Origin of the sequence: Halomonas lysinitropha, assembly GCF_902500215.1 — a bacterium.
Classification (GTDB): domain Bacteria; phylum Pseudomonadota; class Gammaproteobacteria; order Pseudomonadales; family Halomonadaceae; genus Halomonas; species Halomonas lysinitropha.
The window spans coordinates 54,699-109,748 of sequence record NZ_CABVOU010000031.1; the positions used below are offsets into that span (position 1 = coordinate 54,699).

At 65.2% G+C, this 55,050-nt stretch carries 52 protein-coding genes, 6 tRNA genes and 1 riboswitch (1 of these 59 cut by a window edge); of the genes, 32 read left to right on the top strand and 26 right to left on the bottom strand.

Translation table 11 applies throughout. From position 1 onward, the window contains the following. Together sufT and HALO32_RS08345 are read left to right on the top strand one after the other, a co-directional pair. On the top strand, positions 1–51 hold the 3' portion of the coding sequence (gene sufT / locus HALO32_RS08340) for a putative Fe-S cluster assembly protein SufT (RefSeq protein ID WP_151443330.1). Its footprint begins 522 nt before the window's first position; the window shows 51 of its 573 coding nt (coding positions 523–573); the start codon falls outside the window, past its left edge; its stop codon occupies positions 49–51. Positions 52–71: 20 nt separating this feature from the next. Then, positions 72–854, top strand: a complete 783-nt coding sequence (locus tag HALO32_RS08345) for a SanA/YdcF family protein (protein ID WP_151443331.1) — start codon at positions 72–74, stop codon at positions 852–854. Here HALO32_RS08345 and HALO32_RS08350 read toward each other — a convergent pair. From HALO32_RS08350 to HALO32_RS08365, 4 genes are all read right to left on the bottom strand, one after another. After that, positions 775–1,221, bottom strand: a complete 447-nt coding sequence (locus tag HALO32_RS08350) for a hypothetical protein (protein WP_151443332.1) — start codon at positions 1,219–1,221, stop codon at positions 775–777. The genes HALO32_RS08345 and HALO32_RS08350 overlap by 80 nt on opposite strands. 108 nt (positions 1,222–1,329) lie before the next feature. After that, entirely contained in the window at positions 1,330–2,238 is a 909-nt protein-coding gene (gene rimK / locus HALO32_RS08355) for a 30S ribosomal protein S6--L-glutamate ligase (protein ID WP_151443333.1), read from the bottom strand. Between the two features lie 31 nt (positions 2,239–2,269). Then, on the bottom strand, positions 2,270–2,707 hold the full coding sequence (locus HALO32_RS08360) for an ATP-dependent zinc protease family protein (protein ID WP_151443334.1): 438 nt from the start codon (positions 2,705–2,707) through the stop codon (positions 2,270–2,272). A gap of 24 nt (positions 2,708–2,731) precedes the next feature. Then, on the bottom strand, positions 2,732–3,757 hold the full coding sequence (locus tag HALO32_RS08365; RefSeq protein WP_151443335.1) for a DUF3549 family protein: 1,026 nt from the start codon (positions 3,755–3,757) through the stop codon (positions 2,732–2,734). A 287-nt stretch (positions 3,758–4,044) separates the two neighbouring features. Between HALO32_RS08365 and HALO32_RS08370 the strand changes: the two genes are divergently transcribed. Both HALO32_RS08370 and HALO32_RS08375 read left to right on the top strand, forming a co-directional pair. Continuing rightward, positions 4,045–4,377, top strand: a complete 333-nt coding sequence (locus HALO32_RS08370) for a YqcC family protein (RefSeq protein WP_151443336.1) — start codon at positions 4,045–4,047, stop codon at positions 4,375–4,377. A gap of 18 nt (positions 4,378–4,395) precedes the next feature. Continuing rightward, on the top strand, positions 4,396–4,896 hold the full coding sequence (locus HALO32_RS08375; RefSeq protein ID WP_151443337.1) for a gamma-glutamylcyclotransferase family protein: 501 nt from the start codon (positions 4,396–4,398) through the stop codon (positions 4,894–4,896). Positions 4,897–4,966: 70 nt separating this feature from the next. Here the strand turns inward: HALO32_RS08375 and HALO32_RS08380 are convergent, their stop codons facing one another. After that, positions 4,967–5,596, bottom strand: a complete 630-nt coding sequence (locus HALO32_RS08380) for an OmpW/AlkL family protein (RefSeq protein ID WP_151443338.1) — start codon at positions 5,594–5,596, stop codon at positions 4,967–4,969. Positions 5,597–5,827: 231 nt separating this feature from the next. Here HALO32_RS08380 and HALO32_RS08385 point away from each other — a divergent pair, with 231 nt between their 5' ends. Continuing rightward, on the top strand, positions 5,828–6,121 hold the full coding sequence (locus HALO32_RS08385; RefSeq protein WP_151443339.1) for a hypothetical protein: 294 nt from the start codon (positions 5,828–5,830) through the stop codon (positions 6,119–6,121). 187 nt (positions 6,122–6,308) lie between these two features. Here HALO32_RS08385 and putP read toward each other — a convergent pair whose 3' ends face one another. The 4 genes from putP to HALO32_RS08405 form a co-directional block, all read right to left on the bottom strand. After that, the gene (gene putP / locus HALO32_RS08390; protein ID WP_151443340.1) at positions 6,309–7,799 is read right to left on the bottom strand and encodes a sodium/proline symporter PutP; all 1,491 of its coding nucleotides are present in this window, start codon (positions 7,797–7,799) and stop codon (positions 6,309–6,311) included. Positions 7,800–8,395: 596 nt separating this feature from the next. Further along, positions 8,396–8,767, bottom strand: a complete 372-nt coding sequence (locus HALO32_RS08395; protein ID WP_151443341.1) for a hypothetical protein — start codon at positions 8,765–8,767, stop codon at positions 8,396–8,398. A gap of 201 nt (positions 8,768–8,968) precedes the next feature. Continuing rightward, positions 8,969–9,042, bottom strand: a tRNA-Gly gene (locus HALO32_RS08400). A gap of 375 nt (positions 9,043–9,417) precedes the next feature. After that, on the bottom strand, positions 9,418–9,825 hold the full coding sequence (locus tag HALO32_RS08405; protein ID WP_151443342.1) for a CBS domain-containing protein: 408 nt from the start codon (positions 9,823–9,825) through the stop codon (positions 9,418–9,420). Between the two features lie 263 nt (positions 9,826–10,088). Here HALO32_RS08405 and HALO32_RS08410 point away from each other — a divergent pair, with 263 nt between their 5' ends. The 8 genes from HALO32_RS08410 to HALO32_RS08445 all read left to right on the top strand — a co-directional run bounded on the left by HALO32_RS08410 (position 10,089) and on the right by HALO32_RS08445 (position 16,742). Next, positions 10,089–10,604, top strand: coding sequence for a YqaE/Pmp3 family membrane protein (locus tag HALO32_RS08410; RefSeq protein WP_151443343.1), 516 nt, complete (start codon positions 10,089–10,091; stop codon positions 10,602–10,604). An 85-nt stretch (positions 10,605–10,689) separates the two neighbouring features. Beyond that, positions 10,690–11,559 carry a carboxylate/amino acid/amine transporter gene (locus HALO32_RS08415; RefSeq protein ID WP_151443344.1) on the top strand — a complete coding sequence of 290 codons (870 nt, stop codon included), beginning with the start codon at positions 10,690–10,692 and terminating at the stop codon, positions 11,557–11,559. Between the two features lie 63 nt (positions 11,560–11,622). After that, the gene (locus HALO32_RS08420; RefSeq protein ID WP_151443345.1) at positions 11,623–12,504 is read left to right on the top strand and encodes an NAD(+) kinase; all 882 of its coding nucleotides are present in this window, start codon (positions 11,623–11,625) and stop codon (positions 12,502–12,504) included. A 21-nt stretch (positions 12,505–12,525) separates the two neighbouring features. Further along, complete coding sequence (locus HALO32_RS08425) at positions 12,526–13,524, top strand: metallophosphoesterase (RefSeq protein ID WP_151443410.1); 999 nt, start codon at positions 12,526–12,528, stop codon at positions 13,522–13,524. Between the two features lie 184 nt (positions 13,525–13,708). After that, positions 13,709–14,560 carry a rhomboid family intramembrane serine protease gene (locus HALO32_RS08430; RefSeq protein WP_151443346.1) on the top strand — a complete coding sequence of 284 codons (852 nt, stop codon included), beginning with the start codon at positions 13,709–13,711 and terminating at the stop codon, positions 14,558–14,560. Positions 14,561–14,570: 10 nt separating this feature from the next. After that, positions 14,571–14,855 carry a YeaC family protein gene (locus HALO32_RS08435; protein WP_151443347.1) on the top strand — a complete coding sequence of 95 codons (285 nt, stop codon included), beginning with the start codon at positions 14,571–14,573 and terminating at the stop codon, positions 14,853–14,855. Positions 14,856–14,898: 43 nt separating this feature from the next. Beyond that, positions 14,899–15,690, top strand: coding sequence for a DUF2797 domain-containing protein (locus HALO32_RS08440; RefSeq protein ID WP_151443411.1), 792 nt, complete (start codon positions 14,899–14,901; stop codon positions 15,688–15,690). Between the two features lie 53 nt (positions 15,691–15,743). Then, the gene (locus HALO32_RS08445; RefSeq protein WP_225809853.1) at positions 15,744–16,742 is read left to right on the top strand and encodes a zinc-dependent alcohol dehydrogenase family protein; all 999 of its coding nucleotides are present in this window, start codon (positions 15,744–15,746) and stop codon (positions 16,740–16,742) included. Positions 16,743–16,823: 81 nt separating this feature from the next. On the opposite strand, the gene HALO32_RS08450 is transcribed toward HALO32_RS08445, so the two are convergent. The 3 genes from HALO32_RS08450 to HALO32_RS08460 form a co-directional block, all read right to left on the bottom strand. Continuing rightward, on the bottom strand, positions 16,824–17,204 hold the full coding sequence (locus HALO32_RS08450) for a hypothetical protein (protein ID WP_225809855.1): 381 nt from the start codon (positions 17,202–17,204) through the stop codon (positions 16,824–16,826). Positions 17,205–17,213: 9 nt separating this feature from the next. Then, positions 17,214–18,545 (bottom strand): sulfite oxidase, encoded by a 1,332-nt coding sequence (locus tag HALO32_RS08455; protein ID WP_151443348.1) that lies wholly within the window; start codon positions 18,543–18,545, stop codon positions 17,214–17,216. A gap of 157 nt (positions 18,546–18,702) precedes the next feature. Further along, positions 18,703–19,791 carry a PA0069 family radical SAM protein gene (locus HALO32_RS08460; protein ID WP_151443349.1) on the bottom strand — a complete coding sequence of 363 codons (1,089 nt, stop codon included), beginning with the start codon at positions 19,789–19,791 and terminating at the stop codon, positions 18,703–18,705. A 132-nt stretch (positions 19,792–19,923) separates the two neighbouring features. After that, positions 19,924–20,143, top strand: a riboswitch (cobalamin riboswitch). Positions 20,144–20,273: 130 nt separating this feature from the next. Here HALO32_RS08460 and HALO32_RS08465 point away from each other — a divergent pair. From HALO32_RS08465 to HALO32_RS08480, 4 genes are read left to right on the top strand one after another with little or no spacing between them, the layout of a single operon-like run. After that, positions 20,274–22,145, top strand: a complete 1,872-nt coding sequence (locus tag HALO32_RS08465) for a TonB-dependent receptor domain-containing protein (RefSeq protein WP_151443350.1) — start codon at positions 20,274–20,276, stop codon at positions 22,143–22,145. A gap of 31 nt (positions 22,146–22,176) precedes the next feature. Further along, the gene (locus tag HALO32_RS08470) at positions 22,177–23,052 is read left to right on the top strand and encodes a cobalamin-binding protein (RefSeq protein ID WP_151443414.1); all 876 of its coding nucleotides are present in this window, start codon (positions 22,177–22,179) and stop codon (positions 23,050–23,052) included. 37 nt (positions 23,053–23,089) lie between these two features. Beyond that, complete coding sequence (locus HALO32_RS08475) at positions 23,090–24,064, top strand: FecCD family ABC transporter permease (RefSeq protein WP_325063454.1); 975 nt, start codon at positions 23,090–23,092, stop codon at positions 24,062–24,064. Beyond that, the gene (locus tag HALO32_RS08480; RefSeq protein WP_151443351.1) at positions 24,064–24,831 is read left to right on the top strand and encodes an ABC transporter ATP-binding protein; all 768 of its coding nucleotides are present in this window, start codon (positions 24,064–24,066) and stop codon (positions 24,829–24,831) included. The genes HALO32_RS08475 and HALO32_RS08480 overlap by 1 nt, the downstream gene beginning before the upstream one ends. Positions 24,832–24,918: 87 nt before the next feature. On the opposite strand, the gene HALO32_RS08485 is transcribed toward HALO32_RS08480, so the two are convergent. Further along, a complete protein-coding gene (locus HALO32_RS08485; RefSeq protein ID WP_151443352.1) occupies positions 24,919–25,677 on the bottom strand; it encodes a glycerophosphoryl diester phosphodiesterase in 759 nt (252 codons plus the stop codon). Positions 25,678–25,831: 154 nt separating this feature from the next. Here HALO32_RS08485 and HALO32_RS08490 point away from each other — a divergent pair, with 154 nt between their 5' ends. The 9 genes from HALO32_RS08490 (at position 25,832) to HALO32_RS08530 (ending at position 35,616) form a co-directional block, all read left to right on the top strand. Next, entirely contained in the window at positions 25,832–26,428 is a 597-nt protein-coding gene (locus tag HALO32_RS08490) for a hypothetical protein (RefSeq protein ID WP_151443353.1), read from the top strand. Between the two features lie 80 nt (positions 26,429–26,508). Beyond that, complete coding sequence (locus HALO32_RS08495) at positions 26,509–27,486, top strand: quinone oxidoreductase family protein (RefSeq protein WP_151443354.1); 978 nt, start codon at positions 26,509–26,511, stop codon at positions 27,484–27,486. A gap of 141 nt (positions 27,487–27,627) precedes the next feature. Next, positions 27,628–28,608 carry a metal ABC transporter solute-binding protein, Zn/Mn family gene (locus HALO32_RS08500; protein ID WP_151443355.1) on the top strand — a complete coding sequence of 327 codons (981 nt, stop codon included), beginning with the start codon at positions 27,628–27,630 and terminating at the stop codon, positions 28,606–28,608. Then, a complete protein-coding gene (locus HALO32_RS08505; RefSeq protein WP_151443356.1) occupies positions 28,605–29,408 on the top strand; it encodes a metal ABC transporter ATP-binding protein in 804 nt (267 codons plus the stop codon). Before HALO32_RS08500 ends, HALO32_RS08505 begins: the two co-directional genes overlap by 4 nt. Positions 29,409–29,410: 2 nt before the next feature. Further along, the gene (locus HALO32_RS08510) at positions 29,411–30,622 is read left to right on the top strand and encodes a metal ABC transporter permease (RefSeq protein ID WP_151443357.1); all 1,212 of its coding nucleotides are present in this window, start codon (positions 29,411–29,413) and stop codon (positions 30,620–30,622) included. Further along, a complete protein-coding gene (locus tag HALO32_RS08515) occupies positions 30,619–31,536 on the top strand; it encodes a metal ABC transporter permease (protein ID WP_151443358.1) in 918 nt (305 codons plus the stop codon). The genes HALO32_RS08510 and HALO32_RS08515 overlap by 4 nt, the downstream gene beginning before the upstream one ends. Before the next feature lie 101 nt (positions 31,537–31,637). After that, positions 31,638–32,966 carry an aspartate aminotransferase family protein gene (locus HALO32_RS08520; protein WP_151443359.1) on the top strand — a complete coding sequence of 443 codons (1,329 nt, stop codon included), beginning with the start codon at positions 31,638–31,640 and terminating at the stop codon, positions 32,964–32,966. Positions 32,967–32,980: 14 nt separating this feature from the next. Continuing rightward, positions 32,981–33,541 (top strand): carboxymuconolactone decarboxylase family protein, encoded by a 561-nt coding sequence (locus HALO32_RS08525; protein WP_151443360.1) that lies wholly within the window; start codon positions 32,981–32,983, stop codon positions 33,539–33,541. A 149-nt stretch (positions 33,542–33,690) separates the two neighbouring features. Then, on the top strand, positions 33,691–35,616 hold the full coding sequence (locus HALO32_RS08530) for an SLC13 family permease (RefSeq protein WP_151443361.1): 1,926 nt from the start codon (positions 33,691–33,693) through the stop codon (positions 35,614–35,616). A 79-nt stretch (positions 35,617–35,695) separates the two neighbouring features. Here HALO32_RS08530 and HALO32_RS08535 read toward each other — a convergent pair whose 3' ends face one another. The 4 genes from HALO32_RS08535 to betI all read right to left on the bottom strand — a co-directional run bounded on the left by HALO32_RS08535 (position 35,696) and on the right by betI (position 42,085). Next, positions 35,696–38,143 carry an acyl-CoA dehydrogenase gene (locus HALO32_RS08535; protein WP_151443362.1) on the bottom strand — a complete coding sequence of 816 codons (2,448 nt, stop codon included), beginning with the start codon at positions 38,141–38,143 and terminating at the stop codon, positions 35,696–35,698. 117 nt (positions 38,144–38,260) lie between these two features. Further along, on the bottom strand, positions 38,261–39,973 hold the full coding sequence (gene betA, locus HALO32_RS08540; RefSeq protein WP_151443363.1) for a choline dehydrogenase: 1,713 nt from the start codon (positions 39,971–39,973) through the stop codon (positions 38,261–38,263). Positions 39,974–39,982: 9 nt separating this feature from the next. Further along, complete coding sequence (gene betB / locus HALO32_RS08545) at positions 39,983–41,467, bottom strand: betaine-aldehyde dehydrogenase (RefSeq protein ID WP_151443364.1); 1,485 nt, start codon at positions 41,465–41,467, stop codon at positions 39,983–39,985. A gap of 12 nt (positions 41,468–41,479) precedes the next feature. After that, positions 41,480–42,085 (bottom strand): transcriptional regulator BetI, encoded by a 606-nt coding sequence (gene betI, locus HALO32_RS08550; RefSeq protein ID WP_192576471.1) that lies wholly within the window; start codon positions 42,083–42,085, stop codon positions 41,480–41,482. A 181-nt stretch (positions 42,086–42,266) separates the two neighbouring features. Here betI and HALO32_RS08555 point away from each other — a divergent pair, with 181 nt between their 5' ends. From HALO32_RS08555 to HALO32_RS08575, 5 genes are all read left to right on the top strand, one after another. Further along, entirely contained in the window at positions 42,267–43,232 is a 966-nt protein-coding gene (locus HALO32_RS08555) for a choline ABC transporter substrate-binding protein (RefSeq protein ID WP_151443365.1), read from the top strand. An 85-nt stretch (positions 43,233–43,317) separates the two neighbouring features. Next, positions 43,318–43,394, top strand: a tRNA-Met gene (locus tag HALO32_RS08560). A gap of 146 nt (positions 43,395–43,540) precedes the next feature. After that, positions 43,541–43,616, top strand: a tRNA-Asn gene (locus tag HALO32_RS08565). Positions 43,617–43,669: 53 nt separating this feature from the next. Continuing rightward, a tRNA-Asn gene (locus HALO32_RS08570) sits at positions 43,670–43,745 on the top strand. 46 nt (positions 43,746–43,791) lie between these two features. After that, a tRNA-Asn gene (locus tag HALO32_RS08575) sits at positions 43,792–43,867 on the top strand. A 229-nt stretch (positions 43,868–44,096) separates the two neighbouring features. On the opposite strand, the gene HALO32_RS08580 is transcribed toward HALO32_RS08575, so the two are convergent. Next, on the bottom strand, positions 44,097–46,148 hold the full coding sequence (locus HALO32_RS08580) for a carboxy terminal-processing peptidase (protein ID WP_151443366.1): 2,052 nt from the start codon (positions 46,146–46,148) through the stop codon (positions 44,097–44,099). A 142-nt stretch (positions 46,149–46,290) separates the two neighbouring features. On the opposite strand from HALO32_RS08580, the gene HALO32_RS08585 reads away from it, so the two are divergent. Further along, positions 46,291–47,589 carry a M18 family aminopeptidase gene (locus HALO32_RS08585; protein WP_151443367.1) on the top strand — a complete coding sequence of 433 codons (1,299 nt, stop codon included), beginning with the start codon at positions 46,291–46,293 and terminating at the stop codon, positions 47,587–47,589. A 98-nt stretch (positions 47,590–47,687) separates the two neighbouring features. Here the strand turns inward: HALO32_RS08585 and HALO32_RS08590 are convergent. The 8 genes from HALO32_RS08590 to HALO32_RS08625 all read right to left on the bottom strand — a co-directional run bounded on the left by HALO32_RS08590 (position 47,688) and on the right by HALO32_RS08625 (position 54,912). Beyond that, positions 47,688–47,764, bottom strand: a tRNA-Met gene (locus HALO32_RS08590). Positions 47,765–47,820: 56 nt separating this feature from the next. Then, entirely contained in the window at positions 47,821–48,912 is a 1,092-nt protein-coding gene (ychF, locus tag HALO32_RS08595) for a redox-regulated ATPase YchF (protein WP_151443368.1), read from the bottom strand. Positions 48,913–49,065: 153 nt separating this feature from the next. Continuing rightward, positions 49,066–49,656, bottom strand: a complete 591-nt coding sequence (gene pth, locus HALO32_RS08600) for an aminoacyl-tRNA hydrolase (RefSeq protein WP_151443369.1) — start codon at positions 49,654–49,656, stop codon at positions 49,066–49,068. A gap of 160 nt (positions 49,657–49,816) precedes the next feature. After that, complete coding sequence (locus HALO32_RS08605; protein WP_151443370.1) at positions 49,817–50,479, bottom strand: 50S ribosomal protein L25/general stress protein Ctc; 663 nt, start codon at positions 50,477–50,479, stop codon at positions 49,817–49,819. A gap of 126 nt (positions 50,480–50,605) precedes the next feature. Then, positions 50,606–51,547, bottom strand: coding sequence for a ribose-phosphate pyrophosphokinase (locus HALO32_RS08610; RefSeq protein WP_192576472.1), 942 nt, complete (start codon positions 51,545–51,547; stop codon positions 50,606–50,608). Between the two features lie 93 nt (positions 51,548–51,640). Beyond that, entirely contained in the window at positions 51,641–52,510 is an 870-nt protein-coding gene (gene ispE, locus HALO32_RS08615; protein ID WP_151443371.1) for a 4-(cytidine 5'-diphospho)-2-C-methyl-D-erythritol kinase, read from the bottom strand. 1 nt (position 52,511) lies between these two features. Next, a complete protein-coding gene (gene lolB, locus HALO32_RS08620) occupies positions 52,512–53,123 on the bottom strand; it encodes a lipoprotein insertase outer membrane protein LolB (protein WP_151443372.1) in 612 nt (203 codons plus the stop codon). A gap of 22 nt (positions 53,124–53,145) precedes the next feature. Further along, complete coding sequence (locus tag HALO32_RS08625; protein WP_151443373.1) at positions 53,146–54,912, bottom strand: tetratricopeptide repeat protein; 1,767 nt, start codon at positions 54,910–54,912, stop codon at positions 53,146–53,148. Between the last annotated feature and the right edge of the window lie 138 nt (positions 54,913–55,050).

Sequence of the window (55,050 nt, forward strand, 5' to 3'; positions counted from 1 at the left end):
AGTCGTGAGATGATGAGCGACGAGGCCAAGCTGGAGCTCGGAATGTTCTAGCGCCTCCTCCGGGGAGAGTGATGCACGGACCGTTGTGGAAGGTCTTCAAGGCGGTACTGATGTCGCTGGGAGCGCTTGCGCTCCTGGCGGCGCTACTGTTCGTGTTGGCCAACTTCTATGTGCTGGGTCGCACCCAGGGAAAGATCGAGGACGAGCTGTCGCGTTGTGGTAGCGAGACCGTGGGCATCGTGTTCGGTACTTCCCACTGGACGCGCAGCGGCTCACGAAACCCGCACTTCGAGGGGCGGATGGATGCGGCGGCTAATCTGATCCAGCTTGGACGGGTCAATCATCTGCTGATTTCCGGTGACAACAGCACTCGCTATTACAACGAGCCGGTGACCATGTGGCGTGATCTGCGGGGCCGCCATGTACGTGACGGAGACATGACCCTGGACTATGCCGGCTTCAGTACCTTCGACACCCTGGCGCGGGCGCGTGATGTGTTCGGCGTGGAGCGGGCGCTGCTGATCACTCAGGGTTGGCACCTGCCACGGGCGTTGTTCATCGGCGAGGCGCTGGGGCTAGAAGTGAGGGGCTGTGCGGCGCCGGAACATACGGCGTCCGGGCTCTGGCGGCTCAAGTTGCGGGAGTGGGTAGCTCGGGTGGCCACCCTGGGGGATCTCTACCTGTGGGAGCGCAAACCGCATTTCCTTGGGCCGCTCGAACCCCTGCAGATCATGCCTCGGGAGCGTGATCGTCTGCTGCTCCCTCCGGGAATGTTCAATGCTTCGGGCCCTGCTTCTGGAGGCGATACAGCTCGCGGATCAGCGCCCGACAGCCCTTCCAGCACTCCTCGATGACCGGTTCCATCGGTTCGGGAAGGGGATGGGTGAACAGCGTCGAAAGCGCCTGCATCAGCACCCGTTCCTGTTCCAGCAGTTCGCCGATCACCACCTGGCTCTCGTTGCCGACAAAACTCTTCAACCGGCTCCACAGCCACATGTAGTCGTCGCGTTCGACATCGGCGTCACGGGGCAGCAGGTTGAGGTGCTTGCGCGACAGCTCCTGGAGCTCGTGCATCGATGTCGCGCGAGCTTCGTAGTGGGGCTTCAGAGTGTCGCGCAGCGCGGGTCTCAGGCGCTCCAGGTTGTCCTGAAAGTAGTCGATGCTGTCGGCCATTGCCTCGAGGGCACTGTCCATCGCCACCTGGCGATTGTCGAGAAACATGAGCGTTCACCTCCTCCGGTGACGCAGATTGTGGGGCTCCCGCTCCCTATTTGCCACCCCCGGGGCTCAATAATTTGCCGGCCGCCCGTTAGCCCTTAGGCTGAAGTATCAGCCCTTGGGACGGGGCGGAACCTTGTGTCGATGAGCGGCATTCTTCTCGAGATGTTCGATGACCAGACCGGCGATGTCCTTGCCGGTAGCCTTCTCGATGCCCTGCAGCCCCGGCGAGGAGTTGACCTCCATGATCACCGGGCCGTGGTTGGAGCGCAGCAGGTCGACGCCGGCCACCCGCAGTCCCATGGCCTTGGCGGCGCGAATCGCCGTGGAGCGTTCTTCCGGGGTGATGCGAATCGTGGTGGCGCTACCCCCCCGATGCAGGTTGGAGCGAAACTCGCCCTCGGCGGCCTGGCGCTTCATCGAGGCCACCACCTTGTCACCGATCACGAAGCAGCGGATATCGGCACCCTTCGCTTCCTTGATGTACTCCTGCACCATGATATTGGCCTTCATGCCCATGAAGGCCTGGATCACGCTTTCGGCGGCCTGATTGGTTTCGGCCAGGACGACCCCGATGCCCTGGGTGCCTTCCAGCAGCTTGATGACCAGCGGAGCCCCTCGGACCATGGTGATCAGATCGGGAATGTCGTCCGGGGAGTGCGCGAACCCGGTGATCGGCAGCCCCAGTCCCTTGCGCGAGAGCAGTTGCAGCGAGCGCAGCTTGTCCCGGGAACGGGTGATGGACACGTTGTCGTTGAGCACATAGGTGCCCATCATCTCGAACTGGCGCAGTACCGCACAGCCGTAGAAGGTGATCGAGGAGCCGATGCGCGGGATCACCGCGCCGAAGGACTCGAGTTCCTCGCCCTTGTAGTGAATCGAGGGGTGATGCGAGGCGATGCTCATGTAGCAGCGCAGGGTGTCGACCACCCTTGCGGTGTGGCCTCGCCGCTCGGCGGCCTCGATCAGGCGCCGCGTGGAATAGAGGTTGCGGTTGCGGGATAGCAGCGCGATATGCATTCAGGGCTCCAGGGTCGGTGGCCGGAAAGGGTCAGGGTTCACCATGCAGGAAGGCCACACCAGGCGCGACCAGCAGGCGGCGCAGGGCTCGGCGGCCCAGCAGCATGGGGTGGCGCATATCGCGCCGATCGGTCAGGCTCAGCTCCACCGGGAACGACAGTGTGCCCAGTTGCATCGTCGTGCGGATCACGAAGCGCCACTCGGCCTGGCCGTTGGAACTGGTCACCCGCCGGCGGTCATGCAGGTGCATGCGGTGCACATGGGCCGGGGTGCTTGGTCCGCCGCTGCGGGTCGTGAAGCTGACCCAGAGTTGGTCGTCCTCTTCGTAGGACTCGATGTCCTCGGCATGTAGCGCCGAGGTTCGGGCGCCGGTATCGGCCTTGGCGCAGAGCGTCAGGTGCAACTCCGGCAAGGTGACCATCTCACGGCGACCGATCACCGCCATTGGCGTATAGGGCAGTTCTCTCATCATTTCGCTCCCAGGTCTCTGCACTCAGCGTGACAGGCCAGCCAGACGGCGGCCGATGGCGGAGTCCTTTTCGGCCGCGCGCAGGGTCATCAGCAGCGGCAGGCGCAGTCGAGGGATCAGCGCCAGGTCACGGGCCACTGCCGTGAAGTCCGACCCGGGCGTTTCGGCCAGCCGGGTCAGGAAGCGGGGCAGGCGCTCGGCATCTTCCAGGTGGTGCCAGCCGCGTCCGGCAATGGCCGCCAGCAGGTCGGGACCACAGGCGTCCGGGTCATCGAGCAGCTCATCGAACCAGGCGCCGGCGAGCTCGAGCGAAGCGCCGCTCATGGCGCGCACGCAGGCGCAGAAAATCTCGATATCCCCCATGCGGCTTGCTGCCTCCCCGCGACGGCGTAGCGCGCGTGCCAGGTCGTCGGAAATCGCCACATGCTCCAGACAGTAGCACAGCGGGACCAGCACCTCGCCAGGCAGGGTGTCGAGGCGTGCGGCCAGCGTCCGGCTCGAGGTCGCGTCGAGGCGCACCGCGAAATCGGCCAGGCCCTGCAGGCCAAGGGCTCGCCAGTCGATCTCCTGCTGACCGCTCAGATAGGCCTCTGCCGGCTCGAGATGCTGGCTGGCGGGCAGTCTCGTATCCAGGCTGGCGCGAGCATGCAGCATGGCCTGGAAGGGCAACGCGGGGGTGAAGGCCAGGGGATTGTCTTTCATCAGATTGTCGATCTGAGAGCTCTCTGCGCGCCCCAGGCCCTGCACGCTGTGGCCGAGGGTTTCCAGGAGGCGCTGCACGAAAGCGTCCCGCGGGGCCGGGACGAGATGACCCTGTTCGTCCAGCGGCAAGGCCAGGAACCAGATCAGCGGGTCTTCCAGGTCTCCCAGGCGGAACACCATGGCCAGGCGAGCCGTGCCTTGCCAGGGGGCCGGCCACGCTTGTTCGCCGAGCTCGAAGGCGGCCAGGGTATCGAGCGCGCAGGGCTCGACCCGCCGTCCCAGGTGGTAGAACCTCACCTCGGCACCGCTGCGCAGGAAGAAATCGTGAAGGCTGTGGATCGGTTGCATGCTCTCTCCGGGTCAGGAACCGTGCACTCTACCGCGGCGTCGGGGTGCTGTCAGCCGCCCGAGAAAACCATCATCGCCGTCTGCTGCTGGTCAGTTGTTGACCAGTCCTGCTCATGGCCCATGGGAAGCGGCCAGGGGAGACCTTTCCAGTGTTTATCCACAGGCCCGTTCAGGATATCTGTGCACTGTGCACAAGATGGCCGGCCAGGCAGTGGAAGGCCCCGCGGGGTGGCCAGCGGCGGGGCCGAACGGAGATAATGACTCTACATGCACCGAAGAGACTGCCCATGACCGTTCACGACGAACTCGGCACCGCCCTGCGCGAGCTCGAGGCCACCATGAAGGCCGCCAACCTGTGGCGCATGGAGCGACCCGAGCCGGACGCCTTCCACAGCGTCCAGCCGTTCTGCATCGACACCATGACGCTCCCCCAGTGGCTGCGCTTCGTGTTCATCGTGCGCCTGGAGGCCCTGGTCGAGTCGCGTTCGCCGATGCCGGCGACCTGCGACGTCGCCCCGGCGGTGGACGCCTGGCTGCAGCAGGAAGGGGCACGTGCCAGCGACCGGCTGCTGATGAGCAAGGTGGTCGAGGAGATCGACCGGTTGGTCACCGAGAACTGATACTGTCGGAATCCTGAGATGCCTTACTACTTTGCCTATGGCAGCAACATGAACCCCGAACGGGTCGCGGCTCGGATCGGCGCGACCCGCAGGGTGCTGGCTGGCGTGCTGCATGACCATGCGCTGCGCTTCGACAAGGCGTCCCGAGTGGCGGGCATCGCCCACGCCAACGTGTTGCCCCGACAGGGCGAGCGCGTGGAAGGGGCGCTGTTCGAGCTCGAACATCCCGCCCAGATTCGACACATGGATCGCTTCGAGGGCTATCCCCAGGAGTACGGTCGTCACCGCCTGCCGGTGGCGACCCGCGAAGGGGCGATCGACGCCTGGGTCTATATCGCCGCGCCGGGAACCACCGCTGAGGCGTTGCGTCCGGCGCGAGAATATCTCGAGCACCTGCTGGCCGGAGAGCCCTTCCTCAGTGCCGCCTATCATGCGCGCCTCTCCGCGGTGGAGGCGGTCACCGGGCTCGATGACACGAGCCTGGCGGCACTCGGGCTCTCGCGGCATTCTCCGCGCTAGCTAGCCCCCGGCCGATGTCAAACGCGAGAAGGCCCGCCTTTCGGCGGGCCTCCTCGCGTCGGGCGGGGGATCAGAAGCGGTAGCTGAGGCCCGCCATCACCACCAGCGGATCGATCTCGACCGTGCCGATATCGGATCCATTCAGGCTGGCATCGGTATCGATATCGATATACCAGGCGGCGGCGTTGAGCGCCCAGTTGTCGTCGATCAGCAGATCGACGCCCAACTGACCGGCGGCACCCCAGGAATCGTCCAGGTCGAGCTCATCCCCGGTGGCGATCTCCTCGTCGGAGAAGAGGGTGTAGTTGATGCCGATGCCGGCATAGGGTTGAACTCGAGCCGCGGTGCCACCCAGCGGGTAGTACTGCAGGGTCAGGGTCGGTGGCAGGTGGTTCGTCGAGGCGAGATTGGCGCCGTTGAGCTCGATGTCATGATCGAAGGGTTCGGCGGCCAGCAGTTCCACGCCCAGCTTGTCGGTAGCACGATAGCCCAGGGTAAAGGCGAAGGCGCTATCATCCCGAACATCAACGTCGAAGGCGCCATTGGCCAATGAGCCGTTGTCGCTGGTGGGTTCGACCTTGGCCACGCCCAACCGGGTGAAGAAATCACCGGCTCCGTAGGCGAAGGCCTGGGTGCTGGTAGTGAAGGCGGCCGCAGCGATGCCGGCGGCGAGCAAGGTGGGAAGAGCGATATTGCGCATGTTTCAACTCCTGAATGACAAATGTGCGGCCGCTTGCCGCCAGCCATGTAAGGTGTCCCCAGTCTATCGTTTCGGGGTCGAAGCGTTATTGATCCAGCGCAAGCTTTATCTGTCATGCGAATGAAAGAGTGGATGGTAAGACGCTGTCAGGGTCGGATGGCATGCCTTGTTTGGGCTCGCATCTCTGCCGTGAATCGTCTTGACTGGAAATAGGCGAAAAGGAGAGCCGAGATGGAGACCGAAACACGTCGACGCCTGCCCGGCGTGACCCTGGGGGCGATGCTGCTGGCGGCGGCGCTGGCGCTTTGGTTGCTGTGGCAGCCCGACCTGATCAGCACCTTGCCGATGGCACTGCGCCTGCCGCTGATCGGGCTGGGAGTCTGGGCGCTGGGTGCGGCCTTCATGGCGGCCATGGGGCTGGAGGCACACCGCTACTGGTTGCGGCGGATGACCACACCTCCCTGGAGTCTTATAGCGCTAGGGGCTTTCACCCTGGTGCTGCTGGTGCGGGCGGCCATCGTCTGACCCATCAGGCAGGGTGCCGCTGCCAAGCTGATGGAGAGCCGGAAAACAGGAAAGCCGCCCAAGGGCGGCTTCCTGCGTGTGCACCAGACAGTCGCGCACTGCGATGCCTGGTGGCCCGTTAACGGCAAGGGCTCCCGGAGGAGCCCTTTCACTAGCTTCAGTGCGTTAGACGCGCTCTCGCGCTCTGTTAGCGACTGATCTGCTGATACTCACCGGCGTCGACAGTCACGCTGCTCACCACCAGAATGGCGATGAAAGCAGCGATGAAGCCAGGAATGATCTCGTACACGCCGGGACCTCCCATGAACGAGGCGTTCCAGCCCAGCGAGATCCAGAGCATGACGGTGACGGCACCCACCACCATGCCCGCCAGGGCGCCAGCGCCGTTGGTGCGCGACCACATCAGCGACAGGATGATCAGCGGGCCGAACGCCGCACCAAAGCCAGCCCAGGCGTTACTGACCAGCCCCAGAACCTGAGAGGTCGGATCGGATGCAATGACGGCGGCAACAAGACCCACCACAACGACGCTGATCCGGCCAACGGCGACGACCTCCTTCTCCGTCGCCTCCTTGCGCAGGAAGAGGCGGTAGAAATCCTCAGTCAGTGAGGAGGACGACACCAGAAGCTGACTGGAAATGGTGCTCATGATCGCCGCCAGCAACGCCGCATAGAGGAAGCCGGTGACCAGCGGATGGAACAGCAGGTTCGCCAGGATGATGAAGATCGTTTCCGGATCCTGGACATCCATGCCGTTGCGTACTGCATAGGCACGCCCGAAGATACCAAGAGAGATCGCGCCGATCAGGGAGATGAGCATCCAGCTCATGCCGATGTTACGGGCAATGGGAACATCCTTCTGAGACCGGATGGCCATGAAGCGCACGATGATGTGCGGCTGCCCGAAGTATCCCAGACCCCAGGTCACCGCAGAGAGCCAGCCGACAATGGTCAGTCCCTCCGTCCACGAGAGAAGTGTAGGATCTACCTCATTCAGGGTCTGTGAGGCCTGGGAGAAACCCCCGCCACCCTCGCCAAAGAGCACCACCGCCGGCATGATCACCAGGGCCAGCATCATGATGCAGCCCTGCACGAAGTCCGTCATGCTAACGGCCAGGAAGCCGCCAACCACCGTGTATACAAGCACCACGCCCAGTGTGATGAAGACGCCCGACGCGTAGTCGCTCATGCCACCAATGTTGAGAACGCCGGAAAACGCGCTTTCGAACAGCTTGCCGCCTGCCACCAGGCCTGAGGCCGTGTATACCGCAAAGAAGATCACGATGACGATAGCGGATACCGTTCTCAGCGGAATGGCCTGAGTCGGGAACCGATTTCCCAGGAATTCCGGAATGGTGATCGCATCATTATAGTGAAGCGTCTGCTCGCGAAGGCGAGGTGCGACAAGCGTCCAGTTGAAGAACGCACCCACGAGCAGGCCGATACCGATCCAGGCAGACCCCAGACCCGATACGAACATCGCCCCGGGGAGGCCCAGCAGCAACCAGCCGCTCATGTCCGAAGCGCCGGCCGACAGGGCCGCGACCTGTGGACTGAGCTGTCGGCCACCCAGCATGTAATCCTCAGAGGTGGACGTGGACTTGCGCATTGCATAAAAGCCGATGGCGATCATGAGCGCAAAGTAAGCGAAGAGACTGATCCAGACACCTATAGCCATAAAACTTCTCCAGTTCGTCAGGACGGAGCTAGCTCCGACAGGTCAGCGCGTCTACCGTGCAACACCGGTAGCGCCCCGCTTTATTTGTTAATTTCGTATTCTATTCACGCAACTAGGCGCTACAGCCTGTGACGCCAGACCTTGTATCTCGGTGCTCACCTCCTGTCGTTCCGTTCTTGTTTTTCAATGCCTTAAAAGCAAAGTGCCCTTCAATCCTTTCCGGTGCCTGCTGGCAACATTGATACGTTGCCTCCTGTGGCTGATGTATGGATAGTTCACTCCACTCTGTCGCAAAGCGTAGCAGGAAACTCGGGCCACCTGTCCTTCGTTGGGTCTTTGCCCGGGGAGCAGGAGCCGCTGAGGCGGGTCCGGTCCGAGATGAGCGAGGGGGTCGACCGGCAGGTTAGCTCATGCGGGACACCGGTCACCTTCGGAAGGGGTCTCCTTAAGTTCGATCCCTACCCGAGAGAAATCAGGGGAATGATAGTGGACAGCGGCGTCGAGGGGACTCTGTCGGATCGCACTCGTCATGAACCCTGCTCTTTCGGTTAATGCTACATGACATCATATCGTTCCGGGGTCAGATTCAACGTTCCTTACTCGCTTTGCTTCCGTTTCACGAGATCGGTGTGGGCCGCAAGATGGTCGCGCAGAGCGGCAAACTCCTCCTGGCCGGTGGCGTCGAGTAGCGGTTTTCCTCGGGTTGCACGGCCATGGCGCCCGTGTTCCTCCATCAGCCGCTGGGCGCGGCGACGAATCCCCTCAAGATAGTCGTCATGGCGGATCGGGTAGCCGATGATGGCGTTCCATTCGGTTTCGCTGACGCGACTCTCCAGTGCCTTGTCGAACAGATCGAGAAGCTGCTCGGGTTCAGTGCGGTATCGCGGGGTGCCGGATAGCATCAGCAGGGCGATCATGCCGCCAAAGATGGCCAGGCAGACAACGAGGACCAGCAGGAAGAGGGCCATGGTTCGCGACTCCGGATGGCCGGACCCGAAGACTGCCAGGCCCGGTGATGCGGTGTATGCCTAACGAAACATACACGACGCCCTGTTCGAATCACAGCCATATCACGACGATATGTCGTGATGTGCTGCGACAGGGTCTTGAGAAGAATCAGGAGCTTGCCGGAAGGAGGTGTCGCTGGAAGACGTTCGATGACAGCCGGTTGGAGCGGGTGAAGGGAATCGAACCCTCGTCTTAAGCTTGGGAAGCTTCTGCTCTACCATTGAGCTACACCCGCAAGGCGACTTCTACAGTAAAACCAGGCGCTTAGCCTTTGCAAGCAGTCCTGGATCTTTTTTGCCCTCTCCGCGCTAAGTCGCTGTTTTTCTCCTGTCTTGCCGTGAGTTACGAGGGCCTGGTGGGCCTGGAGAGCGGCCCGCTACCGAGATTTTTTAACTGCCTGGCGAACTTTTCTCCGCGGCGCTGTCTGAATGAGGGTAGGCAGCAACGCGATAGCAGTCGCTAACACTGTTGCCTTAGCTTGCACTTTCGATCTTGCCGCCCCATTCCTCATGGGGCGGCTTTTCTTTGTGTCCGGCATCCACTCTGTAAACGACGAGTAAACGACGACACCCGGCGCCGGGCCGGGTGTCGAGGGGGTGACTAGCGGGGATCAGGAGTGGCGCATGCGGAGCAGCGCACTGAGCACGTCGCGTCGGGTGACGATGCCCACCAGTCGGCTCTGTTCGACCACCGGATAGACCTTGGGCTTGGCGCCAAGCATCTCCTGGGCCAGGTCGGTAATGCTCTTGTTGGGGGCTACCGAAAGCACTTCGTTGCGCATCAGTTCCCGAACCAGCGGCGGCTCATCGTTGAGGTAGGAGCTTTCCAGCACCTTGCCCATCACATCCTGCTCGGAAATAAAGCCGATCAGATGGTCCCGCTCATCCACCACGGGTACCCCGGGCAGGCGATGAAGTGCCAGGCCCTCGGCCAGAGTGGAGACCGAGGTCTTGCCGGTGACCCGGTAACAGTCGCGTGACATGATCTCGCGCACGATGGTAGGGGCCTTGGTGGGCATGGCGTGTCTCCTTGTGCCGGACGGTAATGACCTCTGAGCCTTTGCCAGCGATACCTTAGACGGCATGGGCTTCAGTCGTATCTCGTTTCAGCATAGCCGACTCGCGATACTCGCCGAAACGTGAGCCGCCAACGTTTCTTCACGCTGGGCAGGGCCTTGGGCTCCGGTCAGGAACCCGACCCCGGATCCCGGCTCCAATGTGGCACACTCTGGAAAACGGGCCGGCCGTGGGGCCGGCCTGCAACGTTCAATGGAGTTGCCTCATGGATGCACGGGAGTACATGGCCAGAAAGGGGCTGGATGGAGAGCGTGATCAGGAGCGCCCCAACACCCTGGAGGAGAAGGCATGGTCGCGGGCACGGGAAGCCGGCGAGCAACCCCCCCGCGCGGGGACGCCCTTCGACTGGGAGGAGTGGGAGCGCTACCACGAGACCCTGGCCGAGGGAGCCGAAGAGCTCGACCAGAAGATCGATCACGAGGCTCATCGCCAGGCACTTGAGCACGGGTCACGAGAAGCCGTTGGGCATTTCACGCCGGCGGCCGGTGACCAGGTCCGGGTCGACCGAGAACAGACATCGCCTGCCCCGCCCGAGAGCGAGGCAGCTGCTGCCGAGCCGCGGCTTGCCCTGCATGCCCTGGCGGTGCTGCTTCCGCCCCTGGGTGTCGGCCTTTCTCGTGGTGGTGGAGCCCGGGTAATGGTCAGCCTGGTGCTGACCCTGCTGGGCTGGTTGCCCGGAGTCGTGCATGCGCTCTGGTGGCTACGCCACTCACGGCGCTGATGGAGCAGTTCGCGCTCGAGGGCTTTGCTCAGCGCAGTCGATGAGTATAATCCTCGTCAACCCCACTACTTACCAGGAGTTGACCTTGGGCCTTCTCGTCGGTGTCACCGTCCTATGGGCATTCTCATTCTCGCTGATCGGCGTCTACCTGGCCGGCCAGGTGGACAGCTACTTCGCTGTCCTGATGCGGATCGGCCTGGCCGCCCTTGTTTTTCTCCCCTTCCTGCGCCCTTCGCTGCTGCGCGGCCGCCAGCGGCTGGCGCTGATGGGGCTGGGAGCGGTGCAACTGGGCGTGATGTATATATTCTTCTACCAGTCCTTCCTGCTGCTCTCGGTGCCGGAGGTGCTGCTGTTCACCATCTTCACGCCGATCTACATTGCACTGCTTGATGATGCCCTCTTCGGTCGCTTCACGCCCTTCTATCTGCTGACCGCCTCGCTGGCGGTGCTGGGCGCGGCCGTGATCCGCTATCAGGGGCTCGACAGCGGTTTCTGGGCGGGTTTCCTGGTGGTTCAGGGAGCCAACCTCTGCTTTGCCCTGGGGCAGGTGGGCTATCGACGCCTGTCGGCAGGACTGCCCGAAGCCCTGCCGCGCCACAGCGTGTTCGGCTGGTTCTACCTCGGCGCCCTGGCGGTGGCCGTGCCCGCCTTCGCGCTGCTGGGCAATGCCGCCGGCCTGCCCACCACCGGGGTCCAGTGGGGCGTGCTGCTGTGGCTGGGGCTGGTGGCCTCGGGTCTTGGCTACTTCCTCTGGAACCTGGGGGCCACCCGGGTCGATGCTGGCGCCCTGGCGATCATGAACAATGCCCTGATTCCCGCAGGCCTGCTGGTCAACCTGGTGATCTGGAACCGCGACGCCGACCTCGTGCGCCTCGCGCTGGGCGGTGCCATCATCGTCGGCTCGCTGGCGCTCAACGAGTGGTGGCTCAAGCGCCGCCGCCTCGAGGCCGCCTGACCGCGTTTGCTCGCCTCGTGGCCAGTCGCCATAATGAGCGGCCGCGAAGCGAGAGGCCTGCGAATGCCAACCTTCAAGAACATCGGCCTGATCGGCCGCCTGGGCAGTGCCAAGGTGGTCGATACCCTCAAGCGCCTGATCCGCTTCCTCGACGCCGGTGGCTACCATGTGATCATCGAGGACAGGACCGCCACTGTGCTGCTCGACCATGGCCATCCCGAGGCCAGTCGACGGCTGCTCGGCGAGCTCTGCGATCTGGTGATCGTGGTTGGTGGCGACGGTAGCCTGCTCGGTGCTGCGCGTACCCTCTGCCAGAGCGGTACCCTGGTGCTGGGTGTCAATCGCGGGCGGCTGGGCTTCCTCACCGACATCTCACCCGACGAGATCGAGGCGCGCGTCGGCGAGGTGCTGGAGGGCCGCTATGAGCTCGAGGAGCGCTTCCTGCTGGATGCCGAGCTCTACCGGGACGATGTCCAGGTCGGCAATGGCGATGCCCTTAACGAGATCGTTCTGCACCCGGGGAAGGCGGTGCGCATGATCGAGTTCGAGCTGTTCATCGACGACCAGTTTGTCTACAGCCAGCGCAGCGACGGCCTGATCATCGCCACCCCGACCGGCTCCACGGCTTATGCGCTTTCCGGCGGTGGACCGATCATGCACCCCAGGCTGGATGTCATCACCCTGGTGCCGATGTTCCCGCATACCCTCTCGAGCCGCCCCATCGCCATCGATGCCGCTAGCGAGATCCGCATCCATATCGGCGAGACCAACCAGACTTATCCGCATATCAGCTGCGATGGCCAGACCCGCGCGGTGGCCAAGCCCGACGATGTTCTGGTGATACGGCGCAAGCCGCGGCGGGTCCAGCTGGTGCATCCACTGGGCCACAACTTCTACGAGGTCCTGCGCAGCAAGCTGGGCTGGAGCAACCGCCTGGGGGATTGAGGTAAGGTGAGCAAAGTGAGCATGCAAGGCGGTCTCGAAGGCTATGACTTGATCGGCGATGTGCACGGCTGCGGTGCGACGCTGGGCTCACTGCTCGATCGTCTCGGCTATCATCAGCGTGGCGGGGTCTACCGCCACCCGCGACGCAAGGTGATCTTTCTCGGCGACCTGATTGACCGGGGTCCTCGCATTCGCCTGGCGGTCACCATCGCACGGCGCATGGTGGAGGAGGGCGAAGCCCATATCGTCATGGGGAATCACGAGGTCAATGCCCTGGCCTACAGCCATCGCGCTCCCGGAAGCCCTGGGTACGAGTGGCTGCGCGAGCACTCGCTGCGCCATAATCGCATCATCAAGGAGACCCTGGAGCAGTACCGCGACCATCCGCAGGAATGGGAGGAAGCACTTGCCTGGTTTCTGGACATCCCGCTGTACCTGGAACTCGACGGCTTGCGGGTGGTGCATGCCTGCTGGGACCAGCCACTGGTGGAGGAACTGCGGCGCGAGCATCCCGACGGGCGAATCGACGAGGCTTTCCTGGCCGCCTCGGCGGTGCCCGGCACCCTGGCGTTCCGTATTCTCGACCGCCTGACGCGTGGTACCCATGTGCCCCTGCCGGAGGGTGTGGAGATCCAGTCGGGCGACGGCTTCACGCGGCGTAGCTTCCGGGCCCATTTCTGGGCTCGTGAGCCGCAGACCTGGGGCGATGTGATCTTCCAGCCGGACAACCTGCCCGGCGACCTGGAGAATCGTGAACTCTCCCCCGAGGAGCGTTCGTATCTGAGCTACTATGGGCCCGAGCAGCCACCGCTGTTCATCGGCCACTACTGGTGCGAGGGTATCCCGGCGCTGCCCGCCGCCAATATTGCCTGTCTGGACTACAGCGCGGTCAAGTTCGGTCGTCTGGTGGCCTACCGCTGGAGCGGTGAATCGAGGCTCGATGCCGATCACTTCGTGTGGGTCCGCGTGCCCCGCGAGGAGCAGGCTCGGCCGCAGCCTTGGGAGATCGATTTCGATTGATACATCTTGTTACGAAAAAGACGTGGCATCGGATTGAACTCTCGCCAACTCAGGTCATCAGAGTAGATGTTCCCTTGAATGATCCCTTGCTCTTGTCCGGCGGCCCCCTCCGCCGGACTTTTTCTTTGCGTGACCGGTACGCGCCATCACGCCATGCTCGCCAACTGTCACTGACGGAGAGGCCATGTATCGGGTAATCCTGCTGCCCCATGATGTCGACACCCGTGAGCTGCGACGCGCCCTCTGGGCCCACCGCATCGGGCATCGCGTCACCGAGGAGAGCGATGGTCAAGTGCTTTGGCTGGTGGACCCCGAGCAGCACGACGCCATGCTCAGGCTGCTCGAGCGCTGGCGGCAGGGGAAGCCGCTGATGCCCGAGCAGGCGCCGGCGACGAGTCGTTCGCCCGGCGAGTTGCTTGGCCCCTTTCGACAGGTGCCCGTGACGTCCTTCGCGCTGGCGCTGTGCCTGGCGGTCTTCGCCGCCATGGGAGTGCTCGGCGATGGCGTAGTTGCGGCACTGACCATCGTGCCGGTGGTCGTGGCCAATGGCGGCCTGGCCTTCGGCAACCTCGGTGAGGCCCTTGCCTCGGGTCAGGTGTGGCGGCTTCTGTCACCGGCTTTCCTGCATTTCGGCTGGATGCACCTGATCTTCAATATGCTGTGGCTCTGGTACTTCGGTCGCCAGGTGGAGGCGCTGCAGGGCAGTACCAGAATGCTGACGCTTCTGCTTGTCGCCGGCGTCGGGGCCAACCTGGCCCAGTATGCCACCGGGACCGTGCTGTTCGGCGGCATGTCCGGCGTCGACTTCGCGCTGCTGGCCTATGTCTGGCTGATGTCGCGGCGCGCGCCGCACAGCGGCTTCTTCGTGCCTCAGATGCTGGTGGTCTTCATGCTCGGCTGGCTGGTCTTCGCGATGACCGACATGGCTGCCATGGTGGGGTTCGGCAACGTGGCCAACGAGGCCCACCTGGGCGGGCTGGTCGTGGGCCTGGCACTGGGCTGGTATCATTCCGGTCGTGCCCGCCGACAATCCTGAGAGACCCGTCATGAGCGAGATGTCCTTCGATCGCATGATCCAGCAGATGACCCCGTCCATTTACGAGAGCCTCAAGCGGGCCGTGTCGCTGCGCAAGTGGCCGGATGGCCGGATGCTGACAGCCGAGCAGACCGAGCTGTGCCTCGAGGCGGTGATGCGCTACGAAGTGGAGAACCGGGTCCCCGAGGAAGAGCGCGTCGGCTACCTGGAGCGGCGTACTTGCGGAAGCGCCAGCAGCGGGGCGGGCGTGTCCCCTGAACGTTCCGGCCTGGCCCGGGACGCCAGCCGTGACTGAGTCGATCGATGCTGCCACGGCGCTGCAGGGTTGCCTGAGCAAGATGGCCGTCGAGCCGGGGGCTCCGGCCCGCTATGTGCTGCGGGCCGGCGAGGCCCGCCTGGACCTCAACGCCCGCCTCGGCAAACCCATGCGCCTGGAGTGGACCGGCGCCATCGCCTGCACTCACTGCGGCCGGGCCACGAAGAAGAGCTTTGCCCAGGGTTATTGCTACCCGTGCTTCAAGCGGCTCGCCCAGTGCGACACCTGCATCATGAAGCCGGAGCTGTGCCACTTCTTCGAAGGTACCTGCCGCGAGCCCGACTGGGCTGAGCGCCACTGCTTCCAGCCCCATGTGGTCTATCTGGCTAACGCCTCCGGTCTCAAGGTGGGGATCACCCGCGCCAGCCAGATGCCGACCCGCTGGCTCGATCAGGGGGCCGTGCAGGCCCTGCCCATCCTGGAGGTGGATACCCGCCAGCAGTCGGGCTTCGTTGAGGTGCTGTTCAAGGAGGCCGTCTCGGATCGCACCAACTGGCGAGCGATGCTCAAGGGCGAGACTCGGGCTCTCGATCTGGTGGCCGAGAGGGACCGCCTGCTGGCGCGCCTTGACGCCGGTCTGGCCAACCTGCGTGAACGTTTCGGAGCCGACGCCATACGTCCCCTAGACACGTCACCCTCAAGCTTTGACTACCCTGTGCTCGAATTCCCCACCAAGGTGGTCTCCCACAACCTGGACAAGCATCCCGTGGTGGCCGGCGTCCTGCAGGGCATCAAGGGCCAGTACCTGATTCTCGACAGCGGCGTGATCAATCTGCGCAAGTTTACCGGTTACGAGGTCAAGGTCTCTGCTTGAAGGCCGGGCTATCCTGCGGGCAGTGAATACGTTCAGCAGCAGGAGGAAAGTCGATGAGTGAGTCCATGCGTGCCATGGTGCTTCATGCGCCGGGCAAGCCACTTGAATTGGAAGAGGTGGCGCGCCCCGCGCCAGCCCCCGGCGAGGTGCAAGTGCGCGTGCTGGCCTGCGGGGTCTGCCGGACGGACCTTCATGTCCTAGATGGCGAGCTCTCCGAGCCCCGCCTGCCGCTGATCCCGGGCCACGAAGTCGTCGGTGAGGTGACCGCGCTGGGAGAGGGTGTTCAGGGGCCGGCCCCGGGCACCCGGGTCGGGGTGCCCTGGCTGGGATGGACCTGCGGCGAGTGCGATCCCTGCCGGGCCGGCCGCGAGAATCTCTGCGAACGGGCCGAGTTCACCGGCTATACCCGCGACGGCGGCTACGCGGAGTACTGTGTGGCCGATGCTCGCTACTGCTTTCCGCTGGATGTCGAGGATCCTCAATCCGCCGCCCCGTTGCTGTGTGCCGGCCTGATCGGCTACCGCACCTGGCGGCTGGCCGGTGGCGAGACGAACCGGACGATCGGCATCTACGGCTTCGGTGCCGCGGCACATATCCTGGCCCAGCTCGCCGTTGAGCGGGGGCAAACGATCTATGCCTTCACTCGCCCGGGCGATGACGAAGCCCAGGCTTTCGCGCGCCGGCTGGGCGCGGCCTGGGCGGGGGGCAGCGACGAGGCGCCGCCCGAACGCCTGGACGCCGCGCTGCTCTTCGCCCCGGTGGGTGAGCTCGTTCCTGCGGCGCTGGCCGCGGTGCGTCCCGGCGGGGCGGTGGTCTCCGGAGGCATCCACATGTCCGACATTCCCTCGTTTCCCTATCGCCTGCTCTGGGAGGAGCGCCGCCTGAGCTCGGTGGCCAATCTCACCCGGCGCGATGGCGAGGAGTTCCTGGCGCTCGCCCCCGAGGTGCCGATCCGCACCGAGACCCGGGCCTACCCCCTGGAAGAGGCCAATCAGGCGCTGGAGGACCTGCGCGAGGGGCGGCTTTCCGGCGCCGCAGTGCTGGTTCCCTGATCCCTTCCCATGGCTAGGGTCTGGTCCCCGAACGAGAACAGGCCCCTCGCGAGGGGCCTGTATTGACGGCAACGCCGGAGGTCAGCCGGAATCGGCGACCGTGGAGTAGGGATTGTCCGGCATCAGCGTGCGCGGAAGCGGCGGGCGTCGCGCGCCCTCCTTGGGGCCGTAGTGCTCGGCGAGGTAGTCGAGGATGGTCTCCTCGGTCTCGTCCTCGAACTCCCAGAGTCCCTGGGTATCCTGCATCCAGCGAATCAGGTACTGCCAGTGGTTGCGGGAGCCGCTGTTCTGGGTGACCAGCTTGGCCGAGTGGCAGGCGGTACAGTTGTTGCGCACCGTCTCCCAGCCTTCGGCCTTGACCAGGCCGGTATCCGGGTCCGTCTCCTGGGCCCCCGACAACTGGGGAAGGCACAGCAGGGCCACCCCCAGTGTCGGCATGGCGAGTGCGTGTAAAGGCTTCATGGTTACCTCCTAGGCCACCTGGACCGCGATGCGGTGACAGGCATTGTTGAGGTAACCCTTGGGGTTCCAGCCCGGGACGACCATGGGTTGAGCGCGGCCTTCCTCGTCGGTGGCCTTGGCCCAGACCTCATAGTAGCCGGGCTCCGGAAACTCCACCGTGGTGGTCCAGCGCTGCCAGGCCAGGCGGTTGGGCGGGTCCTTCAGCTCGGCCTTCTGCCAGGTGGCACCGAAGTCGATGGAGACATGCATCTCCTTCACGGCCAGATCGCCGGCCCAGGCATGGCCGCGAACCTCCATGGCCTCGCCGAGGGCATGGTCGATGCCGGACTTCGGGAAGGTGACCAGCGACTTCACCGGCATCGACTGGATGGTGACGAAGTCCTCCTTGGGCACGTTGCTGCCCGGCGCCACCGGGTGCTTGGGCACGCTGTAGGAGGGGGCGCCCATCTTGGTGCCGTCATGCTTCTGGTTGCGGATCACGATGCGCTGCAGCCACTTGCCGGACACCGACCCCGGCCAGCCACCGCACACCACGCGCAGGGGATGGCCATTGAGATAGGGAATGTCCTCGCCGTTCATTGCCCAGGCGATCAGCGATTCGTCCTCAAGGGCTTTCTCCATGGGGACGCCGCGAGAGATTGGGTCCCTGCCCGGGTCACCGCTGGCATGGGCGTCGGCACCGTAGTAACCGGTGTAGACGGCGTCGCTCTTGATCCCACAGGCGTTGAGCACGTCGCGCAGGCGCACTCCGGTGAAGGTGGGGCAGGCCACTGCACCGGTGGTCCACTGGTTGCCGCTGGCCGAAGGCACATACTCGCTGCGGCCGTTGCCGCCGCACTCCACCTGGAGCTGATAGGTGTGGTGCTCGAAGCGCTCCTTGAGCTCTGCGATCGAGAAGCTCTGGGGGTTCTCGCAGGACTCCCCGCCGATCTCCAGCTGCCAGGCGTCGACGTCGATATCCGCCATCGCCGGCGGTATGCCGTTGTTGCGCACGAACATCACCTTGCCGGGAGTGACATCGTCGTCCAGCAGGTGCGGGGGCGTTTCGGCGTTGATGGGCCTGTCGTTGAGGACGGTCAACCCCTCCTTGCCCTCCAGGGTGAAGGGTTCCTCGCTCTGGGCCAGGGCGGCGGGGATGAGCCCGCCTGGCATGCGATCGGCGAAGGGGATGGAGCCTCCCACGGCGGCGGCCATGGCGAGTAGGCTGGAGCGTTTCAGGAAGCCGCGGCGGGTGACGGGGTCGACCTCTCGACCCCATAGCTTGCGGTCGGCCGCTTCGGGATCCTCGGCATACAGCTCATGAATGCCACGTGTCCTGGTATCGGGGGGTTGTCGTGTCATGGCGGGACTCCTGGCAGGCTCTGGCGTGCGAGGGGCGGGTCGTCCTGTGCGCATGCCGGGCCGGTATTGTGGTTGTCGTGCCGGAGTGCTTCATCACTCCATGTCTTACGATATTCCAGCATAGCAGCGAATCGCGGTGTGCAAGCGTGCCTCCCTTCTACTCGAAAAGATCCCCCTGAACGCGGGGAGGTCGGAAAGCCGAGGTATCCAGTTTCTGGTTCGCCACGGCCGCCGGGTCATTGAGACCGAGGTGGCGGCAGGCCTTGCTGAAGCGCTGCTCGAGCAGTTCCACGAACACGCCCTCGCCCCGCATGCGCTTGCCAAAACGGCTGTCGTAGACCTCGCCGCCGCGGCACTGGCGGATGAGGCTCATCACCTTGCCGGCCCGTTCGGGGTAGTGCTCGACTAGCCACGCCTCGAATAGCGGGGCGACTTCCCGGGGTAGTCGCAGCAGCATCCAGCCGGCGGTGGTGGCGCCGGCATTGGCGGCGGCCTCGAGCAGGCGTTCGAGTTCGTGGTCGGTCAGCCCGGGAATCACCGGTGAAACCAGGGTTCCCACTGGAATGCCGGCCTCAGCCAAGGTGCGGATCACTCTCAGCCTCGCGGACGGCGAGGCGGCCCGCGGCTCCAGGGTGCGCTTCAGCTCGGTATCGAGGCTGGTAAGGCTGACCATCACCCGCACCAGGCGCTGCCTGGCCAGATCCCGCAGCAGGTCGAGGTCGCGCAGGATCAGTCCGCCCTTGGTCACCAGGGTCAGCGGATGGCGGCACTCGAGCAGCAGCTCCAATATGGCGCGAGTGGTGGCGTAGCGGGCCTCCAGTGGCTGGTAGGCATCGGTGTTGCCGGCGAGGTTGATGGAGCGGCACTGGTAGCCGGGTTTGCACAGCTCTTCCCTCAGGCGCTCCACCAGGCCGGTTCGGGCGATCAGCCGGGTCTCGAAGTCCAGCCCCGGGGAGAGATCCCAGTAGGCGTGGCTAGGTCGGGCGTAGCAATAGACACAACCGTGCTCACAGCCACGATAGGGATTGATCGAGCGGTCGAAGGGCAGGTCGGGTGAGCGGTTCCAGGCCAGGGCACTAAGCGTGCACTCTTCGCGTATCTCGGTGGCCAGGCTCGTCGGCGCCTCCTCCTGCCACCAGCCGTCATCGACCGGCTCGCTGGTGGTCGGGGCGAAGCGATTGTGGGGGTCAAAGGTGGCGCCACGACCCTTGCGGGCCTCCCGGTCGCGGTTCGAGTAATGGACCATCGAGGGAGCCTGTTTGCTGTATGAATGATCAGTATAAATGGGGGCCGCTGCGCTGTCAGCCCGCCGGACGATAAGCTGCGCCAGGTCAACCCGCCGCAAGGTGCGCGTTGACGCTTTATCGAGGGGTTGCTAGCGTACGCGCAACTCTACGGTGCTGGTGGAAATCTCTGCCAGTGAAACGGGAAGTCGGTGATTCCATTCCGACGCTGCCCCCGCAACGGTAATCGAGGAAAGGACGGCCATCACGTCACTGTGCTGCGGCACGGGAAGGCGGTCGTTCCGGAGGTCGGGCCTGCTTCATGCCCGCTACTCACTCGTAAGCCCGGAGACCGGCCGGAGAGTTCATGCCGGGTTGCGGTGGGCAACCAGGAGGCTGGGCTGGCGCCGCTTTTCCGTTCGTCCTACTTCCTCGACCCTTGCCGCCTCGGCACTCAACACGCCATCACGCCGTGCGGGTGAGCACGGCGAGCAAGGGACATACCATGACAACCCGAGACCATACTGCCCTGGGCCTGACCGCCCTTGGCCTTGCCGCACTGCCGTTGGCCATCCACGCCCAGCCGAGCACCGACGATCAGGCGTCCGCTACCGTCGAGCTCAATCCGATGGTCGTAACCGCCGCCCTGGCGCCTCGCACCGCCGATCAGAGCCTCTCGTCCGTGACCGTCATCGACGAGCCCGCTCTGCGCCGCCAGGATCCCTCAAGCATTACCGAGGTGCTGCGTGGCCAGGCCGGGGTAGATGTCACCACCCAGGGGAATTTCGGCAAGCAGAGTAGCGTCTTCATCCGCGGCACGGGCAGCAATGCCAATGTGCTGATGATTGACGGCATTCGACTGCGTTCGGCGACCACGGGGGCGGCGTCCTGGGAGTTCCTGAATCCGCGCATGTTCGAGCGTGCCGAACTCGTGCGAGGGCCTCGCGGCAGCCTCTTCGGTGCCGATGCAGTGGGCGGCGTGATCCAGCTGTTTACGCCGGAAGGGCAGGAGGGTGACCCCCAGCCGCGCTTTTCCGTTGGTGGCGGCTCCTTTGAGACTCAGCGCTACTCCGCCAGCCTCTCCGGCGCCGAGGGTGGCACCCGCTATCACTTCGCCGCCAGCCGTTTCGATACCGAGGGCGCACCAGTGCGCCGCGACGGCGATGACAAGGGGTACGACAACACCGCCGGCCTGGTCAGGCTCTCGCACACCCTTGTGGGGGGCAGTGAAGTCGGCATGCTGGCGCTTCGCGGCCGTGGCAGCACGGAATTCGATGCCTCTGGGCCTGCAGAGGATGACTTCGTTCAGCAGGTGGCGGCGGTGTATGCAGAAACGCCCGTGACGGATACCTGGACGAGTCGTGTCACCCTCAGCGAGGCGCGTGACGAGCGCGATTCCCTGGCACCGACCTATAGCTCCCTGTTCGAGACCCGAACCCGTACCGCCGAGTGGAAGAACACCCTGGCGATGGGGCGGCATGAAGTGGTGTTCGGCGCCGAGTACAGTGAAGATGATCTGGGTGACAGCCAGACATCCGGACTCGCCTTCGACGAGGAGAGCCGCGACAACTTGGCGGTGTTTGCCCAGGGGCTGCTGGACTTCCAGCCGTTGACGACACAGCTCAGTCTGCGCCATGACGACAATCAGGCGTTCGGAGAGGAGCTCACCGGCAGCCTGGCACTGGGCTATGAGCTGGACGAGTACCATGTTGCCCGCGCCAGTTATGGAACCGCCTTTCGTGCCCCCACCTTCAACGAGCTCTATTTTCCCTTTGTTGGCTCGAGCAATCCCGACCTGGATGCCGAATCATCCGAGACGTTCGAGCTCGGCATCCGGGGTCAGTATGACGCCTGGTTCTGGGATCTTGTCGCCTACCAGACCGAGGTGGACGAGCTGATCGCACTGGATGCCAGTTTCCGGCCGGTCAACGTCGATGAGGCAAGGATTCATGGTGCCGAGCTATCCGCTGGCGCCGAACTCCATGGCTGGACGCTGGCGGCAGCGTTCACCTATACCGACCCGAAGGACCGCGACACCGGTAACCAGCTGGCGCGCCGTGCCACCCAGAGCCTGCGTCTTGATCTCGATCGGGAGTTGGGCGACTGGTCGCTGGGTGCTTCCTGGATGGCGCAGAACCACCGCTACAACGACAGCGCCAACCAGCAGCGACTGCCTGGCTATGGCATCGTCGATCTGCGGGCCGGGTGGGACTTTGCACCGATGTGGTCGGCGAGGCTGACGGTCGACAACCTGCTGGACAAGGAGTATGCCACCGCACGCGGGTCGGATTTTGACCCTGTGACCTTTGAAGCCATCCCGTTCGACTACATCAACGCAGGCCGAGCGGCCTTTGTCAGCGTCCACTTTGGCCGGTAAGGAGCCCTCAGTGTTCCCTCGCCTGCCGGTCATGCTGGGGGTCTTGCTCGCGGTACTGTTCGGCCTTGTCGGGCGAGTCCTTGCCGATGAGGTCTGCGCCATAGACGACGGTGGCCGCGAGGTCTGCCTGGCGGCGCCGGCCCAGCGGATTGCCTCGCTCTCCCCCGGGGCTACCGAGCTGCTCTTCGCCTCTGGCGCAGGGGACAGGCTGGTGGCCGTGGTGGATCACAGCGATTTTCCGCCCGAGGCAGTCAAGCTGCCCTCGGTGGGCAGCCATGACCGCCTCGACCTGGAGCGTCTGGTCACCCTTCAGCCGGACCTGGTGATTGCCTGGGTCACCGGCAACCCTGCCGAGCAGGTAGAGCGCCTCGAACGGCTGGGCGTGCCGGTGTTCCGGATCGAGCCACGGGATTTCGAGGGCATCGCCACGGCCCTCGAACGGCTGGCGCGGCTGGCGGGCAGCGAGGCGCAGGGGCGCCAGGCCGCCGAGCGCTTTCGCCAGGGGCTCGCCGAGCTGGCGGCGCGCCATGCCGACGCGCCCCCGGTGCCGGTGTTCTATCAGGTGTGGGACTCGCCACTGATGACCGTCAACGACGAGCACCTGATCGGCAAGGTGGTCACCCTGTGTGGGGGCGTGAACGTCTTCGGTGACCTGTCGCGGCTGGTGCCGCGCATCGGCGAGGAAGCCCTGCTGGCGGCCGACCCCGAGGTGCTCCTTGCCGGGGGGCGGGGAGAGGAGAATCGCAGCTGGCTGGACTACTGGCGGCGCTATCCCGACCTGACGGCGGTGGCTCGCGACAACCTCTTCTTTGTGCCTCCTTCGCTGCTCCAGCGGCCCACGCCGCGCCTGCTGGAGGGCAGCCGGCTCCTCTGTGAAAAGCTGGAGGTGGCGCGTGGGCGGCGCTAGCTCAAGCCAAAGCCGAATCGTCAAGGCCCAAGGGCACCTGACGCCTGGTCACCTGGCGGTGACTCTGGGCGTGCTGGCCGCGCTCGCCCTGGCCGCCCTGGTGTTCGCCGTTGCTACAGGGAGTACCGAGGTATCTCTGCAGGAGAGCCTCGTCGCACTGGCGGGCGGCGGCGAGGCCCTTTCACGCACCCTGATTCTGGAACTGCGCCTGCCGCGTGCCCTGGCCGCCTTCGCTACCGGCGGCTTGCTGGCGGTCGCCGGTGCCCTAATGCAGGTACTGCTGCGCAACCCGCTGGCGGACCCCTATGTGCTGGGGCTTTCCGGCGGCGCGGCGGTGGGGGCCCTGCTGGCGATGTTGGCGGGGCTGGGCAGCGCCCTGATCTCGGGGTCGGCCTTTGCCGGTGCCTTGACGGCGACCCTGCTGGTGTTCGGCCTGGCCCATGGCACCGGCAGCTGGACGCCATCGCGACTGCTGCTCACCGGCGTGGTTGTCGCGTCCGGCTGGGGAGCGGTGATCACCCTGATCCTGTCGCTCAGTCCGGCCCGACAGCTGCCGGGCATGCTCTACTGGTTGATGGGCGACCTGGCCCATGCGCGTGCGCCGGGCGCCGCCCTGGGGCTGCTGGCTCTGGTCTGCCTGCTGGTGGTGCCGCTCGGGCGAAGCCTTAACGTGCTGGCCCGGGGCGGGCTGCAGGCAGCGGCGCTGGGCGTGGCGGTTCGACGGCTGGAGTGGCTGATCTACCTGCTGGCGAGCCTGGTGACTGCCGTGGCCGTGACGACGGCGGGAAGCATCGGCTTCGTGGGACTGGTGGTGCCGCACATGCTGCGCCTGGTGCTGGGTAACGACCAGCGGCTGATCCTTCCCGCCTGTGCCCTGGCCGGCGGCACCCTGCTGGTGCTGGCCGATACCCTGGCACGAACGATCATCGCCCCCGAGCAGCTGCCGGTGGGGGTGATCACCGCCTTGCTCGGCGTGCCGACCTTCCTCTACCTGCTGCATCGGAGCCGCTGATGAGTCGTCTGGAGGCGCAAGGGCTGGTCATCGATATTCCCGACCGCGATGGCGGGGATCCCCTGGACCTCACGGTACTCCCGGGCCAGATGTGGGGCGTGCTCGGCCCCAACGGTGCGGGCAAGACCACCCTGCTGCATACCCTGGCAGGGCTCCGCGCACCGCGATGCGGTCGCGTAGAAGTCGATGGCGTGCCGCTGTCGCGCCTGCGCCGTCGCCGGCTGGCCCAGTGCCTGGGGCTGGTCTTCCAGGAGCATCACGACGGCTTTCCTGCCACGGTGGGGGAGACCGCCCTGATCGGCCGCCATCCCTGGCTTTCGCCGTGGCAGATGGAAACCGCCGAGGACCTGGCGCTGGCGCATCGCGCCCTGGCGCGACTCGACCTGGCCGAGCTGGGCGAGCGTCTGGTGGCCACGCTCTCCGGTGGCGAACGCCAGCGGCTGGCGATCGCCACTCTGCTGGCCCAGGATCCGGGCGTCTGGCTCGCCGACGAGCCCACCAATCATCTGGACCTGCACCACCAGGTGGCGGTGATGCGGCTGCTGGCCGAGCAGGCGGCCGGCGGCCGCGCCGTGATGATGTGTCTGCATGACCTCAACCTGGCCGCTCGCTGGTGTGACCATCTGCTGCTGCTCTACCCCGATGGCGAGGCCTGCTGGGGCCCGGCGCCGAGCATGCTGCTACCCGAGGTTCTGGAACGTCTCTATGGCCAGCGCCTGGCCAGTGCCGAGGTGGAGGGTTCCAGGGTGTTCGTTGCCGTGCCCTGAGCCTGGCACGTCGGTCGTGTGGGTTATCCCCGGTCACGCTGGTGCTGCGGGTTCACCCCAGGGCCGTTGTGGTCGTCGGCGGTATGCTCAGGCGTCGGGCAGGTAGTGGGTGAACAGTGAGGGGTCGTCGCTGATCACGCCGTCCACGCCCCACTCCCAGGTCGGGTGGAACGCTACCGGATCGTTGGGGGTGTAGCAGAACAATGCGTAGCCGGCATCCTTGATGGTTCGCGCGTTGTTCTTCTTCAGCTTGCGCCAGTTGAGGTGCAGGCTGAAGGCATCGAGTCTTTCAGCCTGCCTTTGCCAGTCGGCGGGAAGCTTGTCGTAGAGCAGGCCGATACGCAGCAATTCCGCGTCGCGCTGAAGGGCCCGCGCGGCCCCCAGGGTCTGGGCATCGAAGCATGACACGATCAGCTGGTCGGCCGGCAATGCCTGCAACGCCATCGGCAGGGCGGCCTCGACCAGTGCCTGGCCGCTGCGACCCTGATTGACCTTGAGTTCCAGGTTGAGCCCCATGTCCAGCGAGCCGATCAATGCAAGCATTTCTTCCAGGGTGGCCATGCGCTCGCCGGCATAGTCCTTGTGAAACCAGCTGCCGACATCCAGGGCTCTGGCCTTGTCCAGCGTCAGCTTCACCAGCTTGCCGCGGCTGTTCGAGCAGCGCCTTACGCCGTTGTCATGCCAGATCACCGGTGTTCCATCGCCGAGCAGTTGAACATCGAGCTCGACCCAATCACAGCCGGCCCGCTTGGCCTCGCGAACGGCGGTCAGGGTGTTTTCCGGCGCTCGGGCGGATAGGCCGCGATGGGCGATCAGACGGGGCAGGGAGATGTCGGAGTGAGGCATGAACAGGCGTCCGGTCAGCGAGGTGCCGCGTACTGGCGGCGAGGCAGTGGCCTACAGGGTATCGCCCTTCGCCATGATCTGGATATGGTAGGCTGCGCGACTTTGACCCGGATGATGGGGCCCTGGTGATGGTGCCGCACAAGAGGATGCTGAGATGAGAGTCGTGCATATCAAGAATCCCCAGCAACGCGAGGCCTGCCTGGCCCGGCTATGCGCCGAGGCCTATGGCCAGGAGGCTGGGCTCAGGCCACTGGCGACCTTCGCCGGCACGCTGGGGGTGCTGGTCAAGCAGGAGGCGGCGAGAGTGCTGGCGCTGGTGGATGATCATTCACGCCCGGTGGCGCTGGCCCTGCTCGTGCTGGATGAACTCGGCAGCAGCATGACGGTAATGCTGCTGGCCGAGCTGGACCAGAATCCGGACCAGGAACATGAACAGAAAGGCGTGGCACGGCCGGCCGAACGCCTGGTCGCCGAGCTGGCGCTCAAGGCTCCCCTGCGTGTCGATGCCCGGGATGTCGAGCAGGAGGCTCGCTTCCGCGAGGCCGGTATCACCCGCTGGCTGGATGGCAAGGCCGGCGTGCGGATCGGACTGGGACCCAAGCATCCTGCCACTTCCCTGGAGGACCTGCCTCGGGCGCTGACCTTCGACGAGGCGGCAGTGATCCAGTCCTTCAAGCGCGATCGTGAGCAGTTCGATGACTACAAGGCGCGCTTCCTTCAGGGCCTGGCGTCCTTTCCCGCCACGCTCTGACGATGACGTGGCTTGACCCCGGAGGGCCACGGCGCTTGACTGGTGGGCTCATCCCCAGGCAGCACAAGGAAAATATCCCCATGGCCAAGCGTATCCAGTTCGCTCGCACCGGTGGACCCGAGGTCCTCGATATCATCGACGTCACCCCGGCCGAGCCGGGGGCCGGTGAGGTCCGTGTCAGGAACCAGGCCGTCGGTCTCAACTTCATCGACATCTACTTTCGCACCGGCCTTTATCCGGCCCCGTCGCTACCCTCCGGCCTGGGCACCGAGGGGGCTGGTGAGATCGAGGCGGTGGGCGAGGGCGTCACCCACCTCGAGGCGGGAGATCGGGTCGCCTATGCTCAGGGCCCGCTGGGCGCCTATGCCGAACAGCACGTGCTGCCGGCCGAAAAGGTGGTAGCGCTGCCCGCGTCCATCGACGTCGAGACCGCCGCCGCCAGCATGCTCAAGGGCCTCACCGTACAGTATCTGCTGCGCCAGACCTGTCCCCTGGAGGGCGGCGAGACGATCCTCTGGCATGCCGCTGCCGGGGGCGTGGGCTCCATCGCCTGCCAATGGGCCAAGTCGCTGGGCGTGAAGCTGATCGGCACCGTGAGTTCGCCGGAGAAGGCGGCCCTGGCCGAGCGTAACGGTGCCTGGGCGACCATCGACTATTCGCGCGAAGACGTCGTCGAACGGGTGCGCGAGCTGACCGGCGGCGCGATGTGCGACGTGGTCTACGACTCGGTGGGCAAGGATACCTGGGAGACCTCGCTGGACTGCCTGAAGCCGCGTTCGCTGATGGTCAGCTTCGGCAATGCCTCCGGCGCCGTGGAGGGCGTCAACATCGGCATCCTCAACCAGAAGGGATCACTGTTCGTCACCCGGCCGAGCCTGAATGGTTATGCCGACTCCCGCGAGCGGCTGGAGTGGATGGCCGGTGAGCTGTTCGAGATGCTGGAGAGCGGCAAGGTGAAGGTCGACATCTCGCATCGCTACCCCCTGGCCGAGGCGGGCAAGGCCCAGGAGGCCCTGCAGGGGCGCAAGACCACTGGCTCTACCATCCTTTTGCCGTGACAGACTCCTGTGCCGATTAGCCGGGAAGCTATGGATGGGCGTGAGGCACCGATGACACTGGATCTTGCACCAAGGCGATTCATGAACGGACTTTCAGCGCGTATTCTGGTAAGTGATTCCAATTACCCACGAGGGTCATCGATGACAGCTTCACCCCGAGGTGCTCTTGCCCTGATGCTCACGCTGGCGGGCGTATTGTCCGGCCCTGTGGTGGCCGACGAGGAGGCAGCGCCCCTGCAGCTGGTCGCCACGACCGCGATGATCGCCGATGTCCTGCGTGAGGTTGGCGGAGAGCGGGTCGAGGTACAGGGCTTGATGGGCCCCGGGGTGGACCCGCACCTCTATCGCCAGACTCGACACGACGTTACTGCCATGACTCGGGCAGATGCGGTGTTCTGGAACGGTCTCAACCTGGAAGCCCAACTGCGCAATTTCCTGTCACGTCTGGCGGAACGCAAGCCGGTCTTCGCCCTCGGCGAGGCGGTGCCGGTCGAGCAGCGTCTTGCCGACGAGGCGTACCCTGATCAGCCTGATCCACACGTGTGGATGGACCCCGGCCGCTGGCGATGGGTCGTGGAAGGTATTCGCGATGCCCTGGCCGACCTGGCTCCCGACCATGCCCGGGAGTTCGAGGCGCGCACCGAAGCCTATCTCGCCGAGCTCGAGGCGCTGGATGACTATGCTGCCGAGGTACTCGACAGCGTGCCGGCGTCGTCGCGGGTTCTGGTGACGGCGCATGACGCCTTCGGCTACTTCGGCGATGCCTATGAGTTCGAGGTGATGGGTATCCAGGGTTTCTCCACCGAGAGCGAAGCTGGGCTGGCGCGCATCGAGTCGCTGGTCGACGTGCTGGTGGACCGCCGCATCGGCGCCATCTTCATCGAGTCGTCGGTATCGGATCGTAACGTTCAGGCGCTGGTGGAGGGGGCGGCCGCCGAGGGCTGGACGGTGGAGATCGGCGGCGAGCTGTTCTCCGATGCCATGGGACCGGCCGCCACCTACGAAGGTACCTGGTTGGGAATGCTCGATCACAACGTCACCCTGATCGCCCTTGCGCTGGGAGGCGAGGCGCCCGCCAAGGGGAGACTCGGGCGACTGAGCGAGGAGGGAGGGAGCGAATGAATGATGCCCTGCACCTCTCCGGGGAGGTGGTCGCGAGCCCCCTGGCGATCCATGGCCTGACCGTCAGCTATGACCATCGGCCGGTGGTGCACTCGGTAGACTTCATCACGCCACCGGGCAGCATGACCGCCATCGTGGGACCCAACGGGGCCGGCAAGTCGACCCTGCTCAAGGCCGCTCTGGGTATCACGCGGCGCCTGACCGGTGACATCCGGGTGTTCGGCGAGCCCTATGACGGCCGCTCGCGTCGCGTGGCCTATGTTCCGCAGCGCAGCAGCGTCGATTGGGACTTTCCCGCAACCGTGATCGACGTGGTGACCATGGGGCTGTTCCGCGATCTGCGCTGGTGGCAGTTGACTCGTCGACACCATCGCGACAAGGCCATGGAGAGTCTGGGCCGTGTCGGCATGGAGGCCCTGGCCCGGCGCCAGATCGGTGAGCTTTCGGGCGGCCAGCAGCAACGCGTCTTCCTGGCTCGCGCGCTGACACAGGAGGCGGATCTGACCATCCTCGACGAGCCGTTTGCCGGGGTTGATGCGGCCACCGAGAAGGCCATCGTGGAGGTGCTCAAGACGCTGCGTCGCCAGGGCAAGACCCTGCTTTGTGTCCATCACGACCTCGCCACGGTGCGTGACTATTTCGATCACCTGTTGCTGCTCAATGTGCATCGCATCGCTGCCGGGCCGGTGTCGACGACCTTCACTGCCCAGAACCTGCAGGAGACCTATGGTGGACGGCTCGGCGACGTTCAGCTGTTGCGCCTGCTGGACGAGGCGCCCCGGGAACCCCGGGAGTGTTGAGCATGGAAGCCTGGTGGCGTGCCCTGATCTTCGATGCCGGCTACAACACCAGCCTGGTGACCCTCGGGGCGATGCTGCTCGGCTGCGGGGCCGGCATGATCGGGAGCTTCGTGCTGCTGCGCAAGCGCTCCCTGGTCAGCGATGCGATCAGTCATGCGACCCTTCCCGGTCTGGCCCTGGCCTTCATCCTGATGGCGCTGGTGTTCGGTGACGGGCGCTGGATGCCGGGTCTGCTGGTCGGCGCTGGACTGAGCGCCGCTGCCGGGCTCTGGGCGGTGCAGGCCATCAGCCACCGCACGCGGCTGGGCGAGGATGCCGCCATCGGCGCCGTGCTTTCCACCTTCTTCGGCCTTGGCGTCGTATTGCTCACCGTCATTCAGTCGTTGGCGGTATCTGGCCAGGCCGGGCTGACCGGCTACCTCGTCGGCTCTACCGCCGGCATGCTGGCGGCGGAGGCTCAGCTAATAGCGCTCTGTTCCCTGCTGCTGGCGATCGGTGTCATCGTGATGCGTCGAGACTTCCTGATGGTCTGCTTCGATCCCGTCTTCGCCGCCACCAACGGGGTCCGGGTCCAGCGCGTCGATATGCTGCTGATGCTTTTGCTGCTGGCGGTGGTGGTGATCGGTTTGCGAATCACCGGCCTGATCCTGATCGTTGCGCTGACCATCATTCCGCCGGTGACCGGTCGTTTCTGGACCGATCGGCCGCTGCGCGTGGTGGCGCTGGCGGCGCTGATCGGTGCCCTGGCCGGCTATCTCGGCGTCACCCTGTCCAGCGTTCGCGAGGGGCTGCCCACCGGCCCGCTGGTGGTGCTGGCCTCCTTCGTGCTCTTCCTGATCTCTTTCCTGCTCTCGCCGCGCCGCGGCATCCTCGCGACCCTGATCGCCCACCAGCGCTTCAAGCGGCGAGTCCACCTGCGTCAAGGGCTGCTTGCACTGGCCCGTGACGAGGCGATCTTCGACGATCTGACCATGAGGGTGCTTCGACGCCAGGGGTTTATCCGCCGCGATGGGGTCGCGACGCCGTCCGGCTGGGCCGCGGCTCGGGATGCCGAACACGAGGAGCGGCTCTGGGCACTTCACCGGCGCTATTATCCAGAGGATGCTGCCCAGCTCGATCACCGCGGCCTGTTGCCGATCGAGCGAGTGCTCTCGCCGGATACCATCATGGTGCTCGAGAATCGGCTGATGTCGAGTCGGGAGACGCACCCATGAGCGATTTCCTGATGTTCAGCCTGGTGCCGTTGATGGTCGCCGTGATCATCTGCATGTCCTGCGCCCTGCTGGGCAACTTCCTGGTGCTGCGTCGCCAGAGTCTGATCGGCGATGCGATCAGCCACGTCGCGCTGCCGGGTATCGTGGCCAGCTTTCTGCTCACCGGGACCCTGGCCTCTTCGGCAATGATGCTGGGGGCCGGCGTGTCGGCCTTGTTCACCGTGGCGATGATCGAACTGATCCGTCGCCTGGGAAGGGTGGAAAACAGCGCAGCCATGGGCGTGGTCTTCACGAGCCTGTTCGCGCTGGGCGTGTTGATGCTGGAGTGGAATGAGGTGGGCACGGTCCACCTGGACGTGGAGCACGCCCTCTACGGCAATCTGGAGAGCCTGATCTGGTTCGAGGGCACCAGTCTCGCTTCGCTGGTCGATCTGCAGGCCCTGTCCGCTCTACCGCCGCAACTGGGCCGGGTGGCCTGGATGGGAGGCCTGGTGGTGGCCTTTGTCGTGGTCTTCCGCCGCAGCCTGGTGTTGGCCAGTTTCGATGCGGACTTCGCCGCCAGCGTCGGTGGCCGCCCGACGCTGGTCGGCCTGCTGCTGGTGCTGATGGTGGCCGTGGCCGCCATTGCCGCCTTCGAGGCGGTCGGGGCGATCATCGTCATTGCCATGTTCATCTGTCCCGCTGCCGCTGCTCGCTTGATGACCAACCGTCTCGCCTTCCAGGTCGCGTTGAGCCAGCTGATCGCCGTGGTGTCCGCAGTGCTGGGCTATGTGCTGGCAGGCTATGGTCCCGGCTGGATGGGGTTCGGCGTCTCGTTGAGCGCGGCCGGCATGATCGCCACCCTGTCCGGGGGCTTGCTGTTGCTGGCCTGTCTCTTCGGCCCCTATCGCCATCGCCGGGAGCCGCTACGCTAGTCCACATGGGCCTCATCTGGCACATCCGCGACTCGCTGAAACAACCGTTACTTTGCGTAAGAAATGACAATCAAATCTGTAAGAACCTGTGTGAGGTCAGCATGAGCCATGTATTCCACCGTCATCTGCAGCAACAATATCCGACTGCCGTGGGCGGCGACGGCCCCTACCTGATCGATTCCGAGGGGCACCGCTACCTGGATGCCTGCGGGGGCGCCGCGGTGTCCTGCCTGGGCCACAGCGATGCCGAAGTGATCGAGGCTATCCGTGAGCAGGTCGGACGACTTGCCTATGCCCACACCTCCTTTTTCACCAACGAGCCGATGGAGGCCCTGGCCGACTTCCTGGTCGAGCGCGCGCCGACGGGCCTCTCCTCCGTCTATTTCGTCTCGGGGGGGTCCGAGGCGGTAGAGGCGGCTCTCAAGCTGGCACGCCAATACTTCATCGAGCGAGGCGAGCCCCAGCGCAAGCATCTTATTGCCCGGCGCCAGAGCTATCACGGCAACACCCTGGGGGCGCTGGCGACCGGCGGCAACGCCTGGCGCCGGCAGCAGTTCGAGCCGCTGCTGGTCGAGGTAAATCACGTCAGTCCCTGCTACGCCTATCGGGATCAGGCCCCCGGCGAGACCGCGGAGGCCTACGGCGAGCGTCTGGCGGCAGAGCTCGAGGCCGAGATCCAGTCGCTGGGGCCGGAGAACGTGATGGCCTTCGTCGCCGAGCCGGTGGTCGGCGCGACCCTGGGGGCGGTTCCCTCTGTGCCGGGCTACTTCACGCGGGTGCGCGAGATCTGCGATCGCCACGGCATCCTGCTGATTCTCGACGAGGTGATGTGCGGCATGGGCCGGACCGGCAGCCTGTTCGCCGCCGAGCAGGAGGGCGTAACCCCGGACCTGATGACCATCGCCAAGGGCCTGGGGGCCGGTTACCAGCCGATTGGTGCAACCCTGGTAAGCGATTCCATTCGCCAGGCCATTGCCGAGGGCTCGGGTTTCTTCCAGCACGGGCACACCTACATCGGTCACGCCACCGCCTGCGCCGCCGCCCTGGCGGTCCAGCGGGCCATCGAGGCGCGTGACCTGCTGCCGCGCGTCGTCCGTCTGGGTGAGGGGCTCCAGCAGCGATTGGAGGCCCGTTTCGGCGAACACCCCTACGTCGGCGATATACGCGGACGGGGGCTGTTCCGCGGACTCGAACTGGTGGCCGACCGCAGCCACAAGACGCCGTTCGACCCATCCCGCAAGGTGCATGCAGCGGTCAAGCGCACGGCCATGGCCAATGGCCTGATGTGCTATCCCATGGGCGGCACCCTGGACGGGCGCCAGGGCGACCATATCCTGCTGGCCCCGCCCTTCATCCTCGACGAATCGCACCTGGACGAGATCGTCGACAAGCTCGATGCGTCTCTGAAGACCGTCTTCGAACGCGCCTGAAGGAGTTCCGTCCCATGTCGATCGACTCCCGCCTCTCCCCCCTGGACGAGAACCGCATGGCGCCCGAGCAGCGTCGCGTACTGGATGCCATCCTGAGTGGCCCCCGCGGCAACCTGGACGGCCCCTTCCTGGCCTGGATCCATAGCCCGGAACTGGCTGATCACGCCCAGCGACTCGGCGCCTTCTGCCGATACGGGACCCGGCTCGAGACACGGTTGACGGAGCTGGCGATCCTGTTCACCGCGGCCTGGTGGCAGTCCCAGGCCGAATGGCAGATCCACGCCCCTATCGCTCGCGAGGCGGGCGTCACCGAGGCCGTGATCGAGGCGCTGCAGGAGGGGCGGGAACCCGCCTTCGAACGCGACGACGAGGCGCTGGTGTATCGCCTGGGCAAGACGCTATACACCACGCGTCGTGTGGACGAGGCGCTCTACGCCGAGGCGGTGGCGGCCTTCGGCGAACCGGCGGTGGTCGAGCTGGTGGGGGTCTTCGGCTATTACGCGCTGGTGGCCATGACGCTGAATGTCTTCGAGGTGCGTCGGGGCACCGGCCCCCTGCCTTTTGCCGAGCCATAGTGGTCGACGAAAGGCAGGGACCGCGAGCAGCGGACCTTCGAGCTGACGCGCTCAGGCCGGGTTCCTTGCATCCTGAGGGAACGAAAGGTCTGGATTTTCTTTCCCGCGGCTGGTGTCCTTGAGTCTCCACGAATATACAGGGAGGTGCCATGGCCGACAGCACGCTGGTCTTCATTGTCCTCGGGTTGACCCTGGCCGCCTTCGCCTGGGGACGCTTCCGCTATGACCTGGTGGCGCTCACCGCCCTGTTGAGCTCGGTGATGCTGGGCCTGGTGCCGGCCAAGGAAGCCTTCAGCGGCTTCGGCCATCCGGCGGTGATCACGGTGGCGGCGGTGCTGGTACTCAGTCGTGGCCTGGAATATTCCGGCGTGGTGGACGTGATCGCCGACAAGGTATTGAAGGTCGGCGATCGACTCTTCCTGCAAATGGTCTCGCTGACCTTCACGGTGGTGGTGCTCTCCGGCTTCATGAACAATGTGGGCGCTCTGGCATTGATGCTGCCGGTCACCATGCGGGTGGCCCGCGAGCACGACACCTCGCCCTCCTTGCTGCTTATGCCGCTGGCCTTCGGTTCGCTGCTGGGCGGTCTGGCCACCCTGATCGGTACCCCTCCCAATATCATCATCTCCAGTTTCCGTAATGACATGCTCGGCGAAAGTTTCGGCATGTTTTCCTTCTTTCCGGTGGGTGCCGTGGTCGCTCTGTCGGGACTGGCCTTCATCGTGTTACTGGGCTGGCGGCTGGTGCCCATGCGAGCCAGCAAGGCTTCCACCGAGGAGATGTTCGATACCGCGAACTATCTGCTCGAGGTCAAGGTAAGAGAGGGGTCCAAGGCCAACGGCTGGACGCTCGACAAGCTACAGCATGAATTGGACGAGACCATACCGGTGCTGGCCGTGATTCGAGATGACCAGCGCTGGGCGGGACACGAGTTCTATGGCCCTCTCAAGGAGGGGGACGCCCTGATGGTGGAAGCGGGCCCGGATGAAATGAAGCAGCTCGAGGACAAGGCCGGTCTCTCGCTGGGCGCCGAGGCGGAGCTCGAGGAGGAGAAGGAGAGGCAGGAGAAGCAACAGGAAGAACGGGAAAAGGAAGAGAGAGAAAGGCAGCAGGACAAGGAAGAGAGCGAGTTCGACGAGGCGGCCTCCCGCACAGATGTGGCGGAAGACGAAGACAAGGACAAGGAGGACGAGCAGCGCGTCATCGATACCGAAGGGCTCCAGCTCATCGAAGCGGTCGTGCGTCGAGATTCGATAATGGTCAATCGAAGTGTTCGGCAACTGGGTCTCCACAACCAGTATGGCCTGCACCTGGTGGCAGTGGCTCGGGAGGGCGTCCGTCTGAAGAAACGTCTGCATGAGATACGCTTCGAGCCCGGGGATGTCGTTCTGCTGCAGGGAGGGGAGAGCAGGCTTACCGAGAGCCTGGCGACGCTTGGCTGTCTGCCCCTGGTCAAGCGCGATCTCCCCACGGGAGAGCCGCCCAGGCTGTGGCTCTCCCTGGGGATCTTTGCAGTAGCCATCGCCGCCATGATACTCGATCTCCTGCCGACCGCGATCGCCCTCTCCAGTGCGGCTCTGCTCTCCCTTCTGGCGGGCGTCCTGCCGCTGCGCGAGGGCTACCAGGCCATCGACGGCCCGGTGATCGTACTGCTGGCCGCCATGATCCCCGTGGGGGAAGCACTGGAGACCAGCGGCGGCGCGCAATCGATCGCCGATACCCTGCTGACTCTCGGCGCCGACTGGCCCATCATGATCACGCTCGCGGGCCTGTTCATCATCTCCATGACGCTCTCCAATATCGTCAACAACAATGCGGCCGCCGTGCTGATGGCCCCCATCGCCGTCAGCCTGGCGCGGGGCTTCGATGTCTCGATGGATCCCTTCCTGATGGCCGTGGCGGTCAGCGCCTCCTGCGCCTTCCTTACGCCTATTGGCCATCAGTCCAACACCCTGGTGATGGGGCCGGGCGGCTACCTTTTCAGGGACTACTGGAGAATGGGACTGCCGCTATCGCTGGTGGTGTTGGTGGTCGCCATACCGATGATATTGCTGGTGTGGCCGCTGGAGGGCTGAAGGGTTAGGAGTGAGGTAGCGTTGTCCTCCACAAGGAAGCCCCGGGTTGGCCGGGGCTTCTCTGGTTCGCTTGTCAAGATCAGGCAGCGTTGTGGCGCAGCACCTTCGACTTGTCGGTGACGAAGGCGTCGTACTCGAAGTCGTCCACACTGAGCAGCTCCAACACCGCGGCCTCCCGCTCGCGCATGAAGGTGGCGTCCTCCTCGCTGATCAGGCCGGCCTTGGCGGCTTCCTCCACCTTCTGCTCGGGATGGAGCGCATCCTCCGGCAATTCGCCCTTGGCGTGGGCCTTGTTGACCGTGCGGTAGAGACTCTCGGCCCGTTCCTGAGTGACCAGCAGGGCATTGTAGTGGGCGAGCGGATTATCCCGGCTGCCGTCATTCTCCTGCCAGGTGGCTTCCAGCAGGTAGTGGCGAAGTGCCGTGTCCCGGGAGACCGCCTGGGCAATCTCGCGGGTCAGGTCATCCTGAGGGCGCTTCCAGCGGCGTCCGGCGGGCATCACGACAATGCGCAGTACCCTGCCCAGGGCACGGTTCGGCAGGTTGTCGAACAGCTCATCGAAGGCCTGCTCGGCCCGTTCCAGCAGGAAACGGCAGCCATAGTGCAGCAGAGCGGCCTCGCCCTCGACCTTGTCGCCCTCGTGCCACTGCTTGAGCGTCATCGAGGCGAGATACAGGTTGGAGAGCACGTCGCCCAGGCGGGCTGAGAGCATTTCACGCTGCTTGAGGGACGAGCCGAGACTCGCCATGGCAGCATCGGCGCAGAGACCGAAACCGGCGGAGAGGCGAGCGATGTCGCGAGCGTAGGGCGCGGCGACCTCGTCGAAGGGGGCGCCCGGTCGGCCGAGCCCCAGGCCCTGGGTAAGGGCACGGGCGGCGTTACCGAAAACCAGCCCGGCGTGGCCGAAGAAGGCGCGGTCGAAGGCCGGCAGGTCGTCGGCATCCTTGGCGGCCAGTTCCTCCAGCACATAGGGATGGCAGCGTATGGCTCCCTGGCCGAAGATCATCAGGTTGCGGGTCATGATATTGGCGCCTTCCACGGTGATGGCCACCGGGTTGGCGCTGTAGCCGATGCCGAGGTAGTTGCGCGGCCCCAGGGTCACCGCCTTGCCGCCGTGGATGTCCATGGCGTCGCCGAGAATCTGGCGCTGGAACTCGGTGAGCTGGCTCTTGAGGATCGCCGAGGGTACCGCCGGCTTCTCGCCGTGGTCGATGGTGTTGGCCGTCTGGTAGACCGCGGCCCGGGAAACGTAGGCCAGCGCAGCCATGCGCGCCAGGGGCTCCTGGACACCCTCCATCTCGGCTATCGGCACGTTGAACTGGCGACGGATACGGGCGAAGCCGCCGCTCCAGCCCAGTGCATAGCGGGCGGTCCCGGTGGCGCCAGAGGGCAGGGTGATGCAACGCCCGATGGAGAGGCACTCCACCAGCATGCGCCAGCCCTGGCCGATCATCTCGGGCCCGCCGATGATGGTATCGAGCGGCACGAAGACGTCATTGCCCCTGATCGGGCCGTTGAGGAAGGGGCTGCCGATAGGGTGGTGGCGGCGCCCGATCTCCATGCTTTCGGTGTCGCGCGGGATCAGCGCCAGGGTAATGCCGCGATCCTCCTCGTCGCCGAGCAGGTGCTCGGGGTCGAAGAGGCGAAAGGCCAGGCCCACCACGCTGGCAATGGGGGCCAGGGTGATCCAGCGCTTCTCGAAGGTCAGGCGCAGGCCCAGCACCTGCTCGCCATCGACCTCCTGCCGACACACCACGCCGGTATCGGGCAGGGCCGTGGCGTCGGAACCGGCACGGGGGCCGGTCAGACCGAAGCAGGGGATCTCGCGTCCGTCGGCCAGCCGCGGCAGGTAGTGGTCCTTCTGGGCCTCGGTGCCGTACTTGAGCAGCAACTCGCCCGGGCCCAGGGAGTTGGGCACGCCCACGGTGACCATCAGCGTCTCGCTGACCGAGAGCTTCTGGAGCACCAGCGACTGCGCCTTGGCGGAGAAGCCCAGGCCGCCGTACGCCTTCGGGATGATCATGCCGAAGAAGCCTTCCTTCTTGAGGTACTCCCAGAGCTCCTGGGGCAGGTCGGCGCGCTCCCGGGCGATCTCCCAGGCGTTGCACATGCCGGCGGCCACGCTGCACTGGTGGTGGAGGAAGGCCTGCTCCTGTTCCGTGAGCCCCTCGTCACGGTAGCCGAGCAACGCCTGCCAGTCGGGTCGCCCGGTAAAGAGCTCGCCGTCCCAGGCCACCGTGCCGGCCTCCAGGGCGATGCGCTCGGTCTCCGAGACCCGCGGCGCGACTTTCTTGAACAGGGCGAAGAGGCGAGGCGAAAGCCAGCGGATGCGCAACGTCGGCAGGCCGGCTACCGCCACCAGGGCGGCACCGACCAGCAGCAGCCCGCCCAGCAGGGATGAGGCGAAGAGCAGGCTAGCCAGGCCGGTGACGGCGAGCACACCGAGGGCGGGCAGGGCACCCGCCTCGCGGCGCATCACGACGAGCAGGCCGGCGAGGGCCGCGATCAGCAGGATCAGGGTGAGCATGGCGTGACTCCGATTGTTGTGGAACGCAAGAGTTCGAACGGATGTTTGAATTCTTGCAGACTAGTCCACTTTCCTGCAACCGGCCAGTCACGCTCTGCTGTTCACTGAGCGATCCTGCTACTCGGTTAAGCTCAAGTCTTGATGTATCCGGCGCTGAGGCTCCTTGCGGGCTGGGGCGTTGCCCGCCACGTAGTAGGGGGCGTCGCTTTGCGGCAAGGGTTCGCGGCCTCGGATGCGGTCGGCGATCTTCTCGGCGAGCATGATGGTCGGCGCGTTGAGGTTGCCGGTGGGAATCACCGGGAACAGCGAGGCGTCCACTACCCGCAGCCCTTCGAGGCCGTGTACCCGGCCCTGGCTGTCCACCACGGCATCGTCGCCTTCGCCCATCCGGCAGCTGCCGCAGGGATGGTAGGCGGTCTCGGCATGGGCCTTGACGAAGGCGTCCAGCTCGGCGTCAGACTGCACGTCCGGCCCCGGCGAGATTTCCCGGCCGCGGTAGGGAGCGAAGGCGGGCTGAGCGATGATCTCGCGGGTCAGGCGGATGGCATCGCGGAACTCCCGCCAGTCCTTGTCGGTGGACATGTAGTTGAAGAGGATGCTCGGCGCGGCCTCGGGGTGTCGGGAAGTCAGGTGGATTCGCCCGCGGCTCGCCGAGCGCATGGAGCCTACATGCGCCTGGAAGCCGTGGGCCTGGACCGCGCTCTTGCCGTTATAGCTGATGGCAATGGGCAGGAAGTGGTACTGCAGGTTGGGCCACGCCTCCTGATCATTGCTGCGGATAAAGCCCGCCGCCTCGAACTGGTTGCTGGCCCCCACGCCGCTGCCCAGGAAGAGCCACTCGGCACCGATCTTCGGCTGGTTCCACCACTTCAGCGCCGGGTAGAGCGAGATCGGCTGGGTGCACTCGTACTGGATATACATCTCCAGATGATCCTGGAGATGGGCGCCGACATTGTCGTTGACCTGCACCGGTGCGATGCCGACCTCTTCCAGGAGGTCTCTCGCTCCGACGCCCGAACGCTGAAGGATCTGCGGCGAGGCGATGGCCCCGCCGCACAGCAGCACCTCCTGGCGGGCGCGTACTCGCTGCTCCTGGCCGCGGCGCCGGAAGCGCACGCCCACGGCTCGCTTGCCCTCGAAATCGATAACGTCGGTGAGGGCTCGGGTCTCGATGGTCAGGTTCGGCCGCCCCTTCGCCTGGTCGAGGTAGCCGCGGGCGGTGGAGGCGCGACGGCCGTTCGGCGTGACGAAGCGGTCCATGGGGCCGAAGCCCTCCTGCTGGTAGCCGTTGACGTCCTCGGTCTCCGGGTAGCCGGCCTGCTTGCCCGCCTCGATAAAGGTGCGATATAGGGGGTTATTCCCCTCTTTCGGCGTGGTCACACTCACCGGACCCTCGCCGCCATGGTAGGCGTCGGGGCCGATGTCGCGGCTCTCGGACTTCCGGAAATAGGGCAGGCAGTCGGCGTAGGTCCAGTCCTCGAGGCCTGGCGCCTCGGCCCAGTGGTCGTAGTCCAGGGCGTTGCCGCGGATGTAGCACATGCCGTTGATCAGCGAGGAGCCGCCCAGCCCCTTGCCCCGGCCACACTCCATGCGTCGGCCATCCATGTGGGGCTCGGGGTCGGTCTCGAAGGCCCAGTTGTAGCGCTTGCCCTGCAGTGGATAGGCCAGCGCGGCCGGCATCTGGGTGCGGAAGTCGACGCGGTAGTCGGGGCCGCCGGCCTCGAGCAACAGCACGCTGACGCCTTCGTCCTCGGTCAGGCGAGTGGCCAGCACGTTGCCGGCCGATCCCGCACCGATGATGATGTAGTCGAATTCACGAGTCTGTGGCATGGGATCTCCTTAAAACACCGACTCGAAGGGGCCCATCTCGATCTGCACCGACTTGGTCTGGGTGTAGTGAGTCAGGGTCTCGAGGCCGTTCTCGCGGCCCACGCCGGACTGCTTGTAACCGCCCACCGGCATCTCGGCGGGGGACTCCCCCCAGGTGTTGATCCAGCAGATGCCGGCCTCCAGGCGATGAATCACCCGGTGGGCGCGGTTGAGGCTCTCGGTGAAGACGCCGGCTGCCAGGCCGTAGTGGGTATCGTTGGCGCGACGGATCACCTCTTCCTCGTCGTCGAAGGCCAGGATCGCCATCACCGGGCCGAAGATCTCCTCGCGCACGACGCGCATCTCGTCCGTGCAGTCGGTGAACACCGTGGGGGCTGCCCAGGCGCCTTTCGACCACTCGATCCCGTTGCTCTCGCCCTGATGCCATGCATCACCACCGGCCAGCACCCTGGCGCCTTCCTGCTCACCCAGCGCGATGTAGGAGAGCACCTTTGCCTGATGCTCGAAGCTCACCAGTGGGCCGAAGTTGACGCTCGGATCCATCGGGTCCCCGGCCCTGATGCGCGCCACGCGCTCGGCGATTCTTGCCTCGAAGGCCTCCTTCACCGAGCCCTCAACGAACACCCGGGTGCCGTTGGTGCAGATCTGCCCGCTGGAGTAGAAGTTGGCCATCATGGCGGCATCGGCGGCGCGGTCCAGGTCGGCGTCGGCGAAAACGATCAGCGGCGACTTGCCGCCCAGTTCCATGGTCACGTCCTTGAGGGTGGAGCCCCCGGCGGCGGCCATCACCTTCTTGCCGGTCCCCACCTCGCCGGTGAAGGAGACCTTGTCGATGTCGGGGTGGCCGGTCATCAGAGCGCCGACGCTGCCGTCGCCATGGATCACATTGAAGACGCCGTCGGGCAAGCCGGCCTCGGTGAAGATCTCGGCGAGCCGCATGGTGGTGAGCGGGGTGACCTCGCTGGGCTTGAAGACCACGGCGTTGCCGGCGGCCAGTGCCGGGGCACTCTTCCAGCAGGCGATCTGGATGGGATAGTTCCAGGCACCGATGGCGCCGATCACGCCCAGGGGCTCGCGGCGCGTATAGACAAAGGAACCCTCGCGCAGCGGGATCTGGCTGCCCTCGATGGCGGTGGCCAGGCCGGCGTAGTACTCGAGGACGTCGGCGCCGGTAACGATGTCCACCGCGGCGGTCTCGCTGATCGGCTTGCCGGTGTTGCGGGTCTCGAGCTCGGCCAGCTCGTCATTGCGTTCCCTTAGAAGCGCCACGGCGCGGTTGAGGATACGGCCGCGCTGCATGCCGCTCATCGCCCCCCAGATGCGCTGGCCCTTGCGAGCGGCCGCCACGGCGGTATCCACGTCGGCCTCGGCGGCCTGCTGAACGTCGGCCAGCCGCGAGCCGTCGAAGGGGTTGACCACCGAGAAGATCTCGCCGGAGGTGGCGGCCGTGCGACGGCCGTCGATGTAGAGGGTCTGGGTCTCGAGGGGTGTCATGGTGACCTCCATTCAGGAAGGGGAAGAAGTGTCTCGAGTGTCGAGAAGGCGCTCGAGGTAGTCCCGGGCCAGGCGTCGTGCCTCGTCGCTGTCCAGGCCCTCGCGGGTCAGGGCGCCGCGCAGCCACAGGCCGTCGATCAGGGCAGCCAGTGCGCGGGCACAGGCGCGGGCCTCGTCACGGGGCATCAGACGGCGGAACTGGTGGCAGAGGTTGGCGTAGAGGCGCCGGTCATTGACCTGCTGCAGGCGTGCCAGCTCGGGCTCGTGCATGCTGCTGGCCCAGAAGGCCAGCCAGGTCTTGGCCACCGGCCCGGTGACCTGGCTGCCGTCGAAGTTGCCGTCGATGATGGCGCCGAGATGGTCTCTAGGGTTCCGGGTCGTGAGCTCGCGGCGCCGGGCTGCTACCGCCTCGCCCAGGTCCCAGAGAATCTGGCGCATGGTGGCTTCCAGCAGGCCGTCCTTGCCACCGAAATAGTGGCTGATGATGCCGGCTGAAACGCCCGCGTGTCGGGCGATGCGCATCACCGTGGCATCGGCCAGGCCGACCTCGTCGATCGCCGCCATGGTGGCCTTGATTAGCTGCTGGCGGCGAATGGGTTCCATTCCAACCTTGGGCACCGTCGCTGACTCCTGTCCCGGGCAATTGATCTTGCAACCACCACATGAAGCATGGTTACCATGTGCACAGCTTGCCATTTTTTTATTGAACGTTCAATCAATAAAGGCGGACAAATTCAGCCTTCGACCGGTAGCATCGCTATCGCGTCTATACTTCATGTCCAACCGGAGGAATCCTCACATGTACACTCGCAATCTGAATCGTCGACTGACCCTGGGTCTCAGCGCTGCCGCCATCGGGATCGCCGTGTCGCCACTGCAGGCCGCCGCTCCCGAGAGCTGCGAGACCGTGCGCTTCGCCGAGGTCGGCTGGACCGACATCACCGCGACCACCGCCCTTACCACCGAGGTGCTGGAGGCCATGGGCTACGAGACGCGTATCGACACCGTCTCCGTGCCCATCGCCTACCAGGGCATGAAGAACGACGATTTCGACGTCTTCCTGGGCAACTGGATGCCTTCCATGGCCTCCATCAGCGACCCCTTCGTCGAGGATGGCGACGTCGAGCGCCTGGGAGCCAACCTGGAAGGTGCCAAGTACACCCTCGCGGTGCCGCAGTACGTCCATGATGCCGGCGTCACCTCGGTGGCCGACCTGGCCGAGCATGCCGAGCGGTTCGACAGCAGCATTCACGGCATCGAGGCCGGCAACGACGGCAACCAGCTGATCCAGCAGATGATCGACGAAGACGCCTTCGGCCTGGGCGACTGGCAGCTGATCGATTCCAGTGAGGCCGGCATGCTCGCCGAACTGGGCGCCCGGGTACCTGATGAGCAGTGGATGGTGTTCCTCGGCTGGGAGCCGCATCCCATGAACACCAACTTCGACATGGCCTACCTGGAAGGCGCCGATGACTACTTCGGCCCTGATCTCGGTGGCGCCACCGTCTACACCAATACTCGTGCCGGCTACGTCGCGGAGTGTGCCAACGTGGGGGAGCTGCTGGAAAACCTCGAGTTTACCCTCGAGATGGAGAACCAGCTGATGGCTGAGATCATGGACGAGGGTGCCGATCCCCGCGATGCCGCCCGTGCCTATCTGCAGGCCAACCCCGAGATCCTGGAGACCTGGCTCGAGGGTGTCGAGACCCGCGAGGGCGAGCCGGCGCTGCCGGCGGTCAAGCGTGCCCTCGATATCAAGGCGTGAGTGTTCGCGCGGGCTTGCCATGCAGCAGGCCCGCGTGCATAATCCCATCCCGTTGCCCGGCTGCTGTCGGGCAAGCTATTGATAAGGCTACGTAGCTCAGCTGGTTAGAGCACATCACTCATAATGATGGGGTCCCCTGTTCGAATCAGGGCGTAGCCACCAGAACTCGCGAAGACGCCCGCCAGTTGGAAACGACCAGGTGGGCGTTTTTCGTTGGCGTCAGGTAGAGCGGGCGACTGGGTAAAATGCCAATCCCTGCTTGACCTTGCGGACCCGATCCGTATACTACGTCCCGTGCTTGAGGTCATTCCCCGATAGCTCAGTTGGTAGAGCAAATGACTGTTAATCATTGGGTCGCAGGTTCGAGTCCTGCTCGGGGAGCCAGCTTCGCTCATGCGGCGAGGGATCTCGACAAGCACATTGCGGCATGCGGTCATTCCCCGATAGCTCAGTTGGTAGAGCAAATGACTGTTAATCATTGGGTCGCAGGTTCGAGTCCTGCTCGGGGAGCCAATCGCTCCTGATTGCCTGTCGTATTCTCCGCGTTATCCTGCATCCTTCCCCGATAGCTCAGTTGGTAGAGCAAGTGACTGTTAATCACTGGGTCACAGGTTCGAGTCCTGTTCGGGGAGCCAGGCTTCTCCAGTGATCATCCTTTCCTGCTCCTGCTGTGTTTGTTTCTTGGCTCATTGCCCAGCGACTGCTGTCGTCGTCCCCGAGTTGCCCGGCCTCGTTACCCGCGGTTGCCCCGTGCGTCTGGCCTGACCGTTCATCCGGTGTGGTGATGGGGTCCAAGAGGGCGCCTGGCCCTGGGGTCCGGCGCCTCTTGCTGCGGGTAACTGCACAATTGCCCTGGTTCGGGCGTCAGTTGCGTTCAGCAAATTGCCAGGTGCCCTTGAGCTGGCTGTAGTCGAGCAGGATCTGAGCCGCTTCCTTGATCTGGGCACGGTCGATGGGTTCCTCGTCGCCACTCTCTTCGTCGCGGGCATCGATCCACTCTTCCAGCGGGTCCAGGCCAAGGGCGCGACGCCGTTCGTTCTCGAGAGCGAGCCGTTCGGCCTCCTGGGCTTCCACCTCGCGCTGGCGCTGCTCACGATTGAGGCTGACGCTGGTGTGCTGCTCGCGAAGGCGGCTGACCAGTTCGGACTGCTGCTCGAGGTAGTGGAAGTTCGGATGCTCTGCAGCACGCTCTTGATGGCGGCTGCGCAGCGTATCGAGGTACTGCTGGGGCTCGCCATAGGTGCGGTACTGCACCTCACGCACCGTATCCCACTCCAGGGCGTTGTCGAGGCTGCTCTCGCCGATAAGTTCCGGGTCGATCAGGCTCGGAAAACGAATGTCCGGCTCCACGCCACGATGCTGGGTGCTTGCTCCCGAGATGCGGTAGAACTTGGCCCGGGTCAGCTTGATCTCGCCATGGCTGAGCTCGTTGAGGGTCTGGACCGTTCCCTTGCCGAAGGTATCGGTGCCCACCACCAGACCACGACCGTAGTCCTGGATGGCGCCGGCAAAGATCTCGGAAGCCGAGGCCGACAGGCGGTCGACCAGCACGGCCAGGGGGCCATCGTAGAGAGTGCCGCTCTCGGTGTCGCCATAGAGACTGATGCGGCCACGGGCATCGCGGACCTGAACGGTGGGGCCACGGTCGATGAACAGACCGATCAGCGAGTTGGCTTCTTGCAGCGCCCCCCCCCCGTTGTTGCGCAGGTCGAGCACGATGCCTTCGACGCCCTCGGCCTGGAGTCGCTCCACCTCCTTGGCCACGTCGCGGGTGGTGCTGCGGTAGTCCTCCTCCCCGGCCTGCCAGGCATCGAAGTCCACGTAGAAGGTGGGAATCTCGATCACGCCGAGGCGATGGGTGCCGTCGTCCCGTTCGATCTCGATGACCTCGCCCTGGGCGGCCTGCTCCTCCAGATCGACCGTATCGCGGGTGATATCGACCACCGTGGTACGGGTCATGTCGACGGCCTGGGCGGGCACCACTTCGAGGCGCACCTCTGACCCCTTGGGGCCGCGAATCATGTCGACCACGTCGTCGAGGCGCATGCCCACCACGTTGACGATCTCCTCGCCTTCCTGGCCGACGCCGACGATGCGATCGGCCGGCTGCAGGGCGCCATCGCGCTCGGCCGGCCCGCCTGGCACCAGGCTCGAGACCTTGACGTATTCTCCGTCAGCCTGGAGCAGGGCACCGATGCCCTCCAGCGACAGACGCATCTGGATGTCGAAGGACTCACCCTGGCGCGGCGAGAGATATTCGCTGTGAGGGTCGATGCTGCCGGTCACTGCGGCCATGAAGAGTCCGAAGACATCACTCTCGTTGGTCTGGCGCAGGCGAGACAGCTGCCCCTCGTAGCGCTGGCGCAGGTTGGCTTCCACCTGCTCCGCGTCCTGGTCGCTGATGGTCAGGGTCAGGGCCGCGTTCTTGAGCCGTTTCATCCACAGCTCATCCAGGGTCTCCTGCTGGCCGGCCCAGGGGGCATCATCACGCTCCAGTTTCAGGCGCTGCTCGCTGTCGAAAGCGAAGTCGACACCGTCGTCAAGCCGCTCCAGCAGCCATTCGAAGCGCGACTCGGCGCGGTCGTGATAGCGCTGATAGAGGGCGAAGGGACGGGTCAGGTTGCCCTCGAGCAGCGCCTCGTCCATGCCCGTTTCCAGATCGCTGAAGGCGGCCACGTCGCTGTCCAGCAGAAAGGCACGCTGGCCATCGAGGATGTCCAGGAAGCGCGAGAAGGCCTGCTCCGACCAGTCGTTGTCGAAACTGATATCCGCGTAATGGCCGTAGCGCAGCGATTCGGCCACTTCCGCGGATACCTGGCGCTGGGCATCGCTCGGCTCGACCGCGGCCAGTGCCGGCATGGTGATCAGCAGCAGGGCCAGGACCGTCGAACGTCCAAGGGTGACTAACTGGCTCATCGATGAAGCACTCCCCGATTCGTGTACACTTGATACCTACCCAGACCCCGCGCCGGCTGACGAGTTGCATGGACAGAATGCGCAGTATATCAGCTTGATCGTGTTGCCAAGACCCCTGAAACGCTCCGCGATAGAGGAATTCATGTCCCAGGATGTCCGACTCGAGCGACTGCTTGATTTCCTGCGTCGATCTCCCACGCCCTGGCATGCCACGGCCAACATGGCCAGGCGACTGGAGGAGGCCGGCTACCGGCGTCTCGAGGAGACCGATGCCTGGCGACTGGCCCCCGGTGAGCGTGTCTACGTCACCCGTAACGACTCCTCGCTCATCGCCCTGCAGCTACCCGCTGAGCCGCTCGAGGCGCTGCGCCTGATCGGGACCCATACCGACAGCCCCGGCCTGCGCCTCAAGCCCAATCCCGCCCAGAGTGCGGCGGGCTGGCTCCAGCTCGGTGTGGAGGTCTATGGCGGCGCCCTGCTGGCTCCCTGGTTCGATCGTGACCTGGGGCTGGCGGGACGGGTGCACCTTCGCCACGCCGACGGCCGTATCGAGGGCGTGCTGCTCGATATCGAGCAGCCGCTGGCGATCATCCCGAGCCTGGCCATCCATCTGGATCGCGAGGCCAACAACGGCCGGGCCATCAATGCCCAGACCGAGATGGCCCCCGTCTTCCTGCAGGGCGGAGATAAGCCTGACCTCGAGCGCCTGCTCAAGCGCTGGCTCGCCGAGCAGCACGGCCTCGAAGAGGTCGAGCTTCTCGACTTCGAGCTCGCCTTCCGCGACATGCAGCCGCCGGCCCGGGTCGGGGTCGACGGTGAGCTGATCGCCAGTGCCCGGCTCGACAACCTGCTTTCCTGCTTCATCGGCCTGGAGGCCCTGCTGGGTAGCGACGGGCGTCAAGCAGCGGTGCTGGTGGCCAACGACCATGAAGAGGTGGGGAGTGCCAGCGCCTGCGGCGCCCAGGGCCCTTTCCTCGGTGACGTGCTACGGCGGGTCAATGCGCAGCTCGGTGAACCCGGCGACGAGGGCTTCATTCGCTTGATCCAGGCCTCACGGCTTATCTCCTGCGACAATGCCCATGCGCTGCACCCCAACTTCCCGGACAAGCATGATGCCGCCCACGGCCCGTTGCTCAATGGCGGGCCGGTGATCAAGGTCAACGCCAGCCAACGCTATGCCACCAACAGCGCCACAGCGGCGCTATTCCGTGATCTCTGCCATGCCGTCGATGTGCCGGTGCAGAGCTTCGTGACCCGCGCCGACATGGGCTGCGGCAGCACCATTGGCCCGATCACCGCCACCGAGCTCGGCGTGCCGACCCTGGATGTCGGCGTGCCCCAGTGGGCGATGCACTCGATCCGCGAGACCGCCGGCGCCCAGGACGTGGAGTACCTGACCCGCGTGCTGATCGCCTTCGTCAATCGTGCCGAGCTTTCCTGACGCTGAGCTACGCACGGTGCGCTGACAACCATCGGCTGGCGTCTCAAGCCTGGAGCCAAAAAAGCCCGCCTGGTTCGCCAGGCGGGCTTTTCGGTATCTGGTGGCTACGCCCTGATTTGAACAGGGGACCCCATCATTATGAGTGATGTGCTCTAACCAGCTGAGCTACGTAGCCGAACAACGGGAGCGAATTCTAGGGAGCTTTCCCTGGTGCGTCAAGGCCTTCGTGCCTCACACATTGAAGCGGAAGTGGATCACGTCGCCGTCCTGGACGATGTACTCCTTGCCCTCCAGGCGCCACTTGCCGGCGTCCTTGGCGCCCTGCTCGCCGCCCAGGCTGACGAAGTCGTCGTAGGCGATGACCTCGGCGCGGATGAAGCCCTTCTGGAAGTCGGTATGGATCACGCCAGCAGCCTCGGGGGCGGTGGCTCCCACCTTTACCGTCCAGGCTCGGACCTCCTTGGGGCCGGCGGTGAAGAAGGTCTGCAGGCCGAGCAGGGCATAGCCGGCACGGATCACCCGGTCGAGCCCGGGCTCTTCCATGCCCATCTCGTCCAGGAACATGGCGCGCTCCTCGTCCTCCAGCTCGGCGATCTCGGCCTCGATCTGGTTGCATACCGGTACCACCACCGCGCCTTCCTCGGCGGCCATCGCGTTGACCACCTCGAGGTAGGGGTTGTCCTCGAAACCGTCCTCGTTGACGTTGGCGATGTACATGGTGGGCTTGAGCGTCAGGAAGCCGAAGCTCTTGAGCTGGCGCTGCTCGTCCTCGCCCAGGCCGACGCTTCTCAAGGGCAGGCCCTCGGCCAGGTGAGGCTGAATGCGCTCGAGGATCGCCTTGGTGGCAATGGCCTCCTTGTCGCCGCCCTTGGCGACGCGTACCAGGCGCTGGATGGCACGCTCGACGGTGTCGAGGTCGGCCAGCGCGAGCTCCATGTTGATGATCTCGATATCGGCACGCGGGTCGATCTGGTTGGCGACGTGGATCACGTTGTCGTTGTCGAAGCAACGAACCACATGGGCGATGGCCTGGGTCTCGCGGATGTTGGCCAGGAACTTGTTGCCCAACCCCTCACCCTTGGAGGCACCGGCCACCAGGCCGGCGATGTCGACGAACTCCATGGTGGTGGGTATCACCTTCTGAGGCTTGATGATCTCCGCCAGCTTGTCGAGGCGCGGGTCGGGCATCGGCACGATGCCCACGTTGGGTTCGATGGTGCAGAAGGGGAAATTCTCGGCGTCGATGCCGGACTTGGTCAGCGCATTGAACAGCGTGGACTTGCCGACGTTGGGCAGGCCGACGATACCGCAGTTGAAACCCATGGAATTGTCCTGGAGAACGAGTTCGGGAATGAAGAATGATCGGTATTCTACGCCACCGAGCGATAAGCCTTAAGCGGTCAGCCGTAAGAAAACCCGTACCGTCGAGCAGTGGGGTGAATTACGGCTTATGGCTTCAAGCTGACAGCTGGCGTTTCAGCCTCCGGCGGTAAAACTGTGCAGCCGATTCATGGCCTTTGCCCAGTCGCCGGCCACGGCCTGGGGAAGCGTGGCAATGCATTCGTCGAGGGCGTCATCGATGGCGGCAAGCTCCGCCTTGCCGGGACTGCTGAGCACATAGCGGGTCACATGACGGCTGTCGCCGGGATGGCCGATGCCGATGCGCAGGCGATGGAAGGACCTGTCGTTGCCCAGCGCGCTGATGATGTCGCGCAGGCCGTTGTGCCCGCCGTGACCTCCACCTGTCTTGTAGCGCGCTGTGCCCGGCGGCATGTCGAGCTCGTCATGGGCCACCAGCAGCTCGTCAGGAGAAAGCTTGAAGAACTGGCAGAGCGCCGCCACGGCACCACCGCTGCGGTTCATGAAGGTGGTGGGCTCCAGCAAGTGTACTTCCTGGCCATCCAGGTGAACCTTGGCGTGCAGGCCCAGGAACTTCTTCTCCGGGCGCAGCTCGCCACCGGCCACCCGTGCCACGGCCTGTACCAGCCAGGCACCGGCATTGTGACGGGTGGCTGCGTAGTCGGCACCGGGGTTGCCCAGTCCAATGATCGCCTTGACCTGGCTCATGTGTGTCTCCAAAAAATCATCGGGAATGATTTTTGACGTCGCGTTAGCGGCGGTCCGTAGGATGGCCGCCAGGGATGGACGGCCATAAAAAAATCAAGCGCCGGGGCGCTTGATCGATGAAGGGAGGGGCCATGCGCGACATGGCCCCGGACAGACGCGATTACTCGGCGCTGTCTTCGCCTTCTCCGCCCTCGGCGGATCCACCGCCTTCCTCGCCTTCCTCACCCTCTTCCGTTCCACGGATCTTGGGCTTGGAGATGCTCAGCACGGCGTTGTCATGGTCCTCGCCGTGTGTGAGGGCGACGATGGTCACGTCGGCCGGCACGCTCAGGTCGGAAAGGTGCAGGGTCGTGCCCAGCGCAACCGCGCTGATGTCGATCTCCAGGTAGTCGGGGAGATCCTTCGGCAGGCAGCTGATCTCGACATCGTTGGCGAGCACGTGGAGCTCGCCACCCTCGTCCTTGATGCCCGTGCACGTTTCCTCGCCCACCACGTGCAGCGGCACGCGCAGGGTGATCTCGTGGGTGGCATCGACCCGCAGGAAGTCGGCATGGGTGACCAGCGGCTTGTAGGGGTGACGCTGGAGGTCACGCACCACGACCTGCTGGGCCTTGCCGTCTACCTGCAGGTTGATCACGGAGGAGAAGAAAGCCTCGTCTTCCAGCGCCTTGTAGAAGCTGGTCTTGTCGACGGCAATGGGCTGCGGCGCCTTTTCGCCACCATAGATGATGGCCGGCACCTGTTCGTTCGCACGACGCAGGCGGCGGCTCGCACCTTTCCCCAGGTCGTTGCGAACGCTGGCATTGAGTGTGTAATCGGACATGGAATTGCCTCTTTCAAGAAATAAGGAAAGCGCCGTGGTCCGCGACCAGACCATGGCGTTTCCGGGAGCCCCGCAGGGCATGTGTCCCGCGCCACATTCTTCTGAACGAGTCCTGATGACCCGCGTTCAGTGGAACATGGCGCTGACGGATTCTTCGTTGCTGACCCGGCGAATCGCCTCGGCGATCAGTCCGGCGACACTGAGCTGGCGGATCTTGCCGCTGCGTCGCGCGATCTCGGAGAGGGGGATGGTGTCGGTCACCACTACCTCGTCGAGCACCGAATCGGTGATGTTGTCTACCGCGGGCCCCGACAGGATCGGGTGGGTAGCGTAGGCGACCACGCGTCGGGCGCCTCGGGCCTTCAGGGCCTCGCCGGCCTTGCACAGGGTGCCGGCGGTGTCGATCATGTCGTCCACCACCACGCAGGTACGACTCTCTATCTCGCCGATGATGTGCATCACCTGGGCCTGGTTGGCCGAGGGGCGCCGCTTGTCGATGATGGCAAGGTCGGCGTTGAGCTGCTTGGCGATGGCGCGGGCGCGCACCACACCGCCGACGTCCGGCGATACCACCACCAGGTCGTCGTAGTTCTGGCGCTCGATATCATCGAGCAGGATCGGCGAGCCGTAGACGTTGTCCACCGGCACGTCGAAGAAGCCCTGGATCTGGTCGGCGTGCAGATCCATGGTCATGACTCGGTCGACCCCGGCCTTGACCATCATGTCGGCGACGATCTTGGCCGAGATCGGTACGCGGGCGGAACGCACCCGGCGATCCTGACGGGCATAGCCGAAGTAGGGCACGACGGCGGTGATCCGGGTGGCGGAGGCCCGCCGCAGGGCGTCCACCATCAGGATCAGTTCCATCAGGTTGTCATTGGTCGGTGCACAGGTGGACTGCAGGATGAACACATCCTTGCCGCGCACGTTCTCGTTGATCTCGACCGCGACTTCGCCGTCGCTGAACTGGCCGACCGTGGCATTGCCCAGGTAGGTGTCCAGACTCTCGGCGACTTTTCGGGCGAGTTCGGGATTGGCATTCCCGGCGAAAACCATCAGTTTTGACACGCGCAGCCACCTTTGCTGTGTTGGGTCTTCAGGGATTCGGGTCGATGGTTCCGGGATGTTCAGGGATGCCTCGACGCCCGTGGGCGGGGAAGGTCATCGACCCAGCGCAGCATGGAGAGGTGAGCGATTCAGACCGCGTGCCTTGAAGGCTTGCCAGCCCTCGGGAACCTCGGCCAGGAGTCGGTCGGCCTGAGTCTCGCTGCCGAGCCGGCCAAAGACACAGGCGCCGGTGCCGGTCAGCATGGCCGGCGCTCGGATCGCCAGCCAGTCGAGCACGTGAGCCACCTTGGGATACAGTGCCCGGACGGTGGGCTCGCAGTCGTTGGTCCAGCTCCCCGCTCCCCCCTGCAGTGCGCGCGCCATGGTAATCGGGGGGGTATGGCGTGTCAATTGCGCTGCCCCGAACACCGCCGGGGTGGAGACCGTTACACCGGGGTGGATGACAACGAACCAGGGGGTGTCGAGTTCGACCGGCGTGAGGCGTTCGCCGACCCCCTCGGCCCAGGCCGCATGGCCATGCACGAACACCGGAACGTCGGCTCCCAGGCTCAGGCCGAGTTCGGCCAGGCGTGCCTGCGACAGCCCCAGGCCCCAGAGGGTGTCGAGACCCAGCAGGGTGGTCGCGGCATCCGAACTGCCGCCGCCGAGGCCTCCGCCCAGGGGCAGGTGCTTGTCGAGATGGATGTCCGCCCCCAGGCGACAGCCGCTTGCGACCTGCAGCAGACGGGCGGCACGCACCACCAGGTTGTCTTCGGTCTCCACCCCGGGCAGGCGGGGAGCGAGGCGGATCGCACCATCCTCGCGGCTGCACAGGGTGAGGGTGTCGCCGATGTCGAGGAACTGGAACAGCGTCTGCAGGTCGTGGTAGCCATCCGCCCGGCGACCGGTGATATGCAGCAGGCGATTGAGCTTGGCCGGTGCCGGCAGCACCAGCGCTTCGTTCAGGAGAGGAGAGGGCGGCATGTCAGTCGTCGAGGGCCGGGCGCCAGTCGGTGACCACCAGGGTGACCCGCAAGTCGTCATAGGTCATCACCAGGCGTCTGGGCAGCCAGAGATCGGCGACACGCTCCCAGTCACGATATTCGATCCCCCAGCCATCCTGCTCGAGGCGAAGGGGAAAGCCCAGTTCGTCCTCTTCCAGCCGATGGGCGCTGTCTTCTGCCGGCAGTCCGCGGATCCACTCGGAGAGCGCGCTGACCGGCAGTGACCAGCCCAGTTGCTCTTCCATCAGTGCCTCGGGGCTCTCGGCTTCGAAGCGGCCCTCGGCGGTGGTCAGCGAGAAGCGTCCTTCGCGCCCCTCCAGGGTGCTGCGCCCGCTGCCGAATGGCCCGCTGATCAACAGACGATAATAGTGGGAGTGCTGGCTCCAGTCCAAGTTGGCGCTGGTTGACTCCTCGGGGGTGCGCAGGCCGACCTTGCCGACCAGCACCCAGGTGTCGAGTTCGGCCAGGCGATCGGCCTGGGCCTGCCACTGGCCCGCAGCGCGCTCTCCTTCGGGAGCGGGCTCACGGCCGGCACAACCGACCAGCAGGGCCAGAACAAGCAGGGGAGATAGCAGTCGCAGCAGTAGGGTCATGGAGAGTTCCGTTCGTCAGGGGTCAGTCAACGGACCCGGTTGCATCCAGTTCCGGGTAGCGTTGCAGCAGTTCGTCGATCCGCGGGCGCTCGTCGAAGCGTTGCCGGGCCTCCTGGAGCAGCTCGCGTGCTCGCGCTTCCTCGCCCAGTACCCAAAGCACCTCGATCAGGTGGGCGGCGACCTCCTGGTCGGGCATGGCCGACCAGGCGCGCTCTAACCAGGGCAGGGCGTCTTCTGGGTTGCCCTGGCGATAGAGGACCCAGCCCAGGCTGTCGAGGATGGCCGGGTTGTCTGGCTCCAGCGCGTGGGCCCGCTCGATCAGCTCGCGCGCCTCTTCCAGGCGGCCCTCGAGGTCAAGATCGGCGAGGGTGTAGCCCAGGGCGTTGAGGGCGTTGGCGTTCTCCGGGTCCTGCTCGATGATATGGCGGAGGTCGGACTCCATGGCGGCAAGATCGTTGTCGGCAAAGGCGCGCATGGCCCGCTGGTAGCGTAGTCGTTCGTCGTCGGGGTGCTGGGAGAGTTCGCTGTCGAGCAGGGCATCGGCCTGCTCCTCGAGGCCGGCCTCGTCGAGCAGCTCGACCTCCAGGGAGACCAGCTCGCTCCGGTAGGCCTCGTGACGCAGCCGCTCGAGGCGCAGGAAGGCGCGCGCATCGAGCATCCGATCCTCGTCGATCAGCATTCGCGCTGCGCTCAGACGGGCGCTCAGGAACTGCTCACTCTCTGGCACCTGGCGATAATAAAGAAGCGCGTTATCCACCTCCCCCTCGTCCTCGGCGATGGCACCGAGCAGCAGGAAGGCCAGCGGTGGCGCCTCGTCGTCCCCGACCAGAGGCAGCAGCAAGCGGCGTGCCTGGGGCAGATGCTCTTTCTCCAGGAACAGCCGTGCCAGGCCCAGGCGCAGTTCGGGATCGTCACCATGGTCATCGAGCAGCGCATTGGTGGTGGCCTCGGCGGCTTCTATGCGGCCCAGTCGGATCTCGGCACGAGCCAGCAGCAGCATCAGGCGCGGGTCGCCCGGCGCGACTTCCAGACCCAGTCGCGCCGCCGATCGTGCCTGGGAGGGGGCGTCGGCCTCCAGGGCCAGGCGAGCGCGTATCTGCCAAAGCTCGGGCTGCTCGGGGGCCGTCCGGGCCAGTCGCGTCAGGCGTTGCTCGGCGGCCGTGCGCTCACCGGCGGCGGCTTCCAGCAGGGCGGTGGCCAACTCGCTGTCATAGCGCGGCTCGTCGAGACTCGCCAGGTGCTTGCGCATTCTGGTCAACAGCGGCGCCGGATCGGCACCGGCCTCGAGGGCGCCCTCCACGAAGCCTGTCAGTTCCTCACGAGCGCCACGCGCGATGGCCGACAGGCGCTGTTCCAGGGCGGTATTCCAGTCGCCGCGCTGGATGGCGAGGCTGGAGAGCAGGCGTGCCGGTGCGTCGCTCTGGGGTGCCAGGGACTGCCAGCGACGTGCGGCCTCTTCGAGCAACCCGGCGTCTTCGCTGAAGCGGGCGGCCAGGGTGGCGCGTTCGGCGAGAGCCGCGGCGTCGTAGCGTTCGGCGACGTCAAGAAAGCCTCGGGTAGCGCGCGGGTAGTCGCCGCGCTGTCCGGCCAGTTCAGCCACCAGCAGGCCGGAGAGGCTGTCGGCATCCAGGCCTCGGGTAACCGGCGGCGCGGCTGCCATCGGGTCTGCAGTGGCTTCGGCGGCCGAAGAGCCCCCTGGCAGGGCCTGGCAGCCGGCGAGCAGGCTCGCCAGCGCCAGGGGCACCAGGGAAAGGGGGCGAGTGATTCGGGGGAGCGTTCCGCGGGGCATGCGCGTCTCGTGCATGGGAAAGAGTGGCCAGCATAACGGCTCGCCTCTCCCGGGCAAAGCATGATCCCGATCACGGCATGTCATGGCGCCCCGGGTGGGAGGCCTGTGGTAGAATGCGGCGCTTCGAGGATGGGCGGT

What these genes read in the sequence shown, in the direction of transcription:
- HALO32_RS08345 (WP_151443331.1), top strand. Translation starts at nt 72, where the DNA reads ATGCACGGACCGTTGTGGAAGGTCTTCAAGGCGGTACTGATGTCGCTG.
- HALO32_RS08350 (WP_151443332.1), bottom strand. Translation starts at nt 1,221, where the DNA reads ATGTTTCTCGACAATCGCCAGGTGGCGATGGACAGTGCCCTCGAGGCA.
- rimK (WP_151443333.1), bottom strand. Translation starts at nt 2,238, where the DNA reads ATGCATATCGCGCTGCTATCCCGCAACCGCAACCTCTATTCCACGCGG.
- HALO32_RS08360 (WP_151443334.1), bottom strand. Translation starts at nt 2,707, where the DNA reads ATGAGAGAACTGCCCTATACGCCAATGGCGGTGATCGGTCGCCGTGAG.
- HALO32_RS08365 (WP_151443335.1), bottom strand. Translation starts at nt 3,757, where the DNA reads ATGCAACCGATCCACAGCCTTCACGATTTCTTCCTGCGCAGCGGTGCC.
- HALO32_RS08370 (WP_151443336.1), top strand. Translation starts at nt 4,045, where the DNA reads ATGACCGTTCACGACGAACTCGGCACCGCCCTGCGCGAGCTCGAGGCC.
- HALO32_RS08375 (WP_151443337.1), top strand. Translation starts at nt 4,396, where the DNA reads ATGCCTTACTACTTTGCCTATGGCAGCAACATGAACCCCGAACGGGTC.
- HALO32_RS08380 (WP_151443338.1), bottom strand. Translation starts at nt 5,596, where the DNA reads ATGCGCAATATCGCTCTTCCCACCTTGCTCGCCGCCGGCATCGCTGCG.
- HALO32_RS08385 (WP_151443339.1), top strand. Translation starts at nt 5,828, where the DNA reads ATGGAGACCGAAACACGTCGACGCCTGCCCGGCGTGACCCTGGGGGCG.
- putP (WP_151443340.1), bottom strand. Translation starts at nt 7,799, where the DNA reads ATGGCTATAGGTGTCTGGATCAGTCTCTTCGCTTACTTTGCGCTCATG.
- HALO32_RS08395 (WP_151443341.1), bottom strand. Translation starts at nt 8,767, where the DNA reads ATGGCCCTCTTCCTGCTGGTCCTCGTTGTCTGCCTGGCCATCTTTGGC.
- HALO32_RS08405 (WP_151443342.1), bottom strand. Translation starts at nt 9,825, where the DNA reads ATGCCCACCAAGGCCCCTACCATCGTGCGCGAGATCATGTCACGCGAC.
- HALO32_RS08410 (WP_151443343.1), top strand. Translation starts at nt 10,089, where the DNA reads ATGGATGCACGGGAGTACATGGCCAGAAAGGGGCTGGATGGAGAGCGT.
- HALO32_RS08420 (WP_151443345.1), top strand. Translation starts at nt 11,623, where the DNA reads ATGCCAACCTTCAAGAACATCGGCCTGATCGGCCGCCTGGGCAGTGCC.
- HALO32_RS08425 (WP_151443410.1), top strand. Translation starts at nt 12,526, where the DNA reads ATGCAAGGCGGTCTCGAAGGCTATGACTTGATCGGCGATGTGCACGGC.
- HALO32_RS08430 (WP_151443346.1), top strand. Translation starts at nt 13,709, where the DNA reads ATGTATCGGGTAATCCTGCTGCCCCATGATGTCGACACCCGTGAGCTG.
- HALO32_RS08435 (WP_151443347.1), top strand. Translation starts at nt 14,571, where the DNA reads ATGAGCGAGATGTCCTTCGATCGCATGATCCAGCAGATGACCCCGTCC.
- HALO32_RS08440 (WP_151443411.1), top strand. Translation starts at nt 14,899, where the DNA reads ATGGCCGTCGAGCCGGGGGCTCCGGCCCGCTATGTGCTGCGGGCCGGC.
- HALO32_RS08445 (WP_225809853.1), top strand. Translation starts at nt 15,744, where the DNA reads ATGAGTGAGTCCATGCGTGCCATGGTGCTTCATGCGCCGGGCAAGCCA.
- HALO32_RS08450 (WP_225809855.1), bottom strand. Translation starts at nt 17,204, where the DNA reads ATGAAGCCTTTACACGCACTCGCCATGCCGACACTGGGGGTGGCCCTG.
- HALO32_RS08455 (WP_151443348.1), bottom strand. Translation starts at nt 18,545, where the DNA reads ATGACACGACAACCCCCCGATACCAGGACACGTGGCATTCATGAGCTG.
- HALO32_RS08460 (WP_151443349.1), bottom strand. Translation starts at nt 19,791, where the DNA reads ATGGTCCATTACTCGAACCGCGACCGGGAGGCCCGCAAGGGTCGTGGC.
- HALO32_RS08465 (WP_151443350.1), top strand. Translation starts at nt 20,274, where the DNA reads ATGACAACCCGAGACCATACTGCCCTGGGCCTGACCGCCCTTGGCCTT.
- HALO32_RS08470 (WP_151443414.1), top strand. Translation starts at nt 22,177, where the DNA reads ATGCTGGGGGTCTTGCTCGCGGTACTGTTCGGCCTTGTCGGGCGAGTC.
- HALO32_RS08480 (WP_151443351.1), top strand. Translation starts at nt 24,064, where the DNA reads ATGAGTCGTCTGGAGGCGCAAGGGCTGGTCATCGATATTCCCGACCGC.
- HALO32_RS08485 (WP_151443352.1), bottom strand. Translation starts at nt 25,677, where the DNA reads ATGCCTCACTCCGACATCTCCCTGCCCCGTCTGATCGCCCATCGCGGC.
- HALO32_RS08490 (WP_151443353.1), top strand. Translation starts at nt 25,832, where the DNA reads ATGAGAGTCGTGCATATCAAGAATCCCCAGCAACGCGAGGCCTGCCTG.
- HALO32_RS08495 (WP_151443354.1), top strand. Translation starts at nt 26,509, where the DNA reads ATGGCCAAGCGTATCCAGTTCGCTCGCACCGGTGGACCCGAGGTCCTC.
- HALO32_RS08500 (WP_151443355.1), top strand. Translation starts at nt 27,628, where the DNA reads ATGACAGCTTCACCCCGAGGTGCTCTTGCCCTGATGCTCACGCTGGCG.
- HALO32_RS08505 (WP_151443356.1), top strand. Translation starts at nt 28,605, where the DNA reads ATGAATGATGCCCTGCACCTCTCCGGGGAGGTGGTCGCGAGCCCCCTG.
- HALO32_RS08510 (WP_151443357.1), top strand. Translation starts at nt 29,411, where the DNA reads ATGGAAGCCTGGTGGCGTGCCCTGATCTTCGATGCCGGCTACAACACC.
- HALO32_RS08515 (WP_151443358.1), top strand. Translation starts at nt 30,619, where the DNA reads ATGAGCGATTTCCTGATGTTCAGCCTGGTGCCGTTGATGGTCGCCGTG.
- HALO32_RS08520 (WP_151443359.1), top strand. Translation starts at nt 31,638, where the DNA reads ATGAGCCATGTATTCCACCGTCATCTGCAGCAACAATATCCGACTGCC.
- HALO32_RS08525 (WP_151443360.1), top strand. Translation starts at nt 32,981, where the DNA reads ATGTCGATCGACTCCCGCCTCTCCCCCCTGGACGAGAACCGCATGGCG.
- HALO32_RS08530 (WP_151443361.1), top strand. Translation starts at nt 33,691, where the DNA reads ATGGCCGACAGCACGCTGGTCTTCATTGTCCTCGGGTTGACCCTGGCC.
- HALO32_RS08535 (WP_151443362.1), bottom strand. Translation starts at nt 38,143, where the DNA reads ATGCTCACCCTGATCCTGCTGATCGCGGCCCTCGCCGGCCTGCTCGTC.
- betA (WP_151443363.1), bottom strand. Translation starts at nt 39,973, where the DNA reads ATGCCACAGACTCGTGAATTCGACTACATCATCATCGGTGCGGGATCG.
- betB (WP_151443364.1), bottom strand. Translation starts at nt 41,467, where the DNA reads ATGACACCCCTCGAGACCCAGACCCTCTACATCGACGGCCGTCGCACG.
- HALO32_RS08555 (WP_151443365.1), top strand. Translation starts at nt 42,267, where the DNA reads ATGTACACTCGCAATCTGAATCGTCGACTGACCCTGGGTCTCAGCGCT.
- HALO32_RS08580 (WP_151443366.1), bottom strand. Translation starts at nt 46,148, where the DNA reads ATGAGCCAGTTAGTCACCCTTGGACGTTCGACGGTCCTGGCCCTGCTG.
- HALO32_RS08585 (WP_151443367.1), top strand. Translation starts at nt 46,291, where the DNA reads ATGTCCCAGGATGTCCGACTCGAGCGACTGCTTGATTTCCTGCGTCGA.
- ychF (WP_151443368.1), bottom strand. Translation starts at nt 48,912, where the DNA reads ATGGGTTTCAACTGCGGTATCGTCGGCCTGCCCAACGTCGGCAAGTCC.
- pth (WP_151443369.1), bottom strand. Translation starts at nt 49,656, where the DNA reads ATGAGCCAGGTCAAGGCGATCATTGGACTGGGCAACCCCGGTGCCGAC.
- HALO32_RS08605 (WP_151443370.1), bottom strand. Translation starts at nt 50,479, where the DNA reads ATGTCCGATTACACACTCAATGCCAGCGTTCGCAACGACCTGGGGAAA.
- ispE (WP_151443371.1), bottom strand. Translation starts at nt 52,510, where the DNA reads ATGCCGCCCTCTCCTCTCCTGAACGAAGCGCTGGTGCTGCCGGCACCG.
- lolB (WP_151443372.1), bottom strand. Translation starts at nt 53,123, where the DNA reads ATGACCCTACTGCTGCGACTGCTATCTCCCCTGCTTGTTCTGGCCCTG.
- HALO32_RS08625 (WP_151443373.1), bottom strand. Translation starts at nt 54,912, where the DNA reads ATGCCCCGCGGAACGCTCCCCCGAATCACTCGCCCCCTTTCCCTGGTG.